The sequence below is a fragment of the Rhizobium skierniewicense Ch11 genome (assembly GCF_023757665.1).
Classification (GTDB): domain Bacteria; phylum Pseudomonadota; class Alphaproteobacteria; order Rhizobiales; family Rhizobiaceae; genus Agrobacterium; species Agrobacterium skierniewicense.
This window is the reverse complement of record NZ_RXPG01000010.1, coordinates 1-57,027: the sequence shown is the minus strand read 5'-3', so window position 1 is coordinate 57,027 and position 57,027 is coordinate 1. Positions and strand designations below refer to the sequence as shown.

The window sequence follows — 57,027 nt, the reverse complement described above, 5'->3', positions numbered from 1 at the left end:
GGTGCCTTTAAGCTGTTCACGGATGGCCATGGAATATCCGTGAATGGCAGATTTCGTGGCGCTGTAGGTGGGCGTCGCCACCATCGGCACAAAGGCAAGCCCGGACGAGACCGTGAGCACTGTCGCCTTCGGCTTCGTCAGGAAATGCGGAAGCAGTGAAGCCGTCAGACGGATGGGGGCCAGTAAATTGGTGGCGATGGTTTCTTCCGCCACATCGATATAATCAGGGGCCGCCTTGATATCCTCGTTCTTCATGATGCCGGCATTGTTGATGACGGCGTTGAGATCGGGATGGTCGGCAATGAGCTTATCGGCAAAAGCACGGATACCCTGCGCATCCGTCGCATCCATCGTGGCCCAGGCCATGCCCGGATTGGCCGTGGCGACCTCCTGCAACAGCGCCGCACGGCGACCGGAAATGATGACCTGATTGCCCAGCGCGTGAAATGCTTCCGCCAGCGCACGACCAATGCCCGAACCGCCGCCTGTGATGAGAATGGTGTTGCCTGTGACGTTCATGGGAGAACCCTTCCTTGTTGCTGAGCCAAAACGTAAGTAGGATGTCTCCTAAAGGGTAGTAGGCACCCGAAAGATTTATACTGACCGAACGGAGAGTGTCGGGATGAAAAGGCATCTGGCCGATAAAACCACCGAGGAAAAACGCCAATACCCGCCGCCGGAAGAGACCGACCCGGTTATCGAGGTGCTGGTGCGTGACATCATCGCCAAGGTCGCGGACAAGTGGACGATGCTTATTCTGGAACTTCTGGAGCAGAAGGGCACACTGCGCTTCACGCAGATCGGCCACCAGGTCGGCGGTATCAGCCAGAAGATGCTGACGAAAACGCTGCGGCAGATGGAATGCGACGGGCTGGTGAAGCGTGTCATCCACCCCGTCATACCACCGCATGTGGATTACAGCCTGACGGCGCTGGGTAACAGTCTCGGCAGTGCCTTTTGCGGCGTGTGGATCTGGGCCGAGACCCACCATGCGGATATAGAAAAGGCGCGGAAAGCGTTCAAGGAACACACACCGCGCCCTGACATGTAATCAGGCGAACTGGCTCAGACCCGGAACGGATGCGATGACCTGATCCACCGTCTCGTCGCCTGCATGCTGGCGGGCGATGGCGATGGTTTCCTTGGCCAGTGCGGAGATTTCGCTCATGCCGAGGCCCTGGCTCATCAGCTGCTGGCCGAGACCCATGATGCCGCCGCCGCCGATGGCGCTCATCAGACCGCCGAGCAGACCGCCGCCGCCCTGGCCTTCACCGTTGAAACGGGCAACCAGATCAGGCGCGCCGGGAATGGCTTCGATCATCCTGGCAACGGGCGCATCATCCGCTTCGCGCTGAAGAAAGCCCAACATCATGCCCAAAGCCTTTTCGGCCTTGTCATGTTCGATACCAACCTTGTCGGCAATCTGCGTAACGATCTCGCTCATAGTGTTCCTCCTGAAAACGAATAAATGACGTTAACGTCAACGTAAAACAACTGAAGTTTGGACACAAGGTGGGAAATCGCGCCGCGTCCAAGTTTGGCAGGCCGCTTCAACAACCTTATCAAACAGTTGTTGAGCGCACAGCCAGTTCCTATAAGACTATTGCAAATATTAGACAAAGGGCATCGCATGCCCGTTTGACCGGAGGAACTGGCGTGATGTTGCAGGACGGAAAGCTCTATATCGGCACAAGCCGCAACGCAGACGACAGCCTGAACAAGGGCGAATATCTCGATCTGAAATTCGGCAACCGCCACGGCCTCATCACCGGCGCCACCGGCACCGGCAAGACTGTCTCGCTTCAGGTTCTGGCCGAGGGCTTTGCCAAGGCGGGCGTGCCCGTTTTCTGCGCCGATGTGAAGGGTGACCTGTCCGGTATTGCGGCAAGGGGTGAGGCCAAGGACTGGGTCACGAAGCGAGCCGAACAGATCGGTTTCACCGACCTGTCCTACGAGCAGTTTCCGGTCATCTTCTGGGACCTCTACGGCGAAAAAGGCCACCGTGTTCGCGCCACCATCGCCGAAATGGGGCCGCTTTTGCTGGCGCGCCTGATGGATGCGTCCGAAGCGCAGGAAGGCGTCCTCAACATCGCCTTCAAGATTGCCGATCAGGGGGGATTGCCGCTTCTGGATCTCAAGGACTTGCAGGCGCTGCTCAACTATATGGGCGAACACGCGTCTGAGCTTTCCAGCCAATTCGGCCTGATTTCCAAATCCTCGGTCGGCTCGCTACAGCGCGGTCTTCTGGTGCTGGAGCAACAGGGGGCCGAACATTTCTTCGGTGAACCGGCGCTGAAGATTTCCGATATCATGCGGATCACGCCTGACGGACGCGGCACGATCTCGGTCCTGGCCGCCGACAAGCTGATGATGAACCCGCGCCTTTACGGCACATTCCTGCTGTGGATGCTGTCTGAACTGTTTGAGGAGCTGCCGGAAATCGGCGATCCCGCCAAGCCCAGGCTTGTCTTCTTCTTCGACGAAGCGCACCTGCTGTTCAACGATGCGCCGCGCGTGCTGGTGGAGCGCGTCGAGCAGGTCGTGCGCCTCATTCGCTCCAAGGGCGTCGGCGTTTACTTCGTGACGCAGAACCCGCTGGATGTGCCGGAAACCGTTCTGGCGCAGCTTGGCAACCGCGTGCAACACGCGCTGCGCGCCTATACGCCGCGTGAGCAGAAGGCCGTCAAAACCGCCGCCGATACATTCCGCCAGAACCCGGCCTTCAGCACGGCAGACGCCATCACCACGCTCGGCACCGGGGAAGCACTGGTTTCGACGCTCGGCGACAAGGGCGCACCCTCCATCGTGGAGCGCACCTTGGTTCGCCCACCCTCGGGCCGCGTCGGTCCCGTCAGCGACGACGAACGCCGCAGCATCATGAGCACCAGCCCGGTTGCCGGGGTCTACGACACCGACCTCGACCGTGAATCCGCCTTCGAACTGCTGGCCGCCCGTGCCCAGAAGGCTGCCGATGCAGAAGCAGCCAAACGGGCCGCCGAAGAACAGGCCAACCAACCGGCCGACAGCGCCTCCAGCCGCTGGAAGCTGCCGGGCTTTGGCGATGACGAGGAGCCGACACAGGCTTCCACCACCGGAACGAAACGCAAGGCTGGCGGCTATCAGCGCGAAACGGTGATCGAGGCGGCGATGAAGAGCGCCGCCCGCACGGTTGCAAGTTCGGTCGGGCGCGCCTTGGTGCGAGGTATCTTGGGAAGTTTGCGACGGTAGGCGCCCCCTCTGTAACCCCGGCCGTGAGCCGGGGTGACGGTGAAGAGATCATCGCTCCCGATAAAAAATCATTCCCCCGTGATACAACACATCATCCACGAACTCGCCGTCTGCGGTAAAGCCCGTATCGTCCCAATAGTCGATATGATTGCCGTTGATCTCATAGCGGCCCTGATAGGCGCTTTTTCGGTTGCCACGCGCTTCGTCATACCGTCCATTCAGCAACAGTTCCTGGCGAATATGGCCGTCGCCTGTCACCCACATGCCGAGATAGGGGTGCATCTGGTTTTGGGATGTTGAGTTCGTCATCTGTACCTTTCTCATGGAGTTGGCTGCGGGCGAAATGCCATCAATGGCGGCGGTTGCCAGTGCGATGGCAACCGAGGTCGAGACCATGTTCATCGATTGCTCCCATCACGCAGCGGTCGGGCGAACGACGATTTCGTTGACATCGACATCATCAGGTTGTTCGATCGCAAACCGCACGGCGCGACCGATCGCGTTGGGTTTCAGCGCGATGGCGCGATAACCCTTCATCAGTTCCGCAGCAGCGGGGTCGGTGATGGTGCTGGCCAACTCGCTTTCCACCACGCCAGGGTGAATGCAGGTCACGCGGATGTCCTTGTTTTCCTGACGCAGCCCATCGGAAATGGCACGCACCGCGAATTTCGTGGCGCAATAGACCGCTGCCGTTGGCGATACCGCAAGCGCACCGATGGAGGCGATGTTGATGATCTGGCCGGATTTCCGGCTGGTCATCTCCGGCAACACGGCGGCAACGCCGTAAAGCACGCCCTTGATGTTGACGTCGATCATACGGTCCCACTCATCGACCTTGAGCGATGACATCAACGACAGCGGCATGATGCCGGCATTGTTGACGATGACATCGATGTGGCCGAATGCCTTGCGTCCCGCATCCGCAAAGGCTGCCACGCTTTCCCGGTCCGTCACGTCGAGGGAGTGGGGAACGACCTCAGCGCCCAACTGGCGAAGCTCATTCGCCAATGTTTCCAGACGGTCCATGCGACGTGCGCCGATGACGAGTCTTGCGCCCGCAACGGCCAGTTCGCGCGCAATGCCTTCGCCAATACCGCTCGATGCACCTGTAATGAGAACGACTTTGTTCAATACCATGATTTATCTCCTTTTTCCCAGCGCGCCGTGTCCGGTCGGTGCTGTTGCGAAGAAGATAGTTCAGTGGCATTGTCGTGATAACTGGCTCAGTTCTAACTTCGATGGATAAAAAATCTAACCAATGCACATCGATCTCAATGCTCTCTCGATTCTCTGCATGGTCGCAGAAGAGCGTAATTTCCGCGCTGCCGCTGATCGTTTGGGCGTGACCCGGTCCGCTGTCAGCCAGACCATCCGCAAGCTGGAAGAAACGATGGGAATAGCGCTGGTGCAGCGCACGACCCGCAGTGTCAGCCTGACGGAAGCGGGGCAGAACCTCTATGCGCAGGTGTCTCCATCCATCGCAAATATCACCCAGGCAGCGCGCGTCACCTCGTCACTCGGCGGGACCGTGCGCGGGCAATTGCGGCTGGCTGTGTCGTCAATTGCAGAACGGTTTCTCTCCGGCCCGCTGCTTGCCAGCTTTGCGCAGGCCTATCCGGATGTTCAGCTGGATATCATCGTGACCGATGAGGAGTTCGATATCGTGACTGAGCGATATGATGCGGGCGTGCGGCTGGGCGAATTGATTGCACAGGACATGATCGCCGTGCCCGTATCGGTCGAGCAGCGCCAGCTTCCGGTCTGTTCGCCCGCTTATAGAGACCGTAACGGTGTGCCATCCCACCCCGCAGACCTCATTGGCCACAGCTGCATCGGCTGGCGCCCGCGCCCCGGCGTTGCGCCATACCGCTGGGAATTTGCGGAAAACGACCGTGAATTTGCCGTGGCGGTTCAGCCGGAATTTACCACCAACGACATGCAGCTCATGATCAAGCTCGCCTGCGCGGGGGCTGGCATTACCTTTGGAATGGAAGAAACGTTTCGACCCTATATCGAGCGTGGACAATTGGTGCCGATGCTCGAAGATTATTGCCACAGCTTCGCGGGCTTCTATCTCTACTACCCCAGCCGCCGCAATCTGGCACCCAAGCTTCGCGCCTTCATCGACCATGTGCGGCTGCCAAGGGGTGGGTGATCCCCGCCCCTCACCTCATTTTGCTGGAGAAACCAGCGAGAAACAGGCCCCATCCGGGCGGCAGTTGACGATCCAGCTGCCGCCCGGAACCTCCATCGGGCCGTTGACGACCTTGCCGTCACCGGTGCTGACGCGGATGGTGGTGGCTTCGATGCCATCGACATTGAAGCAATAACCCCAGATACAGAGCGTCTACGGCCGGGTTTGGTCAGCCTGGGCTAGGCGCTCAACATTTTTGCGATGCGCGGGTCTCCCGCAAAATCGTCCGCGGCAAAACCAATGCGCTGCATCGGGAAATCGCACAGCGCCTGAATGCCGGTTTTCGCCAGCCGGATACGCCAGTTGATCCGCTCCACCGGTTGCTTCTTTTCAAAGGCGAGCGGCGTGAGAAGGGCCATGTTGAGCCCGCCATGGGGATCGCGCACGGACTGATAGAGGATGGCCTCCACATTCGCTGCCCGCGCTGTGTCCGCCAAGGCCTGACAAGGCGCGTAGTCCGTCGGATGCGTCCAGGCCGCACCGTTGCCCGACAGCTGGGGCTGGGTCAGATCGATGGCAGAACGCGTGCCGATCTCAGCGGAAAAGGCGGTGTATTCCGCCGCGTTTGCGGGCAGTCGCGTGGCAGGAGATTCGGCATAGAACAACAGGCGATAGAACGCCATTTCGGCGAGCGCCGTTTCCACTCTGGCCGAGGCGTAATAGACGCCCTTGGTCCAACCTGCCCGGCGAAAGCGTGAACCATGGGGATAGGCGGCATCGTAGCGAAAGGGTGTGGCCAGCAGATAATCGAGGCCCGCACACTCTGGCGGAAAGCGGCGTTTGCTGTCTTCCAGAATATCTTCCAGCAGCGACTGCTCATCCACGGTGTCGACGAGCTTCATCGTGGAGACCTGATGCTGCGCCTCCACAAGTCGCCACCAATGGCCTGATACGGTGCGTTTTTCAGATTGGAGCGCGTCTGGCGTCCAGATAGGCAAGGACATCGAGCAATCCGGTAATGGTTGTGAGTTTCTCCGCAGGGACTGCGTCAAGCGCTTCGTTGTGGTTTCGCATCCAGCCACGCGCCACCCCGTCATCGCCACCGACGATGGCGTCGAGTGAGCGAAACACCCGGATCAACAGAACCGCCAGTTCGAACGCTTTGCTACCGGGCTCCAGAATGAAATCAAGCCGCTTCATGCGCGAAACGGTCGGGGCTGAAACCCCCAGAACATCCGCCACACGGGCCGCGTTCAGGCCCAGCCTGTCTGCAGCAGAGACCACAGCCTTCGTCACGACACGACCCTGCTCCGCCGCGTCGAAAGAGGGTTTGACCTGGATATTCATGCGCAAATCCTTTCCTTGGAAAGAATATAGCAAATTTCTTTCTGAAAGCAACAAGGGCTGGCGATGACGCCAGCCCTTGCCGTGTCGCACATCGGGGGGACGAGATTATGCAGCAGAAACAGGAACTTCAGTGGAGGTGCGCATCGCATGCGAGTAAGGGCATACGATATGCGCCTTCTGGATCAGGTCATCAGCGACGTCCTTGTCGAGACCGGGGATATTCACCTTGAGCGACACTTCAATGCCAAAGCCGGTGCCATCGTCCCGTGGGCCGATGCCGACAGTTGCGGTGACCTTGGTGTCTTCTGGAATCTTGACCTTTTCCTTGCCGGCAACGTTCTTCAACGCGCCGAGAAAGCAGGCGGAGTAGCCGGCTGCAAACAACTGTTCAGGATTGGTGCCGGTTGCGCCGTCGCCGCCGAGTTCCTTTGGAACTGTCAGAGTGACGTCCAGAACGCCGTCCTCGGACTTGGCGTTGCCTGCACGGCCGCCTGTTGCGGATGCCTGTGTTGTATAGAGAATAGCCATGTCATTCACTTCCTTCGGTTGATGTTGACGATCATATAGCTCACAATTAAATTGTTCGCAATATAATTTTGCGCATTGAGATATTTTTCGATCTCTGACATAACAATTTGAAAGATTGCGTTGCCTTTTGCATGTGGCAGGAACCGAGTGACGGGATAAATTGTTCCCTCTCCAGCCGCATATTTGGAGCCCACACATGGACGACGGAACGATGGAAAGCCTTCTGAGGCTGGACCTGCAAATATGTTTTGCGCTGTATGGCGCGTCACATGCGTTCAACCGTGCCTATAAACCTCTGCTTGAGCCGCTGGGCCTCACCTACCCGCAATATCTCGTCATGATGGCGCTGTGGGAAAAAGAAACCGCCACCGTCAAAACACTGGGCGAAATGCTCGGCCTGGATTCCGGTACCCTCTCCCCCCTTCTCAAAAGGCTGGAACATGCGGGGCTGATTACCCGCAAACGCGGTACGGTGGACGAGCGTCAGGTGATGATCGCGCTGACGGGCGAAGGGGCGGAGTTGAAGACGAAGGCGACGGATGTCATGCGCTCGATTGGAGAGGCGACGGGATGTACCCTCGATGAGTTGGGGCAGCTTCGTGATCGACTGAACGCGTTGAAAGAGAGTTTGGTTAAAGAGTAAAAATGCCAGAGCGGTCGGCGGGCTGTCAGTCACCGCGTGTTCAAGCATTCCCTCTGCTGTTGGCAGCGCGAACCATCATCGGGATAAGAAAGAGATCGACCAGCACCCATCCCGCAGCGATCATCGCCATAAAGTAAGCCACATCGAACAGGTTCAGTACCGCCGGAAGCAGAAAAGCACAGATCCCAAACAGCAGTTGCAATACGGCAGATCGCGTATAACCGAGGTAAAATCGATGCAGCCCCAGCATTCCCCCGCCGCCCATGATCGCCATCACATAGGCCACCCACATGACCTTGCGGTCGACCACCTTTATGACAGGCTGCACTGGAGCGGTTCCCTGGGAGACACGACCGGAAATTTTTGGAATGCTGACCAATCTCTGAACCCTCAAGCTGCAAATGGCTAAGAGTTACCGTTCCTGAGACGAAAAAATCAATCAAAAATTGAAACTGATGACAAGAAACAAAAAAGCCGCAGACATCATGCTGTGTGCGGCTCCTTCGTTCATGTCATAGGATCGGCTTACTGCCAAACCACAACCCGCGCCTTGTTCGGCACACGGTCGTAGAGGTCGATCACGTCCTGGTTCATCAGGCGTACGCAGCCGGATGACACGGCCTTGCCGATGGAGCTCCACTCCGGAGACCCATGCAAACGGTAAAGCGTATCCTTGCCGTTCTGGAAGATGTAGAGCGCGCGGGCACCAAGCGGATTTTTCAGGCCCGGTGGCATACCGCCATTCTTGGAGGAGAACTTGGTCAGTTCCGGCTGGCGAGCCACCATTTCGTCCGGTGGGGTCCACTTCGGCCACTTCTGACGCCACTGGATGACGCCTTCGCCCGACCATGCGAAGCCTTCGCGACCGATGCCGACGCCGTAGCGCATGGCGGAGCCGCCGGGCTCGACGACATAGAGGAAGCGCGAGCGCGTATCCACGACAACGGTGCCAGCTGGTTCGCCGGTGGGATCAACCACGCGCTGACGGTAATAACGACGGTCGATTTTCTGATAGGGAATGGCGGGAATGACGTAGCCACCATCTTCAACCGTCCCGTACATGACGGAAAGCTCGGCATCGGAAATGCCACCTGCAAACATCGAGCGGAAATCGCCTGCGATATTGCCTGCAAGGCTACCCGGCTGCACGCTGCTGTAGGGACGGACGCCGGAAGAAGCGCAGCCCGCCAGAAGCGACGCAGAGGAAAGGCCAAGGAGGGAAAGGAAGGTACGTCTGGAAAGATCTGTGTCGGTGCTCATCATAAGGCCGTTTTTTTCTCACATCGAAGCGACTGGGGCGGATGTTGCGCGGGGCTGCGGAACCATCCTACAATCTCGCTGTACATCGTTTGTTCCACGACTGTTCAGGTATGGCCATAGTAGTTAATACATCCCTAAAGACCAGTTTCCCGACAGCAACATGGTCCGTTTAGGACAGCATTCTTGGCATGCGTGATCAGATAACCACAATCGGCGCGCCCTTCGGGACGCGTTCGTAGAGATCGATGACGTCCTGATTGAGCATGCGCACGCAACCGGATGATGTCGCCTTGCCCACCGACTGCCAGTCCGGCGTGCCATGGACGCGATAAAGCGTGTCCTTGCCGTCCTTGAAAATATAAAGCGCCCGGGCACCGAGCGGATTGTTGAGACCGGGGATCATGCCGCCATTGGCCGCCGAGATCGACGCCAACTCGGGTTGCCGCTGAACCATCTCGTCCGGCGGCGTCCAGCGTGGCCATTTGGCTTTCCACTGGATCTTGCCGCGACCGGCCCAGGCATAACCATCGCGCCCCAGACCGACACCATAGCGAACCGCCTTGCCACCCGGTTGAACGAGATAGAGGAAATGCTGCTTGGTATCGACCACGATCGTACCCGGTGCTTCCGCCGTCTGATAGGTCACGTCCTGACGCAGAAAGCGGGAATCGACCCGCGAATAGGGAATGGCTGGCAACGTGTGACCTTCGTCGCTGATCTGACCATAGATGACGCGATGCAGCGGGTTGGACACCGGCAGGCCATAACCGCGCGTCTGGTCGCTATAAGCGGGGGACAGGCCGGAACCCGTTGGCCGGGCCGTGGACGGCGGTCCGTACAGCTGCTGGAACTGCGAACGGAACAAGTCCGGCGGGCGGCTGTTGATCGAGCCGGGCGTGGGCGGCAATGGAGGGCGCGGAATGGAGCCGACATTGTTGTAGTTGAAGACGGGCGCCGTTTCCTGCACGAAGACATCCGGGTTCATGCGACTGGTATCCGTCACGAACAGACAGCCGCTCAACAGCGGCATCAGCGCAAGTACCGCAAGAGACACAAGGCGACGGCAGGTTTTCAAGGGTACAGTCATGGAACCGCTTCAAGAGGAGGCATCGTTTTAACGACAATGCCCTGCCCGGCTGGCGCGAAGCTGGAGCCAAATCCAGTTACGACCCGTATCAGGCGAACTGGTTGAAGAAACGAATGCTTTCCACCACCGCACCCGGCACCACGCCATTATGGTTGCCGGGCAACAGCATCTTGTCGATCTTCATACCCGCAAACCGCGCCCGCTCCATCAGCAGCTTGTGGTCGGCATCGAACGGGCGCTCCTCCGTGCCGCGCAGCAACAAGGTCGGGCATTTGAGGCTCGGTCCGAAACACACAGAAGAGCGCATGACGAACTCCTGCTCGTCGCTGCCGTCAAAACAGATCTCGTCGGCGTAGCGGTTGAAATACCGCCACGAATTGACGCCAGCCGAAATCGGCACGGACGCGCGGAACTTGCGCGTCATCGATGCCAGCAGCGACAGCGTGCCGCCATTGGAGTGACCTGCGAGAAACAGGCGATCCTGATCGATCCCCGGCAGGTTTTCGAGGTAGGAAGCCGCCGCCAGTGCATCGGCGGTCTCGTCATAGAAGCCGGAATAATTTCCCTGTTGTCCGTTTTCACCACGGAAAGACGGGAGCAACACCACAAAGCCCGCTTCCCAATAGGGCTTCATCAGCGCCCAGTGCCCGTCGCCTGTGGCATTGCCGCCGTGGAGAAACAGAACCGCAGGCTTCAGCTTGGTGCTTGGCTCATACTGCGAAAGCCACGCGACCAACTCGATGGAACCATGTGGTCCACCCGGATAGGTCACGCGGGTCGCACCCGGAGGCGTGCCCAACGGCGTGGACTTCTCGGGCGCGGCGATCTTCCTCAGCAGGTGCGTTTGAAACTGCTGGCGTGCATTGGCATAGTCTTCCGTCGCCAGCGGCAAAACCTGCGGCATGACGAGGTTCGCACGCCCCTGAGACGGCAGCAAAGCCGCTGCGGAAAGCCCTGCCGCCCCAGCCAGTAAAGTGCGCCGCGTCAGGGTTTGTTGGGAGACAGTACCGAAAAAAGACGAAGGTGTTTCTGCCATGTGCGAGGACCCGAAATTTCATGAAGCGCGGGTTAATTTCACCACTACAAGATTGAATTGTCCACTCACTGTTTTGAGAAAGCGAACGAAACCTGTCAGGACTTCGCGTCGATCATCGCCATGAGCGTCGATAGCCGATCCGCTTCCGATGGCAGCTTGTCGGCGCGCAGTCTGGCGATGCGGGGAAACCGCATGGCGACGCCCGATTTGTGGCGGTTGGAACGGTTGATGCCCTCGAACGCAACTTCCAGCACAAAACCGAATTGCGGCGTGGCCCGTACCGCACGGACCGGGCCGAAGCGCTCCACGGTGTTGTCGCGCACGAATTTGTCCAGCACTTCCAGCTCCGCATCGGTAAAGCCGAAATAGGCCTTGCCCACCGGCACCAGCTGCTCTCCGCCTTCGCTTTCCGACCAGACGCCGAAGGTGAAATCCGAATAATAGCTGGAGCGTTTGCCGTGACCGCGCTGGGCATACATCATCACGGCATCGATGTTGAAGGGATCACGCTTCCACTTGAACCACGGGCCTTTGGCACGACCTGCCTGATAAATGCTGTCCTTGCGCTTGATCATCACGCCTTCGATGACAGGATCGGGGGGTGCTTTCCGCAAGGTTTCCAGCTCATCCCAGCTGGAAAACGGGACGAGCGGCGACAGATCGAAGCGGTCGTGCGGCGCCTCTTCGATCATGCGCGTCAGCTTTTCCCGACGTTTCAGAAAGACCTCGCCACGTATGTCGTCCTCGCCTTCGAACAAAAGGTCATAGGCGCGGATAAAGGCCGGGTATTCCTCCAGCATCTTGGCCGTCACCGTTTTTCGGTTCAGGCGTTGCTGGAGATCTGAAAAGGTGCGGGTGGCGATATTGGAGCGGGCAGTGCCACCGATCAACAGCTCGCCATCGACGACGCCTTCGAAATTGATGCGTTCGAGAATATCGGGAAACGCGCCTGAGATATCGTCGCCGGATCGCGAGTAGAGCTTCCGGGTCTCGCCGGATCTGGACAGTTGCACGCGGATGCCATCCCACTTCCATTCAGCAACGAAATCCTGCGGGGCAAGGTTTTTCAGGTCATTGTCGCCCACGGGCGTCGAGAGCATCACGGAGTGAAAAATCGCGGGTGTGGCGAGGACAGGACGCTCGGACTTGCCTTCCAGCCATGCGAATAATGGCTCATAGGGTGGCTCCAGACCATGCCACAGCGTTTCGATTTCGGTGATGTCCCGCCCACCGAAATCCGCAAGGGCCTGTCGCGCAAGCCGTGCCGATACGCCGATGCGCAGGCCTCCAGTGACGAGTTTGAGGAAGGCGAAGCGTGAGGAGGTTTCAAGCCTGTCGAGGAGATCGCGGACCGCAGAGCGCACCTCCGTTCGCCCCAGCGAATTCATCAGGGTGACGATTTCGCCAAGGCCCGGATCTTCGACGTCAGGCGGATTGTCAGTCTGGCTGGTATCCCAGACAAGCGAGATGGTCTCGGCCAGGTCGCCGACATAGTCATAGGAATAGCGGAACAGCACGTCGTCCATGCGTTCCAGCACCAGTTCGCGCAACATGGCGGGCTTGACGCTTTTCAGGTCCAGCGTGCCTGCAATCGCCGCGAGGCCATAGCCCCTGTCAGGGTCGGGCGTATCTCGGAAGTAATCGCTCAACAGCTTGAGCTTGCCATTACGCGACGGTGTGAGGACGAGGCGGTCGAGGAGAGTTGCGAAGGCTTTCACAGAAATCAGTCCCCCTCATCTTCGTAGCCGACCAGATGCAGCGGCCGGGCTGGAATACCCTGCAATTCGCACCAGCGCACCAGCGCCTCTTCGCGACCATGCGTCACCCAGACCTGCGACGGCGCGACCTCCCTGATCGTCTCCAGCAGTTCGGGCCAATCGCAATGGTCGGAGATGACCAGCGGCAGTTCGACGCCGCCCTGCTTGGCGCGCTGGCGCACCATCATCCAGCCAGATGCGAAGGAGATCAGCGGTTCGTTGAAACGACGGGCCCATTTCTCCTGAAAGGCCGAGGGCGGGCCGACGACGATCGCGCCCTTGAATTGCTCGGGATTGCTTTTTTCCAACGTTGCAGGGCGTAGGTCTCCAAGGTCGATACCTTGCGAGATGTAATAGTCGCACAGCTTGGCGAGAGCGCCGTGGATGTAGACCGGTTCGCGGTAGCCATTGTCGCGCAACAGCCGCAGCACCCGCTGCGCCTTGCCGAGCGAATATGCGCCGACGAGGTGGGTCCGCTCGGGAAATTGCCTGATCGAGGTCAGCAGTTTCGCGATTTCGTGGGCAGGTTTCGGATGGTGGAAGACGGGCAGACCGAACGTTGCCTCGGTGATGAAGACATCGCACGGCACGGGCTCGAAGGGAGCGCAGGTGGGATCGATACCACGCTTGTAATCACCCGACGCGACAATCCTGATACCGCCATGTTCGATGGAGATCTGCGCCGAACCCAGCACGTGTCCCGCCGGGTGGAAACCGACTGTGACGCCATTGATCTCCACCGTTTCACCGAACCCGACAGCCTGCTCGCTGCCGGTGAAATCCTCCCCGTAGCGAATGCGCATGATATCGAGCGTTTGGCGGGTCGCCAGAACCTTCTCGTGGCCCGCACGGGCGTGGTCCGAATGGCCATGGGTGATCAGCGCCCGTGGCACGGGCCTGACGGGATCGACGTAAAAATCGCCAACGGGGCAATACAGCCCTTTTGGCGTGGGGCTCAGCAATTTCTCTGGCTTCATGTGCACTATCGGCTGCGGCGTGGACTGTCAGAACGCGCGGCCCCCTCAACCCGTTCCTCAAACCGCACCAGTTTCAGCCAGCGTATTACTCCACGGAGGCGGCTGGCTTTTCGACGGCTGCGGCCGGAAGCTTGACGTTTTTCAACGCCAGAGCCGCGACGAGACCTATGGCGGCCGTGGCGGCCGCTGCATAAAACAGCGGCGTAAAGGCACCAGCATACAGGTTGGCGACTGCGCTTTGGGAAGCGGCGGGAAGCTCGGAGAGCATTTTCGGCGTCAATTCCTGTATCTTGCCGACACCGGGGATATCGACCGAGACACCCTTTAGATAGGAAGAGACGATTGCACCGTAAATCGAAATGGCGATGGCAGCGCCCCCCATCCGGGTCAACGACACCGCACCGCTCGCCGCACCGATATCGGCCTTCGGCGCGGAGTTCTGAACCGCGATGATCGGTGCCTGCTGGCCGAGGCCAACCCCAAGACCTTGTGCCAACATGATGATGGCGATGATGGGAAGGGGCGTCCCCGCATGAACCTGCGAAAATGCGAGCATGGCCATCACGGCGATGCTGAGACTGATGACAGAAAATATCTTGTAGCTGCCGGTCACCGAGATCAGGCGACCCGCCGTCAGGGATCCCATGACGATGCCGCCGGTGACGGCAATGAAGAACAGGCCAGCGGACGATGGTGACAGACCGGTCGTCGTTTGCAGGAACAGGGCGTAATAGTTGACCATCCCAATTCCCAGGCCGCCGCTGACCAGCGAGATGACCATGAACAGCGGGAACGTGCTGTCCTTGAACAGGCGCAGAGGCACGATGGGCTCCGGAGCACGACGTTCCACCTGCACCCACAGATACGCTGTTATGGCGGCGAAGACGACGATAGAAAGGCTTTGCCAGGCAAAGATGGAGCCAAAGAGCTGTGAACTGTCAGCCCACAAGACGACACTGGAGATCGTCAGCGCCAGAAGCACGGCGCCGAGATAATCGATCTTCGGTGAACGTTCCGGGCGACGATAGGGCAGCATGAAGACGAGACCTGCCAGAACAAGAATGCCGATGGGCAGGTTGATGAGGAAGATCGAGCGCCATCCGAACAGATCGCTCATCGTCCCGCCGAGAATAGGCCCGACGCTGCCCGACGCCATGATGACGAGGCTGGAATAGCTCTGGTAACGCGCCCTCTCCCGCGGCTCGAACAGATCGGCATTCACGGAGAAGATCGAAACCATGATGCCGCCGCCGCCAAGACCTTGCAGCACACGGGCAGCAATCAGCGAATCCATCGACCAGGCCAGGCCACAGGCCAGCGACCCCACCGTGAAAATGACGATGGCAGCCATCATGACGTATTTGCGACCGAACAGATCGCCCAGCTTGCCGTAGACCGGCATGACGGCGCTCGTGGCCAGAAGATAGGCGGAACCGATCCAGCCGAAGCGCTCCAGCGCACCGAACTCACCGACAATGGTCGGCAGCGCGGTGGAGACGATCTGATTATCGAGCGTTGCCATGAACATGGCAAACATCAGGAAGAAGAAGACAACGAGCCTGCGACGACGATCAGGAACGAGCGGCATCACAGGCTTAACGGACATATCCATGGGAGATCTCACAATTGATCGCCAATTTATGTGACTTTCGCACATATATGTCAATGACACATTTCAATGGGTCTGCTACAAGACGTCGACATTTCGGGGAATTGGGGTCATGAGCGAACGGGTATCAGTTTCGACACCGGACGGAAAAACAGCGAGCGACGAGGTTCTGAGCATCAGCCTGACGATGACGCGGATGCGGCTGATGATCGGTCGTCGCGTGATTGGCCGCATGGCCATTGCCAAGCTGGCGCCAGGGTTGGAGCTCTCACATATCGATGTGCTGGATATTGTCCACCGCACGGAGACGGCGGCGACCGTCGGCTCAATCGCGGACGCCATGCGGCTTGACCCCTCGCGCGGCAGCCGCGTGGTGGCGGAAATGGTGGGCCGCGGCCTGTTGAAACGCGAGGCGTCGCAAGAAGACGGGCGACGCAGCGTTATCGATATCACGCCGCTGGGTCACAGCATTCTGGACGAAATGCGCAGCGCCAAGATCAGCATCATCGGTGAGGTCGTGGGTGACTGGCCGGAGCAGGATGTCGCAGATTTCGCCCGTCTGTTCGATCGTTTCATCGGACGCTTCGAGAAGCGGCTGTTGGGGCATGCCCATCAGCCACTTGCCCTCACGTCTGGTCAAGACGGCTAGACACGGGATAGAGCGTTTCTTTGTTAAATGGAAACGCTCTAAAGATCGCAGTCGCGCTACAGAAACCAGTCTGAACCTATTGCCGCGTCAAATCCCGCTCGACGTTCATCTCGGCCCTACGGTCGTCCAGTCTGCGCAGGCGCTCAAGGCTTGGAAGGCTCTGCTCGTGGCGCGTTACCGTGTCCGGAGGCAGCAGCGTGTAAGGCTGCGGCTCCTTCCAGACCGGCGGATTAGTCTTGCGCAAATGGTAGAGATAGAGCGCCGCAAAGCCCAGCGCGAAGACGCAGGGCATGTAGATCGCGAGCACCTTCACCTGATCGGACATCATGCGGAAGGTGTGTAAGAGATCGGCCCAGAAACTATAGGATTCCATCGCATTTCCCCATCGGCAGAGGTGCTCAAGCGAAAGAGCGCAGCACGTCGCCATTTGTTGAAACGGGAGATCGACCACCGGAGGAAACGGACCTCTGGTGGCCGGGGAGTTCGTAAGCCGCGATCAAACGACCGCCCTGACCTTTAGGCTTGCGCCTTGGACATACGTCAGGGCCTCCCCAGCCATAGGAAAGGCAGAGGAGCTATATAGTCACAAAGGACCGCCTCAGCCACAAAAGTTATGGCTGAGGGGTGTCATTACGGCCGACACCGGCCGTTGATCGAGGGGTTACGAGCCCCAAGACCGGTCCGTTACGCCCGGTCTCGCTGCAACCATAGCGAAAGTTGCGGTTGAGGGAAATAGCTAGATTTAGCATGGAGGCGGCTCAAGCCAGAGCGCTTTCGTTCCGAATGAAAATGTCTGCCGTTGCACGTCTTCGCCAGGTCAAAGGTGGTCGGAGGGCAGACTCAACGCTACGGTCGGAACGGTCGCCTTCAAGCCTTGCGGGATGGTGCCTGCCTCTTCGCGCTGATTGAAACGGGCCGCCCGCACCATCCGTCGATCCCGTTAGAACCAACAGAATTGTTTCCATTCAACGAGCAGGGCTCTGGAGCCATCATTGCCGGTCAGATTCCGCCACCATATTGCTCCGATACGCCACCGACATTGCGACCTTTTTTCTTGGCCTCGTACATGGCCGCATCGGCCTTGGCCAGAAGCGCTTCCGGCGTGTCTCCATCGCGGGGGTAAAACGCCGTTCCAGATGAACAGGTGATGCTGATGGACCCATTTTCGAGCATGATCGGCTCGGATGCGCGCTCCATGATCGTTTCGAGGCGGCGCATGATGCCATGCTCGTCATGTCTGGGATTGCTGAAGATGATGGCGAACTCATCACCGCCCAGCCGAACGGCGATGTCGGACGCCCTGATACTGGACATGATGCGCTCCGCCAGACAGCGCAGAACCTCGTCACCCACGGCGTGCCCATGCAGATCGTTGATCTGCTTGAAGTGGTCGAGGTCGATATAACTGATGGCGACAAGGCGCTCTTCGCGTTTTGCCTCATGAATGGCACGGCGGAACTGGGTCCAGAAGAGGTTGCGGTTGGACAGCCCCGTCAGCGGATCGTGATGCGCCATGAAATGCACACGCTCTTCGGCACGGCGGCGGTCAATCGCGATGCCGGCGATGCTGGTCGCCATGTCGATGATTTCACGCTCGAACGAAGATGGCATTCTGACCGTGCCGGAATACAGCGCGAAGGTGCCCAGCAGCACGTCATTGTTGCCCATGATCGGCGTCGACCAACAGGAGCGCAGATTGTGGCGCATGACGATTTCGACGAAATTGCCCCAAAGCGGATCCTGAAACGTATCGCTGACATAGACCGCTTCGCGCCGCCACGCCGCCGTTCCGCAGGAGCCGACATTGGGGCCAATCGAAATGCCATCGATCAGCGAGGTATAGTTCTCGGGCAAGGACGGTGCCGCACCGTGCCACAACCTGCCTTCCTTCTCATCCAGAAGCAGAACGGAGCCGCTCACATTTTCGAGAAGTCCCTCGACAGTGTTGATGATGGCTTCGAGAATAGTGGGAAGCGGCTGACCGTGGACGATCATTTCCAGAAGGGCGGCGTGGCTTCGGCGCAGCGTTTCCTGGCGTTTCGTATCTGTTATATCCCTGGAAATACCCGCCAGTCCGACGATCTTGCCATCCTCGTCACGGATCGGGACGCGCGTTCCGGAATACCACCGGATCTGGCCGTCCTTGGTCGTCAGACGCTCTTCGAAATCATACATCGCTTCGCCTGTCGAAAGAATGCGGCGATCGATGGCATCGATTTTGCGGGCAACGTCCGTGGCAAACAGGTCGAACACGGTTGGTCGGGTGTTCGCAAGACGCGTGGCGTCAGACCCCAGCCACGTCAGACCAGCCGCATTCATGTAGGTGTAAACACCCTCGGCATTCTTCAGAAATACAACTTCTGATATATTATTGAGAAGATACGACAACCTTTCATCGGTAGGGCCGACCCTCAGCAAATCCGTTGTCCATGATTGCACGTTGAATGCAAGAGAACCATTATCGTCCCGCATCATCGAAAGACCTCTACCTATCCATTAACACGCGTCTGCCGTCGCCTTTACAACCATAAACCACATTTCATTTATACAGTCAGCCAATCGACCATGTCGTAAAACTACTTATGTGCAATTAAAATAAGATATAATAGTCTCTACATCATGCATTTATATTCGCTACTTTTTATGTCAGCACAATATAAGCGTTACTGTCGATACAATAATTACATACAATTTAAAAGTGTTAAAAACAACTCCAGAATCCATACGCTGACGCACGGATTTTGCTTTTGTTTTGCCCATAGCAGCAATAGGTTGCCGTGACGCAATCGATGGGGATTTGGAATGCTGACGATTTACGGAGTTTACCGCTCTCGCGCAACGCGCACCCTGTGGCTGGCTGGAGAACTGGGACTAGACTTTACGCATGTGCCTGTCATCCAGGCCAGACGCCTGCCCGACCCACTGGCTGCCGATGCACCGATCAATACGCTGACGCTGTCCTATCTCGCCATCAATCCGATGGGCACCATTCCCTGCATCGATGACAACGGCACCGTGCTTTACGAATCCATGGCAATCAACCTTTATCTGGCGCGCAAGCATGGCACAGCGCTTGCCCCTGCGGATCTGGTCGAAGACGCCCGGATGATGCAGTGGTCTTTCTTTGCCGCGACCGAGATCGAGTCCCATGCGCTCAAGATTTCATCGACCGTGGCAGAAGGACTGGCGGGTACCGAAGCCGGTCAGGCCGTGATCGATGTCGCAGCCCGCATGCTGCGCCGCCCCTTCAGGGTTCTGGAGCAGCATCTGTCCGGCAACGACTATCTGGTTGGAAACCGGTTCAGCGTCGCCGACATCAATGTTGCCGAGGTGGCGCGGTATGCTCAGGCGCACGCGCCCTTGTTTGACGCAAACCCATCGATAAAGGCATGGCTCGACCGTTGCCAGTCTCGTGCGGCCTTCAAGGCCATGTGGGATGCCCGTACCAACGAAGCAGCCTAGAGCGTTTCCTTGTTAAATGGAAACGTTCTGCCGGAGCAGATTTTCGTCAGGACAAAGGCGATTGGCGAAGGGCATACCCTAAGGTACGGTCGAGCCGATCGCCTTTGTCCTGGCGGAAAGATGCCCGGCCCTCCGGGTTGGTTGAAACGGGCCATCTGCCTGCCCGGACGGCTTGGCCGTATGCTAAGGCTACGCCACGCGCCCTCCGGACAAGCAGTCGATCCCGTTTGAACCAACAGAACTGTTTCAATTTAACAAGGAAACGCTCTCAGCCGTTTTAAAGCCGGGTGGTCACCCTGATGTCACCGACATGGATGCCGTTCCAGTTTTTGATGGAACGGTTTGCCATACCCAGAAGCGTCTGTTGTTGCGGGCTGTCGTTTTCGAAGTATCGCGCCAGAAGAGCCGCGATCATGGCTTCCGCCGCACGCGTCGCGCCGTCTTCGCACTTGACGGCCATGGCGATACCCTGCTCTGGCAAAGCCGCAACGAAGACGCCCTCCGCGCCGGTTTTGGCGAAAATCTGGCCGGGCGCAATCTCCATCAGCCTGGTGCAGGTGCGGCCGGTTCCAGCAACGTAAAAGGGCTCGGCCATACAGGCGTCGATCAGGCGGCGCGAGGCTTTGGCCCGCTCCGTCTCCAGGCCCTGCCCTGTCGCCATCCTGGCAAAACCATGCGCCAGACCTTTCAACGGCACGGCGTAGTTTGGAATAGAGCAGCCATCCGTGCCGCAATTGTCGTGGCCAAGGGCCGTCCCCGTCAGACTTTCCATCGTTGCGCGGATCTCGGCCTGGAGCGGGTGGTCGTAACCGACATAGCCTTCTGTTTCCATGCCTGTGTGAACACAGGTACAAACGAAACCGGAATGCTTGCCGGAGCAATTGTTGTGCAGGGCCGTGGGCTTTTGCAGTGTCCGGGCCTGATGGATGATGGTTTTCTGGTCCGAAGACCAGTGCGCGCCGCATTCCAGCGTACCGGCATCGCGGCCCGCCTTGGCCAGCATGGATGCAGCGCGTTCCACATGCGCGTCTTCCCCCGAATGGGAGGCGCAAGCGAATGCCAGTTCACGGTTGCCAAAGCCATAGGCATCCGCTGCCCCGCTTTCCACCAATGGCAGCGCCTGCATCGCCTTGCAGGCAGACCGGGGAAACACGCCGCCTTCTATATCACCTGCGGAAAACAGGATGCCGCCGTCACCATCGACGACCACGGCCATGCCGCGATGGCGGCTTTCGACGAGATTGCCTCTGGTGACTTCGACGGTAACGGGGTTGTGCATGGCTTCGGCCTCAAAAAATACGAAATTGAGATCGTTCTATCCAACTTCTCTGATCGATGCACGAGGCCCAGTGTTGAAAGTTGCCAAACGTTTGCTGCTCGCCATCCTCATCATCTACCTCTTGCCGGCTTTGGCATCGGCTGGCCTGTGGGCGATAAAGGAGCATCCGACAGGCTACCGCAATGCGCGCTGGTCTTCCGCTGGCATTTTGCCGGAAGCACCTGCCAACAAGCCAGCTGCGATCTACGTCTATTCCGCCATGACGGGGGGCCTCAAGGGTTCGATTGCCAGCCACGCTTGGATCGTGGTGAAAAAAGAGGGAGCGTCCAGCTACGAGCGTTACGACAAGGTCGGCTGGGGCACACCCATCCGCCGTAACGCCTATGCGCCGGATGCCTACTGGTATTCCAACATGCCGCGCCGAGTCCTGGAACTGCATGGGGACGAGGCCGAACGGCTGATCCCGAAAATCGAGCAGGCAATTGCCAATTATCCCTATGGGAAACCGGGCGGTTACACCATCTATCCAGGCCCGAACTCCAACACTTTCGTGGCCCATGTGCTACGCCAGGTGCCGGAGTTGGGTGTCGTTTTGCCGCCCGATGCGGTCGGGCGCGACTATCTGCCAAACGGGGAGTTCATCCACGTTGCCGATGACTGGAAAGACGTCAGTCTCTCGCTGGGCGGCTATCTGGGCGTATCGGCAGGCGCGCGCAGCGGGTTTGAGGTCAACTTCCTCGGTCTCGTCGCGGGCATCGACATCGCAAACCCCGGCATCAAAATTCCGGGGTTGGGTTATTTCGGGACGCGCTCTCAGCTCGGCGTGTGATCTTCTGCTGCGCGGCTCGCACGTTTGGCACGAATGCCCTGCGCGATGAAGACCCGTGACAGGCCGTGATAAAGAGGCTCTGCCGAGATCATACGCGATGTGAGATATCCCAGCATCGACGCCGCCATGATCGGGATGACCGCCTCATGATTACCGGTCATTTCCAGAATGATGACGAAGGCGGTCATCGGCGCCTGAACAACGCCTGCAAAATACCCGGCCATGCCGAGAATGGCTCCGAGCGCGACACTGGTGCCGAGAACCGACGCTACGGTGCTGCCGAAACCGGCACCGACCGAGAGCGAGGGCGCAAAAATACCCCCGGGAATGCCAGACATCATCGCAAGAAAGGTGGATGCCAGCTTTTCGATGAAGAAGAATGTCGGGGCCGCCTGGCCCTCGATTGCGGACCGCGCCTGCTCGTATCCCGTGCCGAAGGTGGCACCACCCGTTGCCACACCGATGACAGCGGAGGCAAGGCCGCAACCGGCCGCAACGATCAGCATCCGCTTCAACGGCACGCTGTGGCTCCAGCGACGAATGCGCTGCGATACTTTGAGTGCACCGGCGCTGAACAGCGCACCGAACACACCCCCACCTATGCCACAGACCAGCACCAGTCCCCAATCTGCTGCCGTCTGGGCCACGACCGTGCTCGTTCCGAAATAGGTGTAGGTTCCGACCAGACCCAGCGACGCCAGACCCGAGAGGATGACGGCGGTCAGCACCAGCCCGTTGGAGCGCGCCTCATAGGTCCGGCTCATTTCCTCGATCGCGAAAACGATACCGGCCAAAGGTGTGTTGAAGGCGGCGGCAATGCCCGCAGCGGAACCGGCGAGGATCAACCCGCGCGCCTGCGCCATGCCGCCGATCCGTGCCGCCTGCAGCATGATCGATGCCCCCACCTGCACCGTCGGTCCTTCGCGGCCGATGGATGCACCGGATAGCAGGCCAGCAATGGTCAGTACGATTTTGCCCACAGCCAGTTTCAGCGACAGGAGCCGCGAGCGATCGTCATCATCATGAAAATGCCGTGCCGCAATCGCCTGCGGAATGCCGCTTCCGCCGGAGTTGGGAAACACGGTCATGGCCAGCCACGCGCAAAGTGCAAAGCCGAGCGGGGTGATGATGAGTGGCAGAAGAAAAGCCCACTCTCCCGAAGACGTGACGGAAACGAACAGATGCTGCGCCCAATCCGCCATCTTCGCGAATGCGACACTGATAACACCAACGGCCAGAGCACCGGTCCAGAACACGGCGCGCGGTTTCCACACACGCCATGAACCCCACATGACGCGGGAGCGGCGAAACATTTTTATTTTTTTGTATTTGGAAGGCATGGCAACTTTTCTGTCGTCCGGGGAGAGGCTCCCTTATCGGACCGACAGACGACGATTGCAACCTCGTCTTTGACAATCGCCAGGGAATGGCGCAGGATCGCGCATCGCAATTGCAATGCATGGAGTTGTAGAATGAAAAGTGCAACGATGCCATCAATACGGGTAACACCTGATCTTCGTGAAGAGCTGGAAAGTGTTTTGAAAGACGGCGAAACGATCTCGTCTTTTATGGAAGACAGCATTCTGAAAGAGATCGAAATCCGCAAATCCCAGTCGGAATTTATCAAACGCGGGCTCGCAGCACGCGAAGAAGCAAAACGAACCGGCGTTTATTATACGACGGAAGATGTTCTCGCCATGATGCGGAGCAAACTTGAAAAAGCGAAGGCGGCAAAAGCCGGATGAGTCGCGAGCTTAAATATGCTGAAGCCTTTTTCAAAGATTTGGACCGCCATTTTGAACATCTCGCGCTGTCAGATGCTCGGCTTGCCGGAGACGCATATGACGCCGTCACAAAAGGGTTAAAACTTCTCGAAGACTTTCCGTTTATCGGGAGGAAAGTCACCATAGAAGATGAGGATATCATTGCTCGCGAGTTACTCATCCCCTTTGGAAACTGGGGCTATGTCGTCCTCTATGAAATCGAAGATGCCGAAACCGTGACCATCCTCGCGATCCGCCACCAGCGAGAAGGAGATTACCACTGATCCCTACCGGTCGCTCACCTGCGCACGCGGGTTGACCCATGGCTCCTGATTGGAGCGCGGCAGCGGTTGTCTCCCCAGAATATGATCCGACGCCTTCTCTCCCGTCATGATCGAGGGACCGTTGAGATTGCCATAGGTGACGTGTGGGAAGATCGAGCTGTCGGCGACGCGCAGGCCGTCCACGCCGATGACCCGGCATTCGGGATCGACGACCGCCATCGGGTCGTTCCGGTCACCCAATCGGCAGGTGCCGCAGGGGTGGTAGGCGCTTTCCAGATGCTCACGCAGAAATGCGTCGATGTCTTCGTCGGACTGAACGGCCTCGCCGGGCTGGATTTCGGGGCCGCGATAATCACCGAATGCTTTCTGGCTGAAGATATCCCGTGTCAGGCGCACGCAGTGGCGGAATTTTTCCCAGTCTTCGGCGTGGCTCATATAGTTGAAACGGATGACCGGATCGTCCTTCGGATCGGACGAGCGCAGCGTGACATTGCCGCGTGATTTCGACAGGTTGAAGCCGACATGAACCTGAAAACCATGGCTCTTCGCCGCTGCCTTACCATCGTAGGAGATGGCAACGGGCAGGAAGTGAAACTGGATATCCGGCTGTTTCAGACCCGGTTCGGAACGCAGGAAGGCACAGGCCTCGAACTGGTTGGAAGCACCAAGCCCACCCTTCGTCACCAGCCATTGCGCACCCGCCACGCCCTGCCAGAACCATGGCAGCCATGAGTAGAGCGAGACCGGCTTGGTGGAGACCTGCTGGAAATAGAACTCCATGTGGTCCTGAAGATTGGCACCGACGCCGGGACGATCCGCGATAACCTCGATGCCCATGTCCTGCAAGTGCTGGGCGGGGCCGATGCCGGACAGCATCAGCAGCTTGGGGGAATTGAAGGATGACGCCGAAACGATGACCTCACGGTTGGCGCTGATGGTTTCCACCTTACCGCGACGCTCGATTTCGACACCGGTGGCACGGCCATTTTCGATCACGATCCTGCGGGCGAAACCCTGCACCAGCGTCACATTGTTCCGTTTCAGCGCGGGCCGCAGATAGGCATTGGCGGCGGACCAGCGACGACCATTGTGGATCGTCTGCTCCATCAGGCCAAAACCTTCCTGCTTGGAGCCGTTATAGTCGTCCGTCAGCTCGAAACCGGCCTGAGAACCCGCCTTGACGAAGGCGTGGAACAGCGGATTGGTGACCGGTCCGCGCTGCACGTGCATCGGCCCATCGGTCCCGCGCCAACCTTCCTCGCCGCCATGGCTGGTTTCCATGCGCTTGTAATAGGGCAGCACATCGGCGTAGGACCAACCCTTCGCGCCAAGCTCCTCCCACCGGTTGAAATCCTCCGCATGGCCGCGCACATAGACGAGCCCATTGATGGACGACGACCCGCCAATGACCTTGCCACGCGGAGCGGTTATGCGGCGATTGTTGAGGTTCGGCTCCGGCTCGGAATAGTAGCCCCAGTTGTAGCGCTTCATGCTCATCGGCCACGCCAGCGCTGCAGGCATCTGGATGAAGGGTCCGAAATCCGAACCGCCCGCCTCGATCACGATGACGGAATATTTGCCATCCTCCGACAGGCGATAGGCCATGGCAGAGCCTGCGGAACCCGAACCGACGATGACGAAATCTGCATGTTGCATGTTGTTTCTTTCCAGAATTTAGCGTCTACGCTGGCGGCTTACCCCTCCGACACGTCAATCAATAGGGCGCCTCGACCTTGCCCGTCGCCACATAAACCGTCTTCAATTCACTATAATGATTGAGCGCCGTAGCCGAATTCTCACGCCCGAACCCCGATTGCTTCGACCCACCAAACGGCATCTCAACTGGGCAGATATTGTAGGTATTGATCCACAACGTGCCCGCCTCCAACTGGTCCACCACGCGGTGCGCGCGGTTAATGTCGGCTGTGAAGACGCCACCTGCGAGGCCGAATTCGGTGGCGTTGGCGCGGGCGATGACTTCGTCCTCATCATCGAAATCCAGCACGCACATGACAGGCCCGAAGATTTCTTCGCGGGCGATGGTCATCCCATCCGTCACATCGGCAAAGACGGTGGGCTGCACGTAAGCGCCCTGACCCGCGACATGGTTGGGAATGCCGCCACCGGTGATCAGCGTGGCACCCTCGGCCTTGCCCTTCTCGATGTAGGCCAGAACCTTTTGCTGCTGCGCCTTGGAGACCAGCGGGCCGATCTGGGTGGCCTCCTCCATGGGATCGCCGATCACCATCGCGTCGGTGCGGCTTTTCAGGTTTTCGAGGAAGCGCTGCTTGGCGCCACGCTGGACGAAAACGCGGGTGCCATTGGAGCAGACCTGACCGGACGAATAGAAGTTGCCCAGCATGGCACCGCCGACAGCGCTTTCGATATCGGCATCGTCAAACACGATCAACGGAGACTTGCCGCCCAGCTCCATGGTGACGTGCTTCAGATGACCGGCAGCGGCAGCCGCGACCTTGCGGCCCGTGGGAACAGAGCCGGTCAGCGACACCTTGGCCACGTCAGGGTGATTGACCAGAAGCGGGCCGGTGTCTCGGTCCCCCTGAATGACGTTGAAAACGCCCTTGGGTAGACCAGCCTCGATGAGGATTTCTGCGATCTTCAAAGCACCCAAAGGCGTGTTTTCGGATGGTTTGAAGACCATGGCGTTACCAGCAACAAGCGCCGGTGCCGCCTTCCAGCAGGCGATCTGCTGCGGATAGTTCCATGCACCGATGCCAACGCAGACGCCCAGCGGCACACGTTTGGTGTAGGCAAAATCACCACCCAACGGAATGTAGTCGCCGTTCAGCGCCGAGGGTGCGATGCCGCCGAAGAACTCGAAGGCATCCGCGCCGGAGGTCGAATCCGCCACGATGGTTTCCTGAATGGGCTTGCCCGTATCCAGCGTTTCCAGCTCCGACAAGGCGCGGTTGCGCTCCCGGATAATATCGGCTGCACGGCGCAAAATGCGCCCGCGCGCGGTGGGGCTCATCGCCGCCCATTCCTTCTGCGCCGTCTTGGCTGAGGCCACCGCGCGCTCGACAATGGCGGGCGTGGCCGCATGCAGCGTGGCGACAACTTCGCCGGTTGCTGGATAAATGCTTTGGAATACTGCGCCTTCGGTGTCTTCGACGTACTCACCATCGATGAAATGCGATGCTTTGGGCTGGGCTTTCAATGTCATATGAAACTCCTCACAGGATGCGGATAGACGGCTTGCCCTCAAGAGGCGGCGCGTCGGAAAAGGGTTTGAGCTGGGTATCGAAATAGTTTTCGACCAGCGCCGGAGCGGCGGAAAGGCCGAGCGGGGCAGCCTGAAGGCTTTGCCTGATATAGAGCCCGTCGATGAGGGCTGCGGCACCCTCGGCAATCCGCGCCGCATCGTCCTGCGGGCAGAGGCGGCTGAGGCTGTCCATGATGTTGGAACGCAGGCGGCGTGTATAAACGATCAGCAGGCGGCGCATGTCTTCGGACCGTTGCGCCTCCACATAAAAGGCAAGCCAGGCCGCAACGGTATCGTTGGTGAACTGGTCGCTCTGGAACGAGACGCGGACGATTGCGCTCAGCCGCGCACGCGGGCCGGACGCCTGACCAAGGGCTGCAACGGCATCCTGACGAAGAGCGCGTAAAAGACTGCGGATCGTCTCCAGAAGAAGCTGTTGCTTGCTGCCGAAATAATGATGCGCGAGAGCTGCCGATACGCCCGCCTCACGGGCGATATCCGACATCGTCACATTCAACGAACCCTGCTGGCCGATGGTGCGCAGCGCTGCATCCATCAGCGCTTTCCTGCGCACCGGCTCCATTCCAAGTTTCGGCATAATCACTCTCCTTGCGTCATCATTTATTATTGATTGACTGATCAATCAACAATAAATGCGACACGAAAACGTGTCAGTTGCGCCCATGAGAAGACTTTGCCGTCTTTGTCGAATCTTGCTATGGTAAGCCATCAGCAAATGAGAGGTCGCAGCCATGACCCAGTGCATTCGCTTTCAAAACCATGACGCGCGCGCCAGCCGAGCGCAAACATGCGGCTTGCGCAGCAGCGCAGTGTTTTTCTCAAGACATCGCGATTTTCTAAAACGACGTTTCGTCTGGAACGCAACATCAACATAAGCGTTTCTTCGTGCGCCCATCGTGGTATGCTAATTTAAAAAGACTTCAAGTCCGCTCAACTGGCCACTGACGGACACGTAAAACGGCCAACGACGGTTGGGTTTCGGTGTGCTTATCCAGAACCAGGCCTTCAACAAGGGAGAGAAGCAATGCCAATGGTAACTGTATCCATTTCCCCGGAGCAAGCAGCGAAGATGCGTGAAGCTGTGGATAGCGGCGACTATGCCTCTGGAAGCGAAGTCGTACGCGCGGCATTGCGCCTATGGCTCGAGACCGAAGCCCGCAACGGCGCCTCGCCGCGCAAACGCCCTTCCAATGATGAGCATCTGAACGTGGCGGAACTCTATGCCGCGCACTCCACCAAGAGACGTCACGCCTAAGTCCATGGTGTGGCTTAGATAAATCTGTTTAAGCACAGTGCGATGCCGTCATAAAACCTTCAAAAAAGCTTCATCAACCGGAAAGTTTTTGTTGAGGAGTTTGCAGCATCGTCGCCACCGAAGCACCCCTCACGATTCCGTGTTCAGGGTGATGGTGGAGAGAATTCATGCAGTCGACAGCGATCGACCCAGACGTCATCCGGAGGTTTGCCAGCGGGCAAATGGCCTCCATGGCCAAACTTGTTCTTGAGACTGCGTTCCAGCCCATCGTTGAAGCCACCACCGGCACCATCTTCGGTTACGAATCCTTGATGCGCGGCTTTGATCGCATCGGCTTTTCGGACCCTCTCTCACTTCTGGACCATGTCGCGGCAGACGGGCAGCTGGTGGCGGTGGAGCAGATGCTGGCGGGTCGCGCCCTTGCGAAATTTTCCACGTTGCCCGAGTTTCAATCCGCCACGCTTTTTCTCAATCTGGATGTCCGGCTTATCCCGCATGGCGATGCCATTCTGGACACGTTGCTGGAGCATATGGCCAAAGCCTCCATACCGCCTTCCTCCGTTTGCTTCGAGCTGTCCGAACGTTTCGACAATACCAGCGTGCCGGAATTCAGCGCGCTGATCGCCCGAATGCGCAGAGAGGGCTTCAAACTGGCCATCGACGACTTCGGCGTAGGCCACGGCGAGATGAAGCTCCTGTGTGATTTTCCCGTCGATTACCTGAAGATCGACCGCTACTTCATCGACGGCGTGGACCGCAATCCGCGCAAACGCCATCTGGTGAAGAACATTGTCAATATTGCCCATGTGCTGGGTGTGCGGGTGATTGCCGAGGGCATCGAGACCGAGGCCGAGTTTCTGGCCTGCCGCGAGCATGGCGTTGATCTGGTGCAGGGCTGGTTCATTTCCCGGCCCACCACATTCGTCAGCGAATTGCAGGGCGCCTTCCCACATCTCCAGCATCTGGGTGAGACGCGGCGCAGCAGCCAGACGCTGGACGAAATCCTGATCCGTCGCCAGATCGAGCGCCTGCCGACGGTTTTTGAAAACGACAGCATCGACAGCGTGTTCGAACTGTTCCGTCGCAATCCGGCGCAAGCTTTTTTCCCGGTTCTCAATGCCAATGGCGAACCGCGCGGCGTCATCAACGAACATCATCTGAAGGAATATATCTACCAGCCATTCGGCCGCGATCTGCTCAAAAACAAGGTCTATGAGCGCACCATCTCGCACTTTGTCGATGGCGCCCCGATTGTCGGTCTGGATGCGGATGCCGACCAGTTGATGAATGTCTTTGCCAATACCGGTGGCAGCGCCTGCGTTATCCTGACCGAGAACATGCGCTATATCGGCGTCGTCTCCGCGGCATCGCTGATCAAGGTCATCAATGAAAAACAGTTGAAACTGGCGCAGGAACAAAACCCGCTGACGGCGCTTCCCGGCAACCGCGCCATCAGCAGCTTCATCGAAGACAGCTGCGGCGACAGCGACGATAACCGCTTCTTCTGCTATTGCGATTTCGACAACTTCAAGCCGTTCAACGACAAATACGGTTTTCACATCGGCGACCACGCCATCACCCTGTTTTCAGCGCTGATGAAACGATACTTCTTTTCCGGTGACTGCTTCCTCGGCCATATCGGCGGCGACGATTTCTTCATCGGCGTGCGCGACTGGACCAAGGACGAGATCACGGAAATCCTTGAAAGGCTGCTGAGCGATTTCCACGACGATGTCGTGGAACTGTATTCCGACGAGGACCGGATGGCAGGCCAGATCAAGGGCCACGACCGGTTCGGAAACGAACGTGACTTTGCATTGCTGCGCTGCTCCATCGGGGTTCTCAAACTGCCGAAGGGGTTGATCATCGCCAATCCCGAGCGCATCGGTAGCGATATCGCAGCGATCAAGAAGGCGGCCAAGGAAAGTGCATCCGGTCTCGTCATTCGCGGCTTCGGAGAGCCAGACTAAACGTTCAGACATCGCGGCAAAACGCCGTCTTCCATCTCGCCGGTATCTCGCCTAAGTTCCCGGCCAATGAAACATGATGGAGGCCGACCATGACTTTGCCCGAAACGATGCGATTTGTTGACCTGCCCAGCTTTGGCGGGCCAGAGGTCATGGCTTTTTCGACAGGACCATTGCCTTCACCCAAATCAGGCGAAGTTCTCGTGCGTGTCCAGGCCGCCGGTATCAACCGCCCCGATGTGGCTCAGCGCCAGGGTTCGTACCCTGCGCCGAAAGATGCAAGCCCCGTGCTGGGGTTGGAAATTGCTGGTGAAATCGTGGCACGTGGCGAAGGGGTGAGCGAGTTCAAGATCGGTGACACCATCTGTGCGCTGGCCAATGGCGGAGGTTACGCGGAATATTGCGTGGTGCCAGCGGGCCAGGCCCTACCCTTTCCCAAAGGATATGATGCGGTGAAAGCGGCGGCCTTGCCGGAAACCTTCTTCACGGTCTGGGCCAATCTGTTTCAGATGGCTGGACTGACCGAAGGCGAGAGCGTGTTGATCCACGGCGGCAGCAGCGGTATCGGCACAACGGCCATCCAGCTCGCCAAGGCTTTTGGTGCGCAGGTTTATACCACAGCAGGCTCCCGGGAAAAATGCGAGGCCTGCGAAAAGCTCGGCGCGAAGCGGGCGATCAACTATCGCGACGAGGATTTCGTCGAGATCGTCAAGGAGCAAACCGGCGGCAAGGGGGTCGATGTGATCCTCGACATGATCGGCGCTTCCTATTTCGAGAAGAACCTGGCATCGCTGGCCAAAGACGGATGTCTCTCGATCATCGCATTTCTGGGCGGCAACATCGCCGAGAAGGTGGATTTGCGCCCGATCATGGTCAAGCGCCTTACGGTAACAGGCTCCACCATGCGTCCCCGCACAGGGGATGAAAAACGCGCCATTCGCGACGAATTGGTGGCTCAGGTCTGGCCGCTTCTGGAAGCCGGCACGATCGGTCCCGTCATTCACGACGTCATCGATTTCGACCACGTTGCGGAGGGCCATAAGCTGATGGAAAGCAGCAGCCATATCGGAAAGATCGTGATGCGGGTTTCGTAAGCATGACGCGTTGCCGCAAACTCTGCGCTCCACCCCTTGCAATATCGGCGAATCGTATTACCTTCTTGTTATGTTCAACGTAGTGAAAGGAAGGTGATCCAATGTCTAGTGAGATTTCGGTCTTCGTAGCAGGCAATGGAAAGGATTTGATTTTGACGAGGCAGCCCTCGGCTTGATCCGCCTTCCAGCGAAACGTTGACAGACGTTTCAGGTCTGAAACAAGACCAAACTCATGGAAGGGCCGCTAACCAAGCGGCCCTTTTCCTATTTCCGGGTCTTAACTGCGGAAGACCTTCCAGCGGGTTGGCCGGAAACGGACTTCACTGCCGACAGCCACCGTGGCATCGAGCGGGACTTCGATTTCCAGATGGTGCGGTTCGTGCCCGTTGTTGGCGATATCAATTTCGGCAATGCGCGTTCCTGCCAGACGGCGGCAGATGGTGACCTTGCCGTAGAGAGCGTCGCGATCATCCGTCAGGACAACGTCTTCGGGGCGGAAGAACAGATCGCCATCCCCCTCGCAGGCATCGCGGATGCCAATATTTTCTCCCTGAAACAGCATGTGCCCATCGCGGATCGTCACCGGCAGGTTGGATGATTCTCCGATGAAGGAGAAGACGAAGGGGGAGTTGGGCGTGTCGTAAACATCATCGGCGGTGCCGACCTGCTCTATTCTGCCCTGGCTCATGACGACCACACGGTCTGCCAGTTCCAGCGCCTCTTCCTGATCGTGCGTCACGAAGACGGTGGTGTGACCGGTGCGGTCGTGAAACTCGCGCAGCCAGCGCCGCAATTCCTTGCGCACCTTGGCATCCAGAGCACCGAAGGGTTCATCCAGGAGCAGAACCTTTGGTTCGATGGCAACGGCGCGGGCCAGAGCCACACGTTGGCGCTGACCGCCAGACAATTGGCTGGGATAGCGGTTTTCAAGACCGGAAAGATGCACCATATCCAAGAGCTCCGAAACACGCTTGCGAATGGCGGATTTTGCTGGCCTTGTCGAGGATGGGCGAACTTTGAGGCCGAAGCCGATATTATCGGCCACCGTCATGTGGCGGAAAAGCGCGTAGTGCTGAAAGACGAAGCCGACATTGCGCTCCTGCACGGAGCGGTGGGAGGCGTCTTCATCGCCAAAGAAAATCTGGCCGTCCGTGGGCTGTTCCAGACCCGCGATCAGTCGCAGAAGCGTTGTTTTGCCTGAGCCAGAAGGGCCAAGCAGCGCAATCAATTCCCCGGAACGAATATCCAGCGAGACTTTGTCCAATGCAGGAAAGCGGTCGAACTGCTTGGTGATGTTGGTAACTTTGACGTCCATGGACATGCCCTTCAATGCTTGCCGGCGGCGTTGCCCGCGCCAAAGCGTATTTCAAGAATGGTTTTGAGAACAAGCGTTACCAGCGCCAGACCGGCGAGCAATGTCGCGACGGCAAAGGCAGCGCCGATATTGTACTCGTTATAGAGGATTTCGACGTGTAGCGGCATGGTGTTGGTTTCGCCCCTGATGTGGCCCGACACCACGGAGACGGCACCGAACTCGCCCATGGCGCGCGCGTTGCACAGCAGCACGCCATAAAGCAGGCCCCATTTGATGTTGGGCAAAGTGACAAACCAGAAGGTCTGCCAGCCGGAAGCCCCCAGTGACAGCGCCGCCTCCTCATCACCCGTTCCCTGATCCTGCATCAGCGGAATGAGTTCACGCGCCACGAAGGGAAAGGTGACGAAGATGGTGGCCAGCACGATGCCCGGCACGGCAAACAGAATTTCGATGCCATAGCTTTTCAGGAACGGTCCGAGCACGCTGTGGGATGAAAACAGGATGACGTAGACCAGGCCTGAGATAACCGGCGAGATGGAAAATGGCAGATCGATCAGCGTGATCAGAAACGCCTTGCCCTTGAACTCGAATTTCGCGATGGCCCAGGCGGCAGCGACGCCGAAGATGACATTGAGCGGCACCGAGATGGCGGCGACCAGAAGTGTGAGGCGGATGGCCGACAGCGCATCCGGCTCGACAATCGATTCCCAGAAATATTCACCACCCTTGCGGAAAGCCTCCACGAAGACGGCGACCAGCGGCAGTACGAGAAACAGCGCCAGGAAAACGAACGCAAGACCGATCAGCACCAGCTTTGCCGGCACGCCTTCGCTCGTCGGGTCGCGGAAGGGTCTGGATGGAATGACACGTGTTTGATCAGGCATAACCGTACCTCTTGCGGCTCCACGCCTGAATGAGATTGATGACGAACAGCATGGAGAAGGAGATGATCAGCATGATGGTCGCAATGCCGGTGGCGGCTGGGTAGTTGAACTCTTCCAACCGTATGACAATGAGAAGAGGTGCGATTTCAGAGACATAGGGAATGTTACCGGCGATGAAGATAACCGAGCCATACTCCCCCACGCCGCGCGCGAAGGCGAGCGCAAAGCCGGTCAGAATGGCAGGCGTCAGGCCCGGCAGCAGAATACGGGTGATGGTCTGAAAACGATTGGCGCCGAGCGTTGCCGCCACCTCCTCCACTTGCCGGTCTATCTCTTCCATGACCGGCTGTACGGTGCGGACAACAAAGGGCAGGCCAATGAAGATCAGCGCGATGACGATGCCGGTCGGCGTGAACGCGATCTTGATGCCGAAGGGTTCAAACATCTGCCCCACCCAGCCGCGGTTGGAGTAAAGCGCCGTCAGCGCAATGCCGGCAACGGCCGTGGGGAGCGCAAAAGGCAAGTCCACGATGGCATCAACGAAACGGCGCCCGGGGAAGCGGTAACGCACCAGCACCCATGCGATGAGGACGCCGAACACGGCGTTGACGAGAGCCGCCAGAAACGCCGTGGTGAAGCTGATGCGAAGGGCATTCAGCGTTCTGCTATCGGTCGCGATGGCGAAGAACTCACCGGGGCCAAGCCGTGCCGTGGACCAGACGAGGCCAGCGAGCGGGATAAGAATGATCAGAAAAAGATAGGTAATGGTGTAGCCGAGCGTCAGTCCGAATCCCGGCAAAACGCTGGATTGGCGCCACTTCCACGTCGTTGGCGATGGGGTATTGCTCATCAAGGCTCCAGGTAAAACGGGGGCCATCGTGAGCCGCCCCCTTATGCGCCAACGACCGGCTTTAAAGCCGGTCGATCTTGTCTCCGATCCGAACGGACGCAGATGCGAACCGTTCGGTGTGCGCCATCATCGGCTCACTTTGCGGGCTTGTAAATCTGGTCGAAGATGCCGCCATCACCGAAATGTTCCGGCTGTGCCTTTGCCCATCCGCCAAACTGTGGATCATCGATGGTCACAAGCTTGATCTCCGGCAGTTGCTTGAGCAAATCCTTGGACACGACCGAAGGGTTGGATGGGCGGTAGAAATGCTTGGCCGCAATGTTCTGGCCTTCGTCAGAATAGAGATATTGCAGGTAAGCTTCGGCTGCCTTGCGTGTGCCCTTCTCATCGACATTCTTATCGACAACGGCGACGGGCGGTTCTGCAAGGATGGAGATTGGCGGAACGACGATTTCGAATTCGTCCTTGCCGAATTCCTCACCGGCCAGATAGGCCTCATTCTCCCAGGCCAATAGCACATCACCGATCTGGCGCTGCGCAAATGTCACGGTCGAGCCGCGTGCGCCCGTGTCGAGCACGGGAGCCCGCTTGTAGAGTTCGCCGACATAGGCCTTGATCTTGGCCTGATCACCTTTGTATTCCTCGTTGGCCCATGCCCAGGCCGCAAGATAGTTCCAGCGCGCACCGCCCGATGTCTTCGGGTTCGGTGTCACGATCTGGATGTCACCCTTGACCAGATCACCCCAGTTATGGATGCCCTTCGGGTTGCCCTTGCGAACCAGAAACACGATGGTGGAGGTGTAAGGCGATGAATTGTTCGGAAGACGCGTGCGCCAGTCGGCATTGATCTTGCCGCTGTTCTTGACGATGGCGTCAATATCGCTCTGAAGCGCCAGCGTCACGACATCTGCCTCCAGGCCATCGATGACCGAACGGGCCTGCTTGCCGGAGCCGCCATGGGACTGCTGGATGGTGACATCCTCGCCCGTGTCGGCTTTCCACTTCTTGGCGAAGGCCTCGTTGAAATCCTTGTAGAGTTCGCGGGTCGGATCATAGGACACATTCAACAGCTTGCTGTCTGCAGAAGCCGTTCCGACGGCGCTCAGAGCAATCGACAGACCAAGCGCAACGGCGCTGAGGCCAGAAACAAGTTTTGACATCGGTATCCCTCCTAGATGCAGTGCGCCTAACACTACTTGTAAAGTCTACAGGGTCAATCACGCGCAATACGATCGCAAAAGTGTTTCCATTCCAGTGACTTGAACGACAACAAATACGCCGTGGCAACAGCGAACCACGCAACGGCCCACGTGGAAAACCCGCGCTGAACGCAAAATACGTCCGCATTTTTGCGGTGTTTCCACCGCCGTCACGCCGAAATTTTCCGTGATCGGAATGATTTTCTGTTCAGCTGGGGACGTTTCAAAACCCGCCGGAGATCGCACAGTAGAAATCTATAAAAATTAGCGAATATATCGCAAATTTATCTTGCTTTTTGATCGAAAACCGATTTCATACAGAGGCTAATATGCCGCGGCACTGCGTTCGTGGGCGTCTTTTGCGCATATTGTGCGCCTGCGAGAGATATTTGCTCTCCGATGAACAAGACAAGCATAGCCATTCCTGTCAAAACACGGCGAATTCGCGGATATTCGGGACAGTAATGTTCGGAACCGTAAAATGACCATTAATCAGTCTGCGCAGCCATTCTCTCCTCACAATGTCGCATCGCTGAACGACCGGCTGGCCAGCCTCGATCTGGCTGAGCGGCTGGCGTTCGTTGCCGGACTCGGTGGGCGCTCGGTGTTCACCACGAGCCTCGGCATCGAAGACCAAGTCATTACAGCCTCCATCGGCACGCATCGTCTACCCATAGAGGTTGCGACACTGGAAACCGGACGCCTGTTTGCCGAAACGCTCAATCTTATTGATGAGACGGAAGCACGGTACGACATGGCCATTACGCGGTTTTATCCGGCCAAGGACGATATAGATGCCTACGCCGCGAAATTCGGCCTCAATGGTTTTTACGACAGCGTCGAAGCCCGCCACGCCTGCTGCCATGTGCGCAAGCTGGTACCGCTGGCACGGGCGCTGGACGGAGCAAGCTTCTGGATTACCGGCCTTCGCCGGGGCCAGTCGGGCAACAGGGCAACCACGCCTTTTGCCGAATTCGATGCCGAGCGCAATCTGATCAAGATCAATCCGCTTGCGGATTGGGATATCGATGTGATCAAGGCGCATGTTTCATCGGAAAACATTCCCGTCAATCCGCTTCATGGCCGTGGATATCCATCCATCGGCTGCGAGCCGTGTACCCGCGCCATCAAGCCCGGCGAGCCAGAGCGCGCCGGTCGATGGTGGTGGGAAAATGACGAGAAGCGCGAATGCGGTCTGCACGTGGCGGAGGCATCCCAAGCCTCTCCCTTGCCCACCGCCTCACAACGATAAGTAAAATCAACAGATTGCCGGAGTTTACAATGTCCAATGCAGTTCCGGAAACGGAAGGCAGCAATGTCACCACACCAAAGCAGCCCCTTGACCCACATCTGAAGGCGCTCGAAAACGAAGCTATCCATATTTTCCGTGAAGTTGCGGCCGAATTCGAAAATCCCGTGATGCTCTACTCCATTGGCAAGGATTCGTCCGTGCTGCTGCATCTGGCGCGCAAGGCGTTCTTCCCGGGGCGCATCCCCTTCCCGCTGCTTCACGTCAACACGGGCTGGAAGTTCAAGGAGATGATCGCGTTTCGTGACAATATCGTCAAGGAATACGATCTCGACCTGATTTCCTATACCAATCCGCGCGGCAAGGAAGAGAACGTGACGCCGTTCACGCACGGTTCAGCGCTCTACACCGACATCATGAAGACCGAAGCCCTGCGCCAGGCACTGGATGCTGGCAAGTTCGACGCTGCCTTTGGTGGCGCGCGCCGTGATGAGGAAGCCAGCCGTGCCAAGGAGCGCATCTATTCCTTCCGTACGCCCGACCACAAATGGGACCCGCGCAACCAGCGCCCGGAACTGTGGAACATCTACAATGGTATGGTTCGCCAAGGTGAGAGCGTTCGCGCCTTCCCGATGTCCAACTGGACCGAGGTCGATGTCTGGCGCTACATTCAGGCCGAGGGCATTCCGCTGGTGCCGCTCTATTACGCCGCCGAGCGCCCGTATGTCGAACGTGACGGCATGATGATCCTGGCCGAAGATGAGCGTCTGGAATTGCTGCCCGGCGAAGCCATCAAGCACGGAATGATCCGTTTCCGCACGCTGGGATGCTTTCCACTGACGGGTGCGATCAACTCGCAAGCCAAGACCTTGGACGAGGTGATTTCCGAACTTGAAATCGCCACCGTTTCAGAACGGCAGGGACGTGCGATCGACCGCGACCAGTCCGGCTCCATGGAAAAGAAAAAGCGCGAGGGCTATTTCTGATGACCCAGAACATGACAGTTCAATCCGCCACCATTCTGCCGTTCGTAGAACCCGCAAAATTCATCAGAGACACGCGCCCGCTGCGACTCATCACCTGCGGCAGCGTCGATGACGGCAAGTCCACGCTGATCGGCCGCCTGCTGTGGGACACCAAGGCGGTCAAGGAAGATCAGGCAGCTACGCTTCACCGCGATAGCGGCAAGCAGAACGATCTCGGCCTGCCCGACTTCGCGCTGCTGCTGGACGGCCTTCAGGCCGAGCGCGAACAGGGCATCACCATCGACGTTGCCTATCGCTATTTCGCCACCGACAAGCGCGCCTTCATTGTTGCCGACACACCCGGCCATGAGCAATATACCCGCAACATGGCAACTGGCGCTTCCACTGCCGACCTTGCCGTGCTGCTGGTGGATGCCCGCACCGGCATTCTGGAGCAGACGCGTCGTCATGCGACGATTGCGGCGCTTATGGGCATTCGACAATTCGTGCTGGCCGTCAACAAGATCGACCTCACCAACTACGACAAGGCCGGGTTCGAGCTGATTGCCCACGACTTTCGTGAGTTTGCGCAATCGCTCGGCATCAAGCAGATCACCGCCATCCCCATGTCGGCGCTGAAGGGCGAGAACGTCGTTCTTTCGGCCAAGCCCTCCATGCCGTGGTATGAAGGCCCGACACTGGCCGAAACGCTGGAACTGGCGACGGCGCGCTCCACGCAGACCGGTGGCTTTCGCCTTCCGGTTCAGCGCGTATCCCGCCCCGGCGAAAGCTTTCGCGGGTACCAGGGCACGGTCGCCGGTGGTGCGGTCAAGCCGGGCGATTCCGTCGTCATCCTGCCATCGGGCATGGTGGCCAATGTCAAGCAGATCGTGACGTTTGATCTGGTGCGAAACGCCGCCGTTTCCGGCGATGCGATCACGCTGGTTCTCGACAGGCAGGTGGATGTGTCGCGAGGCGATATGATCGTGTCCATCGAGGCACAGCCGCAGACAGGTCACGCCTTCGATGCACAAATCGTGGCGCTGCAACCCGGCGGCATCGAGCCCGGAAAGCGCTACTGGCTGAAAAGCGGCAGCCGACGCCAACGGGTGACGGTTCAGCCGCAAACGCAACTCGACCTGAAAAATGGTCAATGGCTTACCCACACCGACACGCTTGCCATGAACGCCATCGGAAAGGTGCGTCTCGCTTTCGATGAAACGGCAATTTTCGATCCCTATGAACAGAACCGTTCGACCGGCTCCTTCATCCTGATTGATCCCGATACCAACAACACCGTTGCCGGTGGCATGATTATCGGAAGACGCGCCGACACGGGCAAGGTTTCCCAAGGCGAACGCGTCATCATCTCGCTGCCCGCCGATCTGGCCGAAGCGCTGCTGGCGAGCGAACAGCTTTCCAGTCGAAGAGACGAAATCGAAGTCCGGCGGACGAGTGCCGCAACGGCTTCGAGAGTGCTGGACAATCTGGACTGAGACATGTCTGTATTCAACGAAAGGCGCCGGGAACCCCCGGCGCCTTTTGCGTTTTGGGGTTCGTGCTGCTTTATATCTCGGTTTGATCGACCAGCGCCGCTGCGTAAGCCCCACTACAGGTCAACAGGGTATTCTCGTTTTTGATTTATTCACTGTCCGAATCCCCGCATGCGCCGATTTCGACGCCGGAATTCGCAGTTAAACGCGGAACAGATTATATGGACGCTTCCATCTCCCTGCAATTGGCTGACCGCCTCGACTCTGTCGTTGCAAAAATCGATGAAATGGGCATGCGACTGGATGCCCTGATGCAAAACAACGAAACCCACGGCGAGATTCAAATCGAAGTGGTGAAGCTGCTGCAACACATGCAGCATGTCCAGCAGGATCTGGACAGCAAAGTCGTTGAACTATCCAATGCCGTGACGACCACCGCCGACGGAAGTATTCGCAGCGACCTGTCGAAAATCGGCCTCGCTTTCGTCCATGACAGCCGTCAGAAGACGCTGGATATCGCATCGATCAAACAAAGCGCGAATATGGCTCTGCGCGATTCGACGCGCGGAATTTTCCCGATCCGGACCGTTTTCCTGATCCAGTCCATACCGATGTGGGATGCGCTGTCGGATGTCTATGACGCCATGGTCGAAGATGAGAGGTTCGACCCGATCGTTATCTCCATTCATGTGGGAACGTTGGGCCGGGGCGTTTACGAAGGTGAGGACAAGGTCAGCAGCGCATTTTCCGCCATGGGCATACCGCATCTGCGCTTCAACATGGACGATTCCTACGCCGCTCTGGACATTCTCAAGGCCCTGAAGCCAGCCGTCATCTTTCGTCAGCAACAATGGGATATGGGTGTGCAGCCCGCATTTCGAACACAGGAATTGACGTTCAGCCGACTTTGTCTGGTTCCTTACGCCCTCAATCTGGCAGCGTCGCTAGGCGATCCCGTGGTGACGGATGTTTCGGCATTCGGTTTCGACCAAGCCTATCACCGTTCCGCGTGGCGTATTTTTTGTGAAACCCCCATCACGCAAACCTACTTTCGCTCCTTCGACCACTCCGACCCGAAAAAATTCGTTCTCAGTGGGTACCCGAAGTTCGATCGATTGCTGAAGGAGAGCGGCGCGGCCGAGTGGCCTCTTTCGCATCAGGGTCACAGAAATTTCAGGATTGTATGGGCGCCCCACTATTCGTTGGGGAAAGGTGGCGGTCTGGGTTTCGGTGTCTTTGATCGCATCTGGGAGGCGATGTTGTCCTGGGCGAGACAAAGCCCAGACATCGACTTCGTCTTAAAACCGCATCCGGCTCTGTTCGGTGCTATTTTGACGCCCGAAGCGCAGGCGATGTTCAGAAAGGCTTGGACGGAGCTGCCAAACTGCGCGTTTTCCGAAGAACAGTATGGTCCGCTTTTTGCCGCGTCAGACCTCATGATATCCGACGGTCTGTCTTTTCTTGCCGAATATCCCCTCTTCAACAAGCCTCTGATCTTCTTCGATTCGGGCAATCACGTCGAGTTCAACGAGTTGGGGAAGCTGGCCGAAGCCGCCTCTCGGCGTGTTACCAGTTTCGATCAACTCAAACAGGCAGCTCTCGAATACAAGAGCGGAAAGCCATGGGAATTTGAGGAAGAGCGGAACACGCTGCTGCAAAACATTCTTCCCAATCCGGGGAAAGCAGCGGCCAGTATTCTCCAAGCAATCGCACAAGGCATAAGCGATCCCTGATCTGTTGGCTTCGCTCTCAAGCGAACCGAGAAAAGTGACGCGATCAACGTATTTTCGTGGTGGGACCCAGATGAAGAAAATCATTACATTCGGCACTTTTGACGTGCTGCATATCGGCCATATCCGAATTCTTCAAAGAGCACGGGCATTGGGTGATTATCTTGTCGTCGGCGTTTCCACAGACGCTCTGAATTTTTCGAAGAAACAGAAAAGTCCCATTTACAACGAGAACGAACGGCTCGAAATCATCAGTGCCATCATCGGCGTCGATGAGGTGTTCCTCGAGCACTCCCTGGAATTGAAAGAGCATTATATTCGCGAGCATGGCGCGGACGTTCTGGTCATGGGCGATGACTGGGCAGGACGGTTTGATTATCTCAATCACCTGTGTGACGTCGTCTACCTCCCTCGAACAGACGGAATATCGACGACATCGACACTTGAGGAAATACGGCGCTACGTGTGATCGTTCATTGTCCCGCGCGTCGTGAGACAACATACGCTGAAAAGGAATAAAACAACAAAAGCGCCGGTCGAAACCAGCGCTTTTAAACCGTTTGCCTTCCCGTCCGCCCTGTTTAGAAAACGAACATCCAGAGCAGGGCGACGACCACCAGCGGAACACCCATTGCCCACAAAACCACAGCTTTAAACATCACATTTCTCCCGTTAAACACGAAGAGACAACGTTTCGCTATCAGCTAAAGTTCCTGTAGACGCCGCCGCCGCGGCAATGCGCTGTCCTCCCTCAGGGTTACGAGTTGGGCGATTCAGCCTTCAATCGTTACAAAAAAGCAATTGTGGCGGAAAATATTCGTCAAAGCGCACGGGGTGCCTGTTGAATAGCATTAAATCTGCTAGTGGATCATGATCTCCCGCAAAACACCGGAAACGGCTCAACAAGGATATTTCGACATGCGTTTTCGCAGCGTAACATTGGCAGGGCTCGCCATTGCCCTTTCCGCTTGCACCACCACCACTCCTTCGCTTGCTCCAAAAAGCGCTGTTGAAACCCGTTGGGTCGGCCAATCGGCTGGCATTTTCTTCGCCAAATTCGGTCCGCCGCTGAGCGATACCGACAATGGCAGCAGCACCACCTTCACATGGCGCGGCGGTTACAAGACCACGACTGTTCCGGCGAAGTTTGACGAGGGTAAAGATGGCAAACGCGGCCGCCAGACGTCGTCTGCACGCAAGGTCTACCTGTCTTGCACCGTCCAGTTGACGGTGGGTTCTGACTACACGATCCGCTCTATTCGCACCGTATCCGACCGTCCAGGCGTCAACGGCCCAAGCTACTGTGCGGAATTCCTCGCAGCGAATTGATAGCTGACAGCCCAAACGACATTGCCCGCCGAAGACACCTTCGGCGGGATTTTTTTGGGCTCTTCAGATCGTTCTGATGCCGTCGGCTTTTCGCTGTTGCGATGAAAATGAGCCGCGCACATCTGTTATGCGTTTGGCGCATGTCGTGATATTATAGAGTTGCACTGCTTGCAAAGACGGCGAGCACCTGGATTGTGCGACCTGGCGCACCGGGCCTTATAGTACGGAAAAATAAGGCAAAATGCCTCGTTCGCCGTTTTTGCGCCTGCTTTTCGACACTCCCGCCACCCGCTTCCCTCAAAAATCGACCGGCCAAGGTGGTCGTATGTGGTCACCTGGCAAGAGTTGTCTTACAGGATCGATTGCGTTATTGCGCCGCACAAAATGAAAATCATCAAAAGCTTAGGAAAAGACGTGACCGTAAAAGACAAGGGCAACGGCCTGACTGCCGGATTTTCTCGCGACAACCTCACCATGAACCGCCGCCAGGTGCTGGGGACGGCATTGGCTGGTCTTGCCGCTGCGGCGGTGCCGGGCGCGACGGCGGTGGCGCAGACTGCGGACAGAAAAGTCGATGTTCTTCTGGTCGGCGGCGGCATCATGAGCGCCACGCTCGGCGTCTGGCTGCATGAACTCGAACCGACATGGTCCATCGACATGCTGGAACGTCTCGATGCGGTCGCGCTGGAAAGCTCCAATGGTTGGAACAACGCCGGTACCGGTCACTCGGCTCTGGCGGAACTGAACTACACGCCGGAAACCGCCAATGGCGGCATCGACATTTCCAAGGCGATCGAAATCAACGAGTCCTTCCAGATCTCCCGCCAGTTCTGGGCATGGCAGGTCCGCAACGGCGTCTTGAAGAACCCACGGTCCTTCATCAACCATACGCCGCATATGAGCTTCGTGTGGGGGGATGAAAACATTTCCTATCTGGAAAAACGCTATGAGGCGTTGAAGGCCAGCCCGCTATTTGCCGGCATGCAGTATTCCAGCGACCCTGACGAGATCAAGAGATGGGTTCCGCTGATGATGGAAGGCCGCGACCCTGGCCAGAAGATTGGTGCGACGTGGTCTCCGCTTGGCACAGACATGGAATTCGGTGAGATCACCCGCCAGTTCGTGGCCCACCTGAAGAGCCAGCAGAATTTCAATTTGCAGGTTTCCAGTGAAGTCGATGGCATCGAGCGCAATGCCGACGGCACGTGGCGCGTCAGCTACAGCAACATGAAGGACGGCACATCCCACACGGTGGACGCCAAGTTCCTGTTCGTCGGCGCCGGTGGTGGTGCGTTGCATCTCTTGCAGATGTCTGGCATTCCCGAAGGTGAGGATTACGCGGGCTTCCCGGTTGGCGGCTCGTTCCTCGTCAACGAAAATCCCGATGTCACGATGCTGCATCTGGCCAAGGCTTACGGTAAGGCATCCGTCGGCTCTCCACCGATGTCGGTGCCACATCTCGATACGCGCGTCATCGGCGGCAAGCGCGTCATTCTGTTTGGACCCTTTGCGACATTCTCCACGAAATTCCTCAAGGAAGGCTCGTATTTCGACCTGCTGACATCGACCACCATGAGCAATGCATGGCCGATGATGAGCGTGGGCATGGATGAATTTCCACTGGTGGAATATCTGGCCGGACAGTTGATGCTGTCCGACGACGACCGCTTTGCGGCATTGCAGGAATACTTCCCCGGAGCCAGCCAAGGCGAATGGCGTTTGTGGCAGGCGGGCCAGCGCGTGCAGATCATCAAACGCGACGCAGACAAGGGCGGTGTCTTGAAGCTGGGCACCGAAATCGTCAGCGCCAAGGACGGCAGCATTGCTGCACTGCTCGGTGCCTCGCCGGGTGCTTCCACCGCCGCTCCCATCATGTTGCAGGTTCTGGAAAAGGTCTTTGCCGAAAAGGTCGCAAGCCCGGAATGGCAGGCCAAGATCCGTCAGATCGTTCCAAGCTATGGTACGAAGCTGAACGGCGACCCAGACAAGGTCATGCAGGAATGGGCCTACACAAGCGAACACCTGCAGCTGCCAACACCGCCAAAGATCGACATGGCATCCCTGGCGCAGGCCGCGTCTGCCGCACCTGCGGCATCGGACACTGTGCCCGCACAGCGTGTGGGTGATCTGGCACCTTGAATTTGCTGCGGCTTCAGGTGGTTACGATCGCCACCTGAAGCATTATCCTATGAGCGGCGTCCGATAAGGTCCTTCACCTTGCGGGCAAAAAGGTCTGTCTGGAACGGTTTTGTCATCACATGCATGCCGTGTTCCAGGTGGCCGTGGTTCAAGACGGCGTTTTCGGCGTAGCCTGTGATGAACAGCACGCCCAGATCGGGCCGCGACAGTCTGGCGGCTTCGGCCAGTTGCCGACCGTTCATGCCATTGGGCAATCCGACATCGGTGACGAGCAGGTTGATCGGGCGTTCGGAGTTGAGAATGGCCAGCGCGGATGGTCCGTCGTCGGCTTCCAGAACCGTGTAACCAAGATCTTCCAGCTGCTCGACTGCGAACATTCGCACCAGTGGTTCGTCATCTACAACAAGGATCGTCTCGTTGCCACTTGATTGTGGTGCGGGCGGCTGTTGCTCTGCACCGGGTGTTTCGACATATGTCTCGTTGCCGTGGCGTGGCAGGTAAATGCAAATCGTCGTGCCGTCGCCGATCTTGGAATCGATGCGCACAGCGCCATCGGACTGCCCGGCAAAGCCATGCACCATGGAAAGGCCAAGGCCCGTGCCCTGCCCTATCGGTTTTGTCGTATAGAACGGGTCGAAGGCGCGGGAAATCACCTCTGCCGACATACCCGTGCCGGTATCGCTGACGCAAAGGGAAACGTATTGGCCGGGTTTCAGGCCCTGCTCCCTTGCGGCGCGCTCATCCAGCCATTGGTTTCCAGTCTCGATGGTAAGCTTGCCGCCTTCAGGCATGGCGTCACGGGCATTGATGCAAAGGTTCAGCAACGCATTTTCCAGCTGACCGGCGTCGACGAAGGTCATCCACAAATCCTGTGCCGGCGCCGTTTCGACGTCGATGCTCGGGCCTATGCTGCGATGGATCAGTTCGAGCATGCCGATGACGAGGCTGTTGAGATCGGTGGGCTTCGGGTCCAGCGTTTGCCGACGGGAAAAAGCGAGCAGGCGCTGTGTCAATGCAGCCGCGCGTTTGGTGGCGGCGGTCGCACCGACCAGATAGCGGTCCAACTCACCAACACGCCCCTGCGCCAGACGCGTCGACATCATCTCCAGACTTCCGCCGATACCGGCAAGGATATTGTTGAAGTCATGCGCCAGTCCACCCGTAAGCTGGCCGATCGCCTCGATCTTCTGCGCCTGACGCAACTGCTCCTGAGCATCCTCGAGTTCGGCTTCCCGAGCCTTGTATTCAGACAGGTCTCGACCAACCGCAATGAAATTGACATTGTCGGCCTCTGGCGACACGGTCCAGTCGATGGGGGTCCAGACCCCAGTCTTGGTCAGGATGCGGTTCTCGAACCTCGTCGGGTGACCGGTCTCGGCCATCTCCACCAGAGCCGCCGTCGTTCTTGGCACGTCCTGCGGATGAATGATTTCGGTATAGGGGTTGGCGAGAAGCTCCTGCTCGCTCCAACCAAGAACGGCGCTCCAGGCCGGGTTGACCGCTGATATTTCGCCGCCATAGTTGGCCCGTGCCAGCATGTCCTGCGAAAGCCGCCATAACTGATCACGCTCGGCACGTGTGGTTTTCTCGTCGGTCACGTCACGAACGATGCAGTAGATTTTTCCGTTATCAGGCACACAAATCCAGGAAACCCACCTGTAAGCGCCGTCCTTCGTCCGATACCGGTTTTCGGTACCGATCACCGCTTCCCCAGACATCAGAGTGGCCAATGCGGCCCTCGCTTTTGGAATATCGTCAGGATGTAAAAGATCGGTATAGATGAGGCCGCGCATTTCATGCGCAGTGTATCCCAGCGTCTTGCCCCATGCCGGGTTGGTGGCGAGAAAGCGGCCTTCCATGCTGACAACGGCCAGCATGTCGGGATTTATGTTCCAGGTCGTACCCTGCTCCAGAACCCGTTCCAGCACTTGACGCTCAAGGTCTTCGTTCAGAGCCTCCAACTGTCTTGCGGCCTTTACACGCTCGGACGTATCCCTGACGACGGCCAAGACACCAACGGTTACGCCTGCGTCATCGACAATGGGGGAGTAGTCGAGATCCAGCCAGACAGTTTCGGCAGCACCGTTTCTGAAAAGCGTAAATTCCTGATCCTTATAGGACAGCGTCTTGCCGGCCATCCCGGTTTTCATGACATTGCCGTTGAAGTCAGATGCTTCAGGCCAGCCTTCGCGCACCTTCGAGCCCAGCAGCCCGGGATGTCTTTCACCTGCAATCTCCGTATAGGCATCGTTATAGATCATCACGCCGTCATCACCCCAAAGCGTGGCGATGGCGACGGGCGAACGCAGCATCATCCCGACAGCCGTGCGAATGGTGGAACTCCAAAATTCGATGGGTCCCAGCGCGGTCGTGGACCAATCGAACTGATGGATAAGGTCGGCTGTCTCGCCAGTGGCAGGCAGATAGGACGGCCGGGAAGAACCTGCAGGCATTCACAACTCCACACGCAAAAACACAACAAGCTTTTAAAGGAGTTCTTGTTCGTCTCGCAATGCATGTTTCTTGTAAACAGAGGAAGCTTCCGCGGATTTTCGGTGTTTTACTTCGGTAGAAGACGACGCCCCGGTGCCGGCCATCGAGGGATTCCCGATTTTAAATGAACGCCAAGATGATGGTGATGCGAGCAACGAAACTGCCAGCTGGAAGACTCGTATTTTCTGGCCAACTCTGGATATAGCGACAATCGAGCCACAGATATGAGCGCTTATGATCGCTTCAGCGCTTATATAAGGAACCGCACAACAAGACATGCGTTCACCGCCTTGCATGCGGCACGACGCCGACTGCACCTCACCGCGTTCGACCAGCCTGCCAAAGCCATCGCACATCCACTGGTGCTCTTTGTCGTATTGGTCCACAAGGTGAAGCGAATGGGCAGAGGGCGGGACAAAACATGGACCTTTCAAAGACGATCAAGTCGGTAACCGCAGGCCCGACCTACCCCAAGACCGATGCTGCCTCCACAAGTATGTTGTCGGGCAAAACGGTGGTGATTCTCATCGGCGTGGCTATCGTGTTGCGCGTTGGTGAAGAAATCTTCATTCCACTCGCGCTTTCGCTTCTCCTGTCGTTTACGCTTGCCCCAATCGTTTCGTTCCTTCGCAAACGCTCTGTGCCAAAGATCCTGGCAGTCATTTTCGCCGTCATATCGGCCTTTAGCGCCATTGCGGTTTTCAGCTTCATCGTCGCGACGCAGGTGGCGAACCTTGCCGAGAACATTCCAACCTATCAGCGCAATATCGTCAGCAAGGTGCAGGTTCTTGCGCAGGCAGGTGCCGGCAACGGCCTGCTCGATCATCTGAGCAAGGTGGTGGAAAAAGTAGGAGCGGAAATTCAGGTCCGGGCCGTCGAAAGCCAGGACACAGCCGCTCCCGAAATTCCGCAACGCGAGCCCATGCCGGTCGAAATCGTATCGCGCACCAACCCGCTTCAAACCCTGGGGAACTTCATCCTGCCTTTGATCAGCCCGTTTGCGACGGCGGGCCTCGTCATCGTCCTTGTTGTTTTCATGCTTTTGGAGCGTGAAGACCTGCGCGACAGGTTTATCAGGCTCGTAGGCCTCAGTGACCTTCACAGAACCACGGCCGCCTTGCAGGATGCAGGCAAGCGAGTCGGGAAATATCTTCTGATGCAACTGGTGGTCAATGCGCTATACGCGCTACCGATCACGATCGGTCTTTGGGTGCTGGGGATACCCAACGCAATTCTGTGGGGCCTGCTCACGCTCGTCTTGCGGTTTGTTCCCTATATCGGCCCCGTCATCGGGATGATCCTCCCGCTGTTTCTGGCTCTCGCCATCGCACCGGGATGGTCGCTGGTCGCGTGGGTCGCTGCGCTGTTTATAACGACGGAGTTGATCAGCAACAATGTCGTCGAACCCTGGCTCTACGGCTCCCATACCGGCCTTTCGCCTTTGGCGATCATCGTGTCCGCCATCTTCTGGTCCTGGCTCTGGGGGCCTATCGGCCTGATGCTATCGACACCGCTGACGGTCTGCCTTGTCGTGCTGGGACGCTATGTTCCGCAGTTTGGTTTCCTCGACGTTCTGCTGGGCAACGAACCGGTTCTGGAACTGCACGAAAAGCTCTATCAAAGACTGCTGGCCGGCGATCCGAACGAGGCGATCGACAATGCCGAGGAATATCTGAAGGAAGAATATCTGGTCGATTATTATGACAGGGTGGGCCTTCCGGCTCTGCTGTTGGGTGAGATGGACAGGCAGCGCGGGGTCATGTCGGATGCGCAGATCGCGCTGTTTTCCGCCAGTTCGCTGAGCCTTGTGGAAAATCTTTCCGATATTGCCGAGGAAGAGGAAAACGAGGAAGAGGCGGCCGACCCATCATCGGTACTCGAAGATCCCACCGTCCTGCCGGATGGCCGTGACCAAACCGTTTTGTGCCTGGGTGGTCGAGGCTCGATAGACGACGCCGCATCGGCGATGTTGTCGCAGATCATCGATATCCAGGGCGCGGACGTATCGTTTGCAAGTTTTGCCGGACTGGCCGGTCGAGGCGCGCAGAAGCTGGGACTTGATGGGATCGATACGGTTGTCGTTTGTTTCCTCAACGGCAACTCCAAATCGCATGCACGTCAGATCATCCGCCGTTTGAAACGCGCAAAACCCGCCATGCGGGTCGGTATCCTCGTCCCAACCGCAAACGGGCAGAATTTCGCGCAGATCGATGCGGCAGAGATCAGCGCCGATTTCATCGCGACATCGTTGAACGAGGCTGCAAGACTGGCGTTGACCCGCACAGCCCCGCGAGAACTGGTGGTCATCACTCGCAAGGTCGGTCGCCCGAGACTGAGAGCAGTCAAACCAACTGAGGCCGCTTAGAGCGCTCCTTGTCAAAGGGAAACGCGCTAAGGCACATCCGGTGGCTGGGGCCAGCGGACGAGAGCTTCGCGACCGGCATCCGTCAGGCCGTAGACGCCCCTGTCCAGCCGTTCGAACCAGCCATAGACATTGGATTGTAAAATCTTGCCGGCGTCAGGAATGCGCGCCCTCACATCGCGAAGGCGCAGCGGCTCTGCTGCCAGGGCCGCCGCGCAACCGAGGGCCTGCTGGCGGTAGGCCGTCATCATGGGCGTTCGCGTGCTGCCGCCAACGACAGGATCGCCGCGTCTTTTCTGATGTTCACGCACAAGCATGGATCGTCGCTTCGGGTTGGTGCGCGGCATGGGCGAGACGGAAGCGACGATGACACTGACGTCGCCACGATCCGAGACGCCAAGCATGCCGATGCCGAGACGGCGACACAGATCGCGATATCGTTTGTCAGCCTCCCGACCCCGGCCCTTGGCGGAGATGCGAGCAGCAATCCAGACCTCGTCCGATATCGCCGCCCTGTCGACGGCCTGGAGGATGAGCTCCAGATTGAAAGTCAGCTTCAACTCACACACCACAATGACAGGTGGATCATCCGCATTGATTCCAACCAGATCACATCCGCCGATCTCCCCTTTGACCGAATAGCCGGCGGCCTCCAGAAATGTTTTGACCGGAAGATAGAGGGAGGTTTCCATGCAAGCCGACGATCAAAGAGGAAGGGGTTTTAGCCGTGCTGGCACAAACAAAAAATGTGGCTGGGGCGCCAGGATTCGAACCTGGGAATGCCGGTACCAAAAACCGGTGCCTTACCGCTTGGCGACGCCCCACCAGGGCAGACGGCGTAGCGCCACTGCCTGAACCGGGCCTGATTATCAAAGCCGAATGGCAGCGGCAATCATTAAGTTGAGGCGTGGACAATATTTCTTGTGTGTCCGCACCAGGCTTCATGTTACGTCACAAGAGAACCTGCCATTCCACACGCTTCCGGTGACCTGTTTCATGAGCAAGTATTCCGCCCGACCACCCGCTATTCCCACAACGCTTTTGGATGATGCCGTGGTGCGAATCATCCGTTGGGATTTCGAGCCCGGCGCCGATACCGGCCACCACACCCACGGACTGGGCTATGTGGTGGTGCCGATGACGGATTGTCATTTCCTGATCGAAGACGAAGCTGGCAGCCGCAGGGTCGATACGCCAAAGGGTATGCCCTACCGACGTGAGGCCGGCATTTCACACAATGTGGTCAATGCAGGCAGCGAACCGATGTCCTTCATCGAGATCGAATACAAGTAGAGCGCTGACTGACCCGATGGCCGACCCGGAATTCAACCGTGACTTCGATCCCGCCTATGGCATTGCCGTGCCAGTAGCCCATGGCGTTCAGCGCATCACGGTCAACAATCCCTCGGCTTTCACCTTTCATGGTACCAACAGCTACATCGTCGGTGATAAATCCGTTGCTGTCATCGATCCCGGCCCTGACGATGACACGCATTTTCAAGCCTTGATGGCAGCGCTTGCCGGGCGGGAAGTCACGCATATTTTCGTCAGCCACACACACCGGGATCACTCGCCGCTCGCCGCACGGCTTTCCCAAGCCACCGGCGCGCTAACCGTGGCCGAAGGGCCGCATCGTGCCGCACGACCGTTGCACGAAGGTGAGCGCAACCCGTTTGCCGAAAGCTCCGACACCACGTTCGTACCTGACATCGCGCTTGATGATGGACAAAGTCTTTCGGGTGACGGCTGGACACTGACCGCACTGCACACGCCCGGGCACACGGCCAATCATTCGGCCTTTGCGCTGGATGATACCGGCATCGTCTTTTCGGCGGATCATGTGATGGCCTGGGCCACCACCATCGTCGCACCGCCGGATGGATCGATGAGCGACTACATGGCGTCGCTGGCAAAGCTTCTGAAACGCGACGATCGTTTGTTTCTGCCCGGCCATGGCGGGCCGGTGAAGGAACCCACGGCCTTCATGCGCGGCCTTCGCGCCCACAGGCGCATGCGTGAAAAGGCGGTGCTGGCGCGCATCAGAGCGGGGGACCGGACGATACCGGAGATGGTAAAAATCATTTATCGCAGTACCGATCCGCGCCTGCACGGTGCTGCCGCGCTGTCCGTTCTCGCCCACATCGAAGACCTCATCGAAAAAGGCGAGGTGGAGACGGACGGTCCACCTTCGCTGGGTGGAATTTATGATCCGGCATAGGAGTGGGACGATGACGACTGCCTATAGCTACCGCGACGATCCATCGGTTCCAGATTTTCCCGACGACAAGCCGCTGATCGTTTTCGATGGCGAATGCGGCTTTTGCTCTCGGGATATCAATTTCGTCTTGCGCCATGATACGAAACAGCTGTTTCGCTTCACACCGGCGCAGTTCGAACTCGGCACGGCATTGATGCGCCATTACGGCTATCGAACAGATGACTATGAAACCAGTCTTTTGATCGAGAACGGCGTCGCCTATCCCCGTTCGGACGGTGTGCTGCGCGTGCTTCAGCGTCTCGGCGGAATTTTCAGTCTTGTCGCATGGCTACGCTTCATGCCGCGCAGAATTCGAGACGGGGTTTATGATCTGGTCGCCCGTAACCGCATGAAGATCGCCGGGCGGCGTCAGGCCTGCCGCATACCGACGCCTGAGGAGCGCGATCGTTTTTTCTGATTGCGCTCAGTTGTCGTTGAGGCCCTGCATTTCCGCATCCAGCGCGTCGAGATAAGCGTCCGCGATTTCCGCACCCATGCCCAGATCATGCGGGCCGAAGCGGGAGGCGACCCGGACATCGACGAGGGTGGTTTCCGTGTCTTCGCGCAAGCGAATGAGGACATCAAAGCGCAGCCCCCAGATGAGGGTGCGCGTTTCCCCCTGCATCATCACGACACCGCTACCGTTGAAGAATGTCGGGGCTGGCGCCTCTGCGGGCCGCGCCAAGGGCACCGGAACATTGGTCGGCAGCTCATCGATGGGCGTATCGGTGACACTTTCATTCTGGTCCTGCTGCGGCACGCCGGGCTGAACGTCCGGCAGCGACCCGATGAGACCATCGGTATGGGCGATGCGCATGCGCTGCGCTTTCGCTACCTTTCGGGCGGCGGTGTAGACGCGGTCGATGGCGCCTTCGTAACGGTGGCCCGCAAGGCTTGGATAAGCTGCGGCCTGCGCATCGCGATCAACCTTCGACACGATTGCCGGGCGCGGCAGCCATTGCTGGTTTGCGGTGGGAATGGACAGCCAGTTCGGGGCGTCGGCAACATCCGTGGAGACATCGTAGATTTCAGGCTTTTGCCAGTATAAAAGCCCTGCAAATGCCACGACGCCAAGCGGAACGGCAGCCAACAGAATGGCCTGGAGCGCCCAAAGCCCGCCCTTTGCGCCCGCAGACCACAGGCGTTGCAGGCCGACAATGGCAAGCAGCAGCGCAACCGCTGCGATGGCGGCAGAGATGAGCGTGAGCGAAATGAAGTCCGGCAGGGTCAGAGGACCGAAGCGATGAAGAGGGGCCGCGATCAGAAAAAGAACGAGCGCCGACAGCCCGAGATACCGGGACAGGTATGCGGCATAGGACACGGGCCGAACGAAACGCACAGTCATAAAGCGGCACCCGATGCGCATGTCTCTGCCGCAAACCGCTGAACTGATTTGCAGGACATGACGAAGTCTTTCAACGAGGGCGCTTCACGCGAAGTTCAGTTCGCAAGGAATCGCCGGTACACCACGTCATAATGGGTTTTAGCGGCGAATGGAATCGGTCCGTCGCTCCACCGCGCCGGACCGAACACTTTTCCGCGACGTGTTTTCCAAACGCAACCTTTGCCGCGCGGCAGACTTTTCTGCGGGCGCAAACAATTCTATCAATACGCACAAAAGCAGCCGTAGTCGCTGCGATCAGGGAGTGACCATCATGCGTATTTCCATCGTCCTTAGCGCACTTACCGCGATCTTGACCCTTTCATCGTGCCAGACCTTGAGCCCGGAGGAGCGGCGTGCGCGCGACGAGACCACCTGCCGGGGTTACGGCTTCCGGCCCAACACCGATCAGATGGCCGGTTGCCTGCTGGATCTGGATCTCGACCGCCGCGCCGATGCGCGTGCATGGCAGGCGCAATCCAGCCGCGACATGTTCTATCGCCCTGTCGTCGTGGAGCGCCGCATCATCGTCCAGAACCGTTAAGGCCTCAAATTTTCGCTGGAACGGCCCTCAGTGGCACGACTTTCGAGATGGTTTCGGTTTCACGTTTTTCCACCATGGCAAGCATCGCCTGCGCCGCAGACAGTCGCGCGATCGGCACACGGAATGGCGAGCAGGACACATAGTCGAGACCCGCATCCTCGCAGAAATGGATCGACGCCGGATCGCCACCGTGCTCGCCGCAAATGCCGAGCTTTAGCTCAGGACGCGTCTGGCGGCCACGATCTGCGGCGATGCGGATCAACTCGCCGACACCATCGAAATCGAGGGAGACGAACGGGTCGCGTTCGATGATGCCCTTGCGTTGATAGGTTTCGATGAAGCGGGCGGCATCGTCGCGAGAAATGCCGAATGTCGTCTGCGTCAGGTCGTTGGTGCCGAAGGAGAAGAACTCGGCAGCCTCGGCGATGACGTGGGCACGAAGTGCGGCGCGGGGCAACTCGATCATCGTGCCGGTCAGATATTCGAGCGTCATGCCTGTTTCCTGCGCCACCGCTGCGGCCACGCGGTCGATAACGGCGCGGACATAATCCAGCTCGGAGCGAAGGCCGACCAGCGGCACCATGATTTCCGGCACCACCGGCGCACCGGTCTGGCGAGCCGCTTCGACGGCAGCTTCGAAAATGGCCCGCGCCTGCATTTCGGCAATTTCGGGATAGGAAATAGCCAGACGGCAACCGCGGTGGCCAAGCATCGGGTTGAACTCGTGCAGGGCATCCAGCCTTTGGCGGAACAGTGTCTGCGACATGCCCATGGCCGCGGCGACCTCAACGATTTCACCATCGGTCTTGGGCAGGAATTCGTGCAAGGGCGGGTCGAGAAGGCGGATCGTCACCGGCAGGCCGTGCATGATGGAAAACAGGTCGGTGAAATCCTGCCGCTGCATGGGCAGCAATTGATCGAGCGCGGCACGCCTGCCCTCTTCATGCTCGGCAAGGATCATTTCGCGCATCACGTGAATGCGTTCGCCTTCAAAGAACATATGTTCGGTGCGGCAAAGGCCGATGCCTTCCGCGCCGAAAGCACGGGCAGCACGGGCGTCTGCCGGCGTATCGGCATTGGTGCGCACCGTCATGCGGCGAGTGCCGTCAGCCCATTCCATCAGCCTGGCAAAATCGCCAGAGAGTTCCGGCTGCGTCATGGGCACTTCGCCCTTCATCACGCGGCCGGACGATCCGTCAATGGTGATGACGTCGCCTCTTTTCAGCATGCAGCCAACACCAATCAGGACGTTATTGCGCATATCCACCCGCATGGAGCCGGCACCCGACACGCAGGGGATGCCCATGCCGCGCGCCACCACCGCCGCATGGCTGGTCATGCCGCCGCGCGTGGTGAGAATGCCTTCGGCGGCATGCATGCCGTGAATGTCTTCCGGGCTGGTTTCCATACGCACAAGAATGACACGTCGACCCTCGGCCTTCGCCGCCACCGCTTCGTCCGAGGTGAAGACGATTTCGCCCGATGCAGCACCCGGTGAGGCGGGAAGACCCGAACCGATAATGGGGCGCTCGATGGCGGGATCGATGGTCGGGTGCAGCAACTGGTCGAGCGACGACGGCTCGATACGACAGATTGCATCATGGGTGGTGATGAGCCCTTCGGCGACCATATCGACGGCGACTTTCATCGCGGCCTTGGTGGTGCGCTTGCCAGACCGGGTCTGCAACATCCACAATTTGCCACGCTCTATGGTGAATTCCACGTCCTGCATATCGCGGTAGTGGCTTTCCAACCGCCCGCAAATCGCCAGAAACTCTGCGAAAGCCTCCGGCATCAGCTTTTCCATCGACGGCTTGTCGGAGCCCGAGCAGATGCGCGCATCTTCGGTGATGGATTGCGGCGTGCGAATGCCCGCGACCACATCCTCGCCCTGCGCATTCACGAGGAATTCGCCGTAGAGCTCTTTTTCGCCGGTGGAGGGATTGCGGGTGAAGGCAACGCCGGTGGCCGAGGACGAGCCGAGATTGCCGAAGACCATGGCCTGGACGTTAACCGCCGTGCCCCATTCCCCGGGGATATTGTGCAGTTGGCGGTAGGTGACGGCGCGCATGTTCATCCAGCTGGCGAAGACCGCTCCGATGGCACCCCACAATTGCACCTGCGTATCCTGGGGAAAGGGATCGCCCAGCTCTTCCTCGATCAGGCCTTTGTACAGGGAGACGATGTGCTGCCACTCATCAGCGGAAAGTTCGGTGTCGTATTCGTAACCGAGGCGACCTTTTTCATCTTCGAGAATGTCCTCGAAGATCTCGTGATCGAGGCCCATCACGACATCGGCATACATCTGGATGAAACGGCGGTAACTATCCCAGGCAAAACGCGCGTCACCCGAATCGCTTGCCAGGGCCTCAACCGTCTCGTCGTTGAGGCCGAGGTTGAGAACGGTATCCATCATGCCGGGCATGGAGGCCCGCGCGCCGGATCGAATGGAGAGGAGAAGGGGCTGAGAGCCCGAGCCGAAGGTGCGGCCGGTGATGGCTTCCATGCCGGAAATGCCGCACGTCACCTGCATTTTGAGGTCTTCGGGCAGACAGCGACCACCTTGATGATAGCGCGCGCAGGCTTCGCTGATGATGGTCAAGCCGGGGGGGACAGGCAGGCCGAGGCTCGCCATTTCGGCAAGGTTTGCACCCTTGCCGCCCAATATGGCGATATCGCTCGCGCGTCCTTCGGCGGCACCGTCGCCAAAGGTATAGACCCATTTTTTCATTCTACGCTCTCCACCCAGAAGCGTTCTTGTTTTTCAACCCTTTATAGTATTGTCACAGTGTTGGAAACGCCAGTTCTGACAAGTTGTCACCGCAGTGCAGCATAAATGCGGCGCACCTGCTGATAAATCAAAACCGCCCGCGACACGCGCGGGCGGTTTTGATCTTCACCTCATCATCGGGTCGTTCAAGCTATCAGGCTCAAAACTCTTCCCAGTCCGATTTCACCGCGGCATTGCCGTTGAAGGCAGACGCCACCTTGCGGCCCAGCGCACGCGCCGGAGACTGGACGGGACGTTCTGCCTGCGTGGCCTGGCGCACCGGCGCTTCGTAACCGCCGCCCAGCTTGAACTGGCCCAGCAGATGGTTGAGCGAGGCCGCCTCGCGGGCCAGCGTATGACTGGCTGCCGTCTGCTCTTCCACCATGGCTGCGTTCTTCTGCGTGTCCTGGTCCATCTGGTTCACAGCCGTGTTGATCTGCTGGAGACCGGAGGACTGTTCCTGCGCGCCATCCACGATCGCCAGGACGTGACGGTTGATTTCCTGAACTTCGGCAACGATGGTTTCCAGCGCACGACCCGTTTCACCCACCAGCTGTACGCCCTGCTGGACCTGGCCGTTCGATGTCGTGATCAGCGCCTTGATGTCCTTGGCTGCGTTTGCGGAACGCTGGGCC

At 58.2% G+C, this 57,027-nt stretch carries 54 protein-coding genes, 1 tRNA gene and 1 pseudogene (1 of these 56 only partly in view); 24 read left to right on the top strand and 32 right to left on the bottom strand.

Annotated features, from left to right (window positions below):
- Positions 1–519 carry the 5' portion of an SDR family oxidoreductase gene (locus EKM04_RS10745; RefSeq protein WP_183894419.1) on the bottom strand. The gene continues 240 nt to the left of window position 1, outside the view, so 519 of the gene's 759 nt are visible here — the first part of the coding sequence; it begins with the start codon at positions 517–519; the stop codon falls past the left edge of the window.
- A gap of 103 nt (positions 520–622) precedes the next feature.
- On the opposite strand from EKM04_RS10745, the gene EKM04_RS10740 reads away from it, so the two are divergent.
- Entirely contained in the window at positions 623–1,051 is a 429-nt protein-coding gene (locus EKM04_RS10740) for a winged helix-turn-helix transcriptional regulator (protein WP_183894417.1), read from the top strand.
- Here EKM04_RS10740 and EKM04_RS10735 read toward each other — a convergent pair whose 3' ends face one another.
- On the bottom strand, positions 1,052–1,444 hold the full coding sequence (locus tag EKM04_RS10735; RefSeq protein WP_174152365.1) for a DUF937 domain-containing protein: 393 nt from the start codon (positions 1,442–1,444) through the stop codon (positions 1,052–1,054).
- Between the two features lie 215 nt (positions 1,445–1,659).
- Between EKM04_RS10735 and EKM04_RS10730 the strand changes: the two genes are divergently transcribed.
- Positions 1,660–3,228: a helicase HerA-like C-terminal domain-containing protein gene (locus EKM04_RS10730; protein WP_183894415.1), complete on the top strand. Its 1,569-nt coding sequence runs from the start codon at positions 1,660–1,662 to the stop codon at positions 3,226–3,228.
- A 48-nt stretch (positions 3,229–3,276) separates the two neighbouring features.
- On the opposite strand, the gene EKM04_RS10725 is transcribed toward EKM04_RS10730, so the two are convergent.
- Together EKM04_RS10725 and EKM04_RS10720 are read right to left on the bottom strand one after the other, a co-directional pair.
- A complete protein-coding gene (locus EKM04_RS10725; RefSeq protein WP_183894413.1) occupies positions 3,277–3,630 on the bottom strand; it encodes an Atu4866 domain-containing protein in 354 nt (117 codons plus the stop codon).
- 12 nt (positions 3,631–3,642) lie between these two features.
- Positions 3,643–4,365 carry an SDR family oxidoreductase gene (locus tag EKM04_RS10720; protein WP_174152363.1) on the bottom strand — a complete coding sequence of 241 codons (723 nt, stop codon included), beginning with the start codon at positions 4,363–4,365 and terminating at the stop codon, positions 3,643–3,645.
- Between the two features lie 121 nt (positions 4,366–4,486).
- Between EKM04_RS10720 and EKM04_RS10715 the strand changes: the two genes are divergently transcribed.
- Positions 4,487–5,383: a LysR family transcriptional regulator gene (locus EKM04_RS10715; protein WP_183894411.1), complete on the top strand. Its 897-nt coding sequence runs from the start codon at positions 4,487–4,489 to the stop codon at positions 5,381–5,383.
- 15 nt (positions 5,384–5,398) lie between these two features.
- Here the strand turns inward: EKM04_RS10715 and EKM04_RS10710 are convergent.
- The 4 genes and pseudogenes from EKM04_RS10710 to EKM04_RS10695 form a co-directional block, all read right to left on the bottom strand.
- A pseudogene (locus tag EKM04_RS10710) lies at positions 5,399–5,572 on the bottom strand (VOC family protein); the annotation flags it as partial.
- A 29-nt stretch (positions 5,573–5,601) separates the two neighbouring features.
- Positions 5,602–6,366: an RES family NAD+ phosphorylase gene (locus EKM04_RS10705; protein ID WP_183894409.1), complete on the bottom strand. Its 765-nt coding sequence runs from the start codon at positions 6,364–6,366 to the stop codon at positions 5,602–5,604.
- Entirely contained in the window at positions 6,326–6,709 is a 384-nt protein-coding gene (locus tag EKM04_RS10700; protein WP_183894407.1) for an MbcA/ParS/Xre antitoxin family protein, read from the bottom strand. Before EKM04_RS10700 ends, EKM04_RS10705 begins: the two co-directional genes overlap by 41 nt.
- 105 nt (positions 6,710–6,814) lie before the next feature.
- On the bottom strand, positions 6,815–7,237 hold the full coding sequence (locus EKM04_RS10695) for an organic hydroperoxide resistance protein (RefSeq protein ID WP_183894405.1): 423 nt from the start codon (positions 7,235–7,237) through the stop codon (positions 6,815–6,817).
- 196 nt (positions 7,238–7,433) lie between these two features.
- Between EKM04_RS10695 and EKM04_RS10690 the strand changes: the two genes are divergently transcribed.
- Positions 7,434–7,880 carry a MarR family winged helix-turn-helix transcriptional regulator gene (locus EKM04_RS10690; RefSeq protein ID WP_286089340.1) on the top strand — a complete coding sequence of 149 codons (447 nt, stop codon included), beginning with the start codon at positions 7,434–7,436 and terminating at the stop codon, positions 7,878–7,880.
- Between the two features lie 40 nt (positions 7,881–7,920).
- Here the strand turns inward: EKM04_RS10690 and EKM04_RS10685 are convergent, their stop codons facing one another.
- The 7 genes from EKM04_RS10685 to EKM04_RS10655 all read right to left on the bottom strand — a co-directional run bounded on the left by EKM04_RS10685 (position 7,921) and on the right by EKM04_RS10655 (position 15,609).
- Positions 7,921–8,259, bottom strand: coding sequence for an NINE protein (locus EKM04_RS10685; protein WP_210290033.1), 339 nt, complete (start codon positions 8,257–8,259; stop codon positions 7,921–7,923).
- A 146-nt stretch (positions 8,260–8,405) separates the two neighbouring features.
- On the bottom strand, positions 8,406–9,143 hold the full coding sequence (locus EKM04_RS10680; RefSeq protein ID WP_183894403.1) for a L,D-transpeptidase: 738 nt from the start codon (positions 9,141–9,143) through the stop codon (positions 8,406–8,408).
- 193 nt (positions 9,144–9,336) lie between these two features.
- On the bottom strand, positions 9,337–10,227 hold the full coding sequence (locus EKM04_RS10675) for a L,D-transpeptidase (protein WP_183894401.1): 891 nt from the start codon (positions 10,225–10,227) through the stop codon (positions 9,337–9,339).
- Positions 10,228–10,315: 88 nt separating this feature from the next.
- On the bottom strand, positions 10,316–11,263 hold the full coding sequence (locus tag EKM04_RS10670) for an alpha/beta hydrolase family protein (protein WP_174152356.1): 948 nt from the start codon (positions 11,261–11,263) through the stop codon (positions 10,316–10,318).
- 95 nt (positions 11,264–11,358) lie between these two features.
- Complete coding sequence (locus EKM04_RS10665; RefSeq protein WP_183894399.1) at positions 11,359–12,981, bottom strand: cisplatin damage response ATP-dependent DNA ligase; 1,623 nt, start codon at positions 12,979–12,981, stop codon at positions 11,359–11,361.
- Between the two features lie 5 nt (positions 12,982–12,986).
- Positions 12,987–13,997, bottom strand: coding sequence for a ligase-associated DNA damage response exonuclease (locus tag EKM04_RS10660; RefSeq protein ID WP_183894397.1), 1,011 nt, complete (start codon positions 13,995–13,997; stop codon positions 12,987–12,989).
- A gap of 85 nt (positions 13,998–14,082) precedes the next feature.
- Positions 14,083–15,609, bottom strand: a complete 1,527-nt coding sequence (locus EKM04_RS10655; RefSeq protein ID WP_183894395.1) for an MDR family MFS transporter — start codon at positions 15,607–15,609, stop codon at positions 14,083–14,085.
- Between the two features lie 109 nt (positions 15,610–15,718).
- On the opposite strand from EKM04_RS10655, the gene EKM04_RS10650 reads away from it, so the two are divergent.
- Positions 15,719–16,255, top strand: a complete 537-nt coding sequence (locus EKM04_RS10650; protein ID WP_174152352.1) for a MarR family winged helix-turn-helix transcriptional regulator — start codon at positions 15,719–15,721, stop codon at positions 16,253–16,255.
- 76 nt (positions 16,256–16,331) lie between these two features.
- On the opposite strand, the gene EKM04_RS10645 is transcribed toward EKM04_RS10650, so the two are convergent.
- Entirely contained in the window at positions 16,332–16,628 is a 297-nt protein-coding gene (locus EKM04_RS10645) for a hypothetical protein (protein WP_174152351.1), read from the bottom strand.
- Positions 16,629–17,254: 626 nt separating this feature from the next.
- A complete protein-coding gene (locus EKM04_RS10640) occupies positions 17,255–18,727 on the bottom strand; it encodes a diguanylate cyclase domain-containing protein (protein WP_183894393.1) in 1,473 nt (490 codons plus the stop codon).
- A 330-nt stretch (positions 18,728–19,057) separates the two neighbouring features.
- Between EKM04_RS10640 and EKM04_RS10635 the strand changes: the two genes are divergently transcribed.
- Positions 19,058–19,717, top strand: coding sequence for a glutathione S-transferase family protein (locus EKM04_RS10635; RefSeq protein ID WP_183894383.1), 660 nt, complete (start codon positions 19,058–19,060; stop codon positions 19,715–19,717).
- 277 nt (positions 19,718–19,994) lie between these two features.
- Here EKM04_RS10635 and EKM04_RS10630 read toward each other — a convergent pair whose 3' ends face one another.
- Positions 19,995–20,996: an asparaginase gene (locus EKM04_RS10630; protein WP_183894381.1), complete on the bottom strand. Its 1,002-nt coding sequence runs from the start codon at positions 20,994–20,996 to the stop codon at positions 19,995–19,997.
- A 73-nt stretch (positions 20,997–21,069) separates the two neighbouring features.
- Here EKM04_RS10630 and EKM04_RS10625 point away from each other — a divergent pair, with 73 nt between their 5' ends.
- Complete coding sequence (locus EKM04_RS10625; RefSeq protein WP_174152347.1) at positions 21,070–21,825, top strand: DUF3750 domain-containing protein; 756 nt, start codon at positions 21,070–21,072, stop codon at positions 21,823–21,825.
- Here the strand turns inward: EKM04_RS10625 and EKM04_RS10620 are convergent.
- Entirely contained in the window at positions 21,810–23,165 is a 1,356-nt protein-coding gene (locus EKM04_RS10620) for a chloride channel protein (RefSeq protein WP_183894379.1), read from the bottom strand. The genes EKM04_RS10625 and EKM04_RS10620 overlap by 16 nt on opposite strands.
- A 132-nt stretch (positions 23,166–23,297) precedes the next feature.
- On the opposite strand from EKM04_RS10620, the gene EKM04_RS10615 reads away from it, so the two are divergent.
- Both EKM04_RS10615 and EKM04_RS10610 read left to right on the top strand, forming a co-directional pair.
- The gene (locus EKM04_RS10615; protein WP_183894377.1) at positions 23,298–23,570 is read left to right on the top strand and encodes a YlcI/YnfO family protein; all 273 of its coding nucleotides are present in this window, start codon (positions 23,298–23,300) and stop codon (positions 23,568–23,570) included.
- Positions 23,567–23,872: a type II toxin-antitoxin system RelE/ParE family toxin gene (locus EKM04_RS10610; protein WP_174152344.1), complete on the top strand. Its 306-nt coding sequence runs from the start codon at positions 23,567–23,569 to the stop codon at positions 23,870–23,872. The genes EKM04_RS10615 and EKM04_RS10610 overlap by 4 nt, the downstream gene beginning before the upstream one ends.
- A gap of 3 nt (positions 23,873–23,875) precedes the next feature.
- Here the strand turns inward: EKM04_RS10610 and betA are convergent, their stop codons facing one another.
- The 3 genes from betA to betI are packed head-to-tail and all read right to left on the bottom strand — an operon-like array spanning position 23,876 to position 27,693.
- Positions 23,876–25,528, bottom strand: a complete 1,653-nt coding sequence (gene betA, locus EKM04_RS10605) for a choline dehydrogenase (RefSeq protein WP_183894375.1) — start codon at positions 25,526–25,528, stop codon at positions 23,876–23,878.
- Positions 25,529–25,586: 58 nt separating this feature from the next.
- Positions 25,587–27,050: a betaine-aldehyde dehydrogenase gene (betB, locus tag EKM04_RS10600; RefSeq protein ID WP_183894477.1), complete on the bottom strand. Its 1,464-nt coding sequence runs from the start codon at positions 27,048–27,050 to the stop codon at positions 25,587–25,589.
- A 16-nt stretch (positions 27,051–27,066) separates the two neighbouring features.
- Positions 27,067–27,693: a transcriptional regulator BetI gene (betI, locus tag EKM04_RS10595; RefSeq protein WP_174152342.1), complete on the bottom strand. Its 627-nt coding sequence runs from the start codon at positions 27,691–27,693 to the stop codon at positions 27,067–27,069.
- A gap of 447 nt (positions 27,694–28,140) precedes the next feature.
- Here betI and EKM04_RS10590 point away from each other — a divergent pair, with 447 nt between their 5' ends.
- From EKM04_RS10590 to EKM04_RS10580, 3 genes are all read left to right on the top strand, one after another.
- Entirely contained in the window at positions 28,141–28,371 is a 231-nt protein-coding gene (locus EKM04_RS10590) for a ribbon-helix-helix domain-containing protein (RefSeq protein WP_174152341.1), read from the top strand.
- 167 nt (positions 28,372–28,538) lie between these two features.
- Positions 28,539–30,341 carry a GGDEF domain-containing protein gene (locus EKM04_RS10585; protein WP_183894373.1) on the top strand — a complete coding sequence of 601 codons (1,803 nt, stop codon included), beginning with the start codon at positions 28,539–28,541 and terminating at the stop codon, positions 30,339–30,341.
- A gap of 89 nt (positions 30,342–30,430) precedes the next feature.
- Entirely contained in the window at positions 30,431–31,432 is a 1,002-nt protein-coding gene (locus EKM04_RS10580) for an NAD(P)H-quinone oxidoreductase (RefSeq protein WP_183894371.1), read from the top strand.
- 277 nt (positions 31,433–31,709) lie between these two features.
- On the opposite strand, the gene EKM04_RS10575 is transcribed toward EKM04_RS10580, so the two are convergent.
- From EKM04_RS10575 to EKM04_RS10560, 4 genes are all read right to left on the bottom strand, one after another.
- Complete coding sequence (locus EKM04_RS10575) at positions 31,710–32,747, bottom strand: sulfate/molybdate ABC transporter ATP-binding protein (RefSeq protein ID WP_183894369.1); 1,038 nt, start codon at positions 32,745–32,747, stop codon at positions 31,710–31,712.
- 11 nt (positions 32,748–32,758) lie between these two features.
- Complete coding sequence (gene cysW / locus EKM04_RS10570) at positions 32,759–33,631, bottom strand: sulfate ABC transporter permease subunit CysW (protein ID WP_174152337.1); 873 nt, start codon at positions 33,629–33,631, stop codon at positions 32,759–32,761.
- On the bottom strand, positions 33,624–34,481 hold the full coding sequence (cysT, locus tag EKM04_RS10565; RefSeq protein ID WP_174152336.1) for a sulfate ABC transporter permease subunit CysT: 858 nt from the start codon (positions 34,479–34,481) through the stop codon (positions 33,624–33,626). The genes cysW and cysT overlap by 8 nt, the downstream gene beginning before the upstream one ends.
- A gap of 134 nt (positions 34,482–34,615) precedes the next feature.
- Positions 34,616–35,641 carry a sulfate ABC transporter substrate-binding protein gene (locus EKM04_RS10560; protein WP_174152335.1) on the bottom strand — a complete coding sequence of 342 codons (1,026 nt, stop codon included), beginning with the start codon at positions 35,639–35,641 and terminating at the stop codon, positions 34,616–34,618.
- A 520-nt stretch (positions 35,642–36,161) separates the two neighbouring features.
- Here EKM04_RS10560 and EKM04_RS10555 point away from each other — a divergent pair.
- From EKM04_RS10555 to mqo, 7 genes are all read left to right on the top strand, one after another.
- Complete coding sequence (locus tag EKM04_RS10555) at positions 36,162–36,932, top strand: phosphoadenylyl-sulfate reductase (protein ID WP_183894368.1); 771 nt, start codon at positions 36,162–36,164, stop codon at positions 36,930–36,932.
- A gap of 29 nt (positions 36,933–36,961) precedes the next feature.
- Positions 36,962–37,915, top strand: a complete 954-nt coding sequence (cysD, locus tag EKM04_RS10550; protein WP_174152333.1) for a sulfate adenylyltransferase subunit CysD — start codon at positions 36,962–36,964, stop codon at positions 37,913–37,915.
- Complete coding sequence (gene cysN / locus EKM04_RS10545; protein WP_183894366.1) at positions 37,915–39,390, top strand: sulfate adenylyltransferase subunit CysN; 1,476 nt, start codon at positions 37,915–37,917, stop codon at positions 39,388–39,390. The genes cysD and cysN overlap by 1 nt, the downstream gene beginning before the upstream one ends.
- Before the next feature lie 218 nt (positions 39,391–39,608).
- Complete coding sequence (locus EKM04_RS10540) at positions 39,609–41,120, top strand: CDP-glycerol glycerophosphotransferase family protein (RefSeq protein ID WP_183894364.1); 1,512 nt, start codon at positions 39,609–39,611, stop codon at positions 41,118–41,120.
- Positions 41,121–41,190: 70 nt separating this feature from the next.
- A complete protein-coding gene (locus EKM04_RS10535) occupies positions 41,191–41,586 on the top strand; it encodes an FAD synthase family protein (RefSeq protein ID WP_174152330.1) in 396 nt (131 codons plus the stop codon).
- Positions 41,587–42,035: 449 nt separating this feature from the next.
- Positions 42,036–42,446: a hypothetical protein gene (locus EKM04_RS10530; protein WP_183894362.1), complete on the top strand. Its 411-nt coding sequence runs from the start codon at positions 42,036–42,038 to the stop codon at positions 42,444–42,446.
- A 474-nt stretch (positions 42,447–42,920) separates the two neighbouring features.
- A complete protein-coding gene (gene mqo / locus EKM04_RS10525) occupies positions 42,921–44,585 on the top strand; it encodes a malate dehydrogenase (quinone) (RefSeq protein WP_183894475.1) in 1,665 nt (554 codons plus the stop codon).
- Positions 44,586–44,632: 47 nt separating this feature from the next.
- On the opposite strand, the gene EKM04_RS10520 is transcribed toward mqo, so the two are convergent.
- Positions 44,633–47,038 (bottom strand): PAS domain S-box protein, encoded by a 2,406-nt coding sequence (locus tag EKM04_RS10520; RefSeq protein WP_183894359.1) that lies wholly within the window; start codon positions 47,036–47,038, stop codon positions 44,633–44,635.
- A gap of 461 nt (positions 47,039–47,499) precedes the next feature.
- On the opposite strand from EKM04_RS10520, the gene EKM04_RS10515 reads away from it, so the two are divergent.
- The gene (locus tag EKM04_RS10515) at positions 47,500–49,443 is read left to right on the top strand and encodes an AI-2E family transporter (protein WP_183894357.1); all 1,944 of its coding nucleotides are present in this window, start codon (positions 47,500–47,502) and stop codon (positions 49,441–49,443) included.
- A gap of 26 nt (positions 49,444–49,469) precedes the next feature.
- On the opposite strand, the gene EKM04_RS10510 is transcribed toward EKM04_RS10515, so the two are convergent.
- A complete protein-coding gene (locus EKM04_RS10510) occupies positions 49,470–50,132 on the bottom strand; it encodes a DUF2161 domain-containing phosphodiesterase (protein WP_183894355.1) in 663 nt (220 codons plus the stop codon).
- Between the two features lie 57 nt (positions 50,133–50,189).
- Positions 50,190–50,264 (bottom strand) — tRNA-Gln (locus EKM04_RS10505).
- Between the two features lie 172 nt (positions 50,265–50,436).
- Here EKM04_RS10505 and EKM04_RS10500 point away from each other — a divergent pair.
- Genes EKM04_RS10500 through EKM04_RS10490 form a run of 3 tightly spaced genes read left to right on the top strand, consistent with a single transcriptional unit; the run spans position 50,437 to position 52,115 of the window.
- The gene (locus EKM04_RS10500) at positions 50,437–50,733 is read left to right on the top strand and encodes a cupin domain-containing protein (RefSeq protein WP_183894353.1); all 297 of its coding nucleotides are present in this window, start codon (positions 50,437–50,439) and stop codon (positions 50,731–50,733) included.
- Positions 50,734–50,749: 16 nt separating this feature from the next.
- Positions 50,750–51,658 carry an MBL fold metallo-hydrolase gene (locus EKM04_RS10495; protein WP_183894351.1) on the top strand — a complete coding sequence of 303 codons (909 nt, stop codon included), beginning with the start codon at positions 50,750–50,752 and terminating at the stop codon, positions 51,656–51,658.
- Positions 51,659–51,668: 10 nt separating this feature from the next.
- Complete coding sequence (locus tag EKM04_RS10490) at positions 51,669–52,115, top strand: thiol-disulfide oxidoreductase DCC family protein (RefSeq protein ID WP_183894349.1); 447 nt, start codon at positions 51,669–51,671, stop codon at positions 52,113–52,115.
- 6 nt (positions 52,116–52,121) lie between these two features.
- Here EKM04_RS10490 and EKM04_RS10485 read toward each other — a convergent pair whose 3' ends face one another.
- Positions 52,122–53,042 carry a DUF1499 domain-containing protein gene (locus EKM04_RS10485; protein WP_183894346.1) on the bottom strand — a complete coding sequence of 307 codons (921 nt, stop codon included), beginning with the start codon at positions 53,040–53,042 and terminating at the stop codon, positions 52,122–52,124.
- Between the two features lie 310 nt (positions 53,043–53,352).
- Between EKM04_RS10485 and EKM04_RS10480 the strand changes: the two genes are divergently transcribed.
- Positions 53,353–53,622, top strand: coding sequence for a hypothetical protein (locus EKM04_RS10480; protein ID WP_183894344.1), 270 nt, complete (start codon positions 53,353–53,355; stop codon positions 53,620–53,622).
- A 4-nt stretch (positions 53,623–53,626) separates the two neighbouring features.
- Here EKM04_RS10480 and ppdK read toward each other — a convergent pair whose 3' ends face one another.
- Together ppdK and EKM04_RS10470 are read right to left on the bottom strand one after the other, a co-directional pair.
- A complete protein-coding gene (ppdK, locus tag EKM04_RS10475) occupies positions 53,627–56,353 on the bottom strand; it encodes a pyruvate, phosphate dikinase (protein WP_183894343.1) in 2,727 nt (908 codons plus the stop codon).
- Between the two features lie 199 nt (positions 56,354–56,552).
- The coding region (locus EKM04_RS10470) for a methyl-accepting chemotaxis protein (RefSeq protein WP_252094058.1) at positions 56,553–57,027 on the bottom strand (475 nt) is incomplete at its 5' end.

Bases quoted from the DNA above. Each gene is read 5' to 3' on its own strand.
- EKM04_RS10610 (WP_174152344.1), top strand. From the start codon at position 23,567: ATGAGTCGCGAGCTTAAATATGCTGAAGCCTTTTTCAAAGATTTGGAC.
- EKM04_RS10650 (WP_174152352.1), top strand. From the start codon at position 15,719: ATGAGCGAACGGGTATCAGTTTCGACACCGGACGGAAAAACAGCGAGC.
- EKM04_RS10670 (WP_174152356.1), bottom strand. From the start codon at position 11,263: ATGGCAGAAACACCTTCGTCTTTTTTCGGTACTGTCTCCCAACAAACC.
- EKM04_RS10585 (WP_183894373.1), top strand. From the start codon at position 28,539: ATGCAGTCGACAGCGATCGACCCAGACGTCATCCGGAGGTTTGCCAGC.
- EKM04_RS10720 (WP_174152363.1), bottom strand. From the start codon at position 4,365: ATGGTATTGAACAAAGTCGTTCTCATTACAGGTGCATCGAGCGGTATT.
- EKM04_RS10690 (WP_286089340.1), top strand. From the start codon at position 7,434: ATGGACGACGGAACGATGGAAAGCCTTCTGAGGCTGGACCTGCAAATA.
- EKM04_RS10490 (WP_183894349.1), top strand. From the start codon at position 51,669: ATGACGACTGCCTATAGCTACCGCGACGATCCATCGGTTCCAGATTTT.
- EKM04_RS10680 (WP_183894403.1), bottom strand. From the start codon at position 9,143: ATGATGAGCACCGACACAGATCTTTCCAGACGTACCTTCCTTTCCCTC.
- EKM04_RS10540 (WP_183894364.1), top strand. From the start codon at position 39,609: ATGGACGCTTCCATCTCCCTGCAATTGGCTGACCGCCTCGACTCTGTC.
- EKM04_RS10495 (WP_183894351.1), top strand. From the start codon at position 50,750: ATGGCCGACCCGGAATTCAACCGTGACTTCGATCCCGCCTATGGCATT.
- cysT (WP_174152336.1), bottom strand. From the start codon at position 34,481: ATGAGCAATACCCCATCGCCAACGACGTGGAAGTGGCGCCAATCCAGC.
- betA (WP_183894375.1), bottom strand. From the start codon at position 25,528: ATGCAACATGCAGATTTCGTCATCGTCGGTTCGGGTTCCGCAGGCTCT.
- EKM04_RS10640 (WP_183894393.1), bottom strand. From the start codon at position 18,727: ATGCGGGACGATAATGGTTCTCTTGCATTCAACGTGCAATCATGGACA.
- EKM04_RS10730 (WP_183894415.1), top strand. From the start codon at position 1,660: ATGTTGCAGGACGGAAAGCTCTATATCGGCACAAGCCGCAACGCAGAC.
- EKM04_RS10740 (WP_183894417.1), top strand. From the start codon at position 623: ATGAAAAGGCATCTGGCCGATAAAACCACCGAGGAAAAACGCCAATAC.
- EKM04_RS10515 (WP_183894357.1), top strand. From the start codon at position 47,500: ATGGACCTTTCAAAGACGATCAAGTCGGTAACCGCAGGCCCGACCTAC.
- EKM04_RS10700 (WP_183894407.1), bottom strand. From the start codon at position 6,709: ATGAATATCCAGGTCAAACCCTCTTTCGACGCGGCGGAGCAGGGTCGT.
- EKM04_RS10535 (WP_174152330.1), top strand. From the start codon at position 41,191: ATGAAGAAAATCATTACATTCGGCACTTTTGACGTGCTGCATATCGGC.
- EKM04_RS10630 (WP_183894381.1), bottom strand. From the start codon at position 20,996: ATGCACAACCCCGTTACCGTCGAAGTCACCAGAGGCAATCTCGTCGAA.
- EKM04_RS10590 (WP_174152341.1), top strand. From the start codon at position 28,141: ATGCCAATGGTAACTGTATCCATTTCCCCGGAGCAAGCAGCGAAGATG.
- EKM04_RS10735 (WP_174152365.1), bottom strand. From the start codon at position 1,444: ATGAGCGAGATCGTTACGCAGATTGCCGACAAGGTTGGTATCGAACAT.
- EKM04_RS10645 (WP_174152351.1), bottom strand. From the start codon at position 16,628: ATGGAATCCTATAGTTTCTGGGCCGATCTCTTACACACCTTCCGCATG.
- EKM04_RS10500 (WP_183894353.1), top strand. From the start codon at position 50,437: ATGAGCAAGTATTCCGCCCGACCACCCGCTATTCCCACAACGCTTTTG.
- EKM04_RS10715 (WP_183894411.1), top strand. From the start codon at position 4,487: ATGCACATCGATCTCAATGCTCTCTCGATTCTCTGCATGGTCGCAGAA.
- EKM04_RS10530 (WP_183894362.1), top strand. From the start codon at position 42,036: ATGCGTTTTCGCAGCGTAACATTGGCAGGGCTCGCCATTGCCCTTTCC.
- EKM04_RS10485 (WP_183894346.1), bottom strand. From the start codon at position 53,042: ATGACTGTGCGTTTCGTTCGGCCCGTGTCCTATGCCGCATACCTGTCC.
- betI (WP_174152342.1), bottom strand. From the start codon at position 27,693: ATGCCGAAACTTGGAATGGAGCCGGTGCGCAGGAAAGCGCTGATGGAT.
- EKM04_RS10705 (WP_183894409.1), bottom strand. From the start codon at position 6,366: ATGTCCTTGCCTATCTGGACGCCAGACGCGCTCCAATCTGAAAAACGC.
- EKM04_RS10635 (WP_183894383.1), top strand. From the start codon at position 19,058: ATGCTGACGATTTACGGAGTTTACCGCTCTCGCGCAACGCGCACCCTG.
- cysN (WP_183894366.1), top strand. From the start codon at position 37,915: ATGACCCAGAACATGACAGTTCAATCCGCCACCATTCTGCCGTTCGTA.
- EKM04_RS10660 (WP_183894397.1), bottom strand. From the start codon at position 13,997: ATGAAGCCAGAGAAATTGCTGAGCCCCACGCCAAAAGGGCTGTATTGC.
- ppdK (WP_183894343.1), bottom strand. From the start codon at position 56,353: ATGAAAAAATGGGTCTATACCTTTGGCGACGGTGCCGCCGAAGGACGC.
- EKM04_RS10615 (WP_183894377.1), top strand. From the start codon at position 23,298: ATGAAAAGTGCAACGATGCCATCAATACGGGTAACACCTGATCTTCGT.
- cysD (WP_174152333.1), top strand. From the start codon at position 36,962: ATGTCCAATGCAGTTCCGGAAACGGAAGGCAGCAATGTCACCACACCA.
- mqo (WP_183894475.1), top strand. From the start codon at position 42,921: ATGAACCGCCGCCAGGTGCTGGGGACGGCATTGGCTGGTCTTGCCGCT.
- EKM04_RS10725 (WP_183894413.1), bottom strand. From the start codon at position 3,630: ATGAACATGGTCTCGACCTCGGTTGCCATCGCACTGGCAACCGCCGCC.
- EKM04_RS10580 (WP_183894371.1), top strand. From the start codon at position 30,431: ATGACTTTGCCCGAAACGATGCGATTTGTTGACCTGCCCAGCTTTGGC.
- EKM04_RS10480 (WP_183894344.1), top strand. From the start codon at position 53,353: ATGCGTATTTCCATCGTCCTTAGCGCACTTACCGCGATCTTGACCCTT.
- EKM04_RS10575 (WP_183894369.1), bottom strand. From the start codon at position 32,747: ATGGACGTCAAAGTTACCAACATCACCAAGCAGTTCGACCGCTTTCCT.
- EKM04_RS10520 (WP_183894359.1), bottom strand. From the start codon at position 47,038: ATGCCTGCAGGTTCTTCCCGGCCGTCCTATCTGCCTGCCACTGGCGAG.
- EKM04_RS10620 (WP_183894379.1), bottom strand. From the start codon at position 23,165: ATGCCTTCCAAATACAAAAAAATAAAAATGTTTCGCCGCTCCCGCGTC.
- EKM04_RS10560 (WP_174152335.1), bottom strand. From the start codon at position 35,641: ATGTCAAAACTTGTTTCTGGCCTCAGCGCCGTTGCGCTTGGTCTGTCG.
- cysW (WP_174152337.1), bottom strand. From the start codon at position 33,631: ATGCCTGATCAAACACGTGTCATTCCATCCAGACCCTTCCGCGACCCG.
- EKM04_RS10655 (WP_183894395.1), bottom strand. From the start codon at position 15,609: ATGGATATGTCCGTTAAGCCTGTGATGCCGCTCGTTCCTGATCGTCGT.
- EKM04_RS10555 (WP_183894368.1), top strand. From the start codon at position 36,162: ATGACCATTAATCAGTCTGCGCAGCCATTCTCTCCTCACAATGTCGCA.
- EKM04_RS10675 (WP_183894401.1), bottom strand. From the start codon at position 10,227: ATGACTGTACCCTTGAAAACCTGCCGTCGCCTTGTGTCTCTTGCGGTA.
- EKM04_RS10695 (WP_183894405.1), bottom strand. From the start codon at position 7,237: ATGGCTATTCTCTATACAACACAGGCATCCGCAACAGGCGGCCGTGCA.
- EKM04_RS10510 (WP_183894355.1), bottom strand. From the start codon at position 50,132: ATGGAAACCTCCCTCTATCTTCCGGTCAAAACATTTCTGGAGGCCGCC.